General features: G+C 61.0%; 55 protein-coding genes and 1 pseudogene (1 of these 56 only partly in view). 32 read left to right on the top strand and 24 right to left on the bottom strand.

The annotated features are described in order from the left end of the window. Positions 1-111 precede the first annotated feature (111 nt). Both ACP7EW_RS25635 and ACP7EW_RS25640 read right to left on the bottom strand, forming a co-directional pair. A complete protein-coding gene (locus ACP7EW_RS25635; protein ID WP_426220818.1) occupies positions 112-714 on the bottom strand; it encodes a GNAT family N-acetyltransferase in 603 nt (200 codons plus the stop codon). A gap of 11 nt (positions 715-725) precedes the next feature. Next, positions 726-1070: an FKBP-type peptidyl-prolyl cis-trans isomerase gene (locus ACP7EW_RS25640; protein ID WP_061436125.1), complete on the bottom strand. Its 345-nt coding sequence runs from the start codon at positions 1068-1070 to the stop codon at positions 726-728. A 389-nt stretch (positions 1071-1459) separates the two neighbouring features. Between ACP7EW_RS25640 and ACP7EW_RS25645 the strand changes: the two genes are divergently transcribed. Continuing rightward, a complete protein-coding gene (locus ACP7EW_RS25645; RefSeq protein ID WP_016976709.1) occupies positions 1460-1705 on the top strand; it encodes a DUF6124 family protein in 246 nt (81 codons plus the stop codon). A gap of 150 nt (positions 1706-1855) precedes the next feature. Further along, entirely contained in the window at positions 1856-2743 is an 888-nt protein-coding gene (locus ACP7EW_RS25650; RefSeq protein WP_426220820.1) for a nitrilase family protein, read from the top strand. 36 nt (positions 2744-2779) lie between these two features. Here ACP7EW_RS25650 and ACP7EW_RS25655 read toward each other — a convergent pair whose 3' ends face one another. Both ACP7EW_RS25655 and ACP7EW_RS25660 read right to left on the bottom strand, forming a co-directional pair. After that, complete coding sequence (locus tag ACP7EW_RS25655) at positions 2780-3400, bottom strand: hypothetical protein (protein ID WP_426220822.1); 621 nt, start codon at positions 3398-3400, stop codon at positions 2780-2782. Between the two features lie 111 nt (positions 3401-3511). Beyond that, the gene (locus ACP7EW_RS25660) at positions 3512-4480 is read right to left on the bottom strand and encodes a hypothetical protein (protein WP_426220824.1); all 969 of its coding nucleotides are present in this window, start codon (positions 4478-4480) and stop codon (positions 3512-3514) included. Positions 4481-4675: 195 nt separating this feature from the next. Between ACP7EW_RS25660 and ACP7EW_RS25665 the strand changes: the two genes are divergently transcribed. Both ACP7EW_RS25665 and ACP7EW_RS25670 read left to right on the top strand, forming a co-directional pair. Next, the gene (locus tag ACP7EW_RS25665) at positions 4676-6166 is read left to right on the top strand and encodes a PAS domain S-box protein (RefSeq protein ID WP_426220826.1); all 1491 of its coding nucleotides are present in this window, start codon (positions 4676-4678) and stop codon (positions 6164-6166) included. A gap of 109 nt (positions 6167-6275) precedes the next feature. After that, entirely contained in the window at positions 6276-6548 is a 273-nt protein-coding gene (locus ACP7EW_RS25670) for a DUF1652 domain-containing protein (RefSeq protein ID WP_033902071.1), read from the top strand. Here ACP7EW_RS25670 and ACP7EW_RS25675 read toward each other — a convergent pair. Further along, a complete protein-coding gene (locus ACP7EW_RS25675; protein WP_426220828.1) occupies positions 6511-7704 on the bottom strand; it encodes an MFS transporter in 1194 nt (397 codons plus the stop codon). The genes ACP7EW_RS25670 and ACP7EW_RS25675 overlap by 38 nt on opposite strands. 77 nt (positions 7705-7781) lie before the next feature. Continuing rightward, positions 7782-8090 carry an RcnB family protein gene (locus tag ACP7EW_RS25680; RefSeq protein ID WP_033902066.1) on the bottom strand — a complete coding sequence of 103 codons (309 nt, stop codon included), beginning with the start codon at positions 8088-8090 and terminating at the stop codon, positions 7782-7784. Between the two features lie 141 nt (positions 8091-8231). On the opposite strand from ACP7EW_RS25680, the gene ACP7EW_RS25685 reads away from it, so the two are divergent. The 3 genes from ACP7EW_RS25685 to ACP7EW_RS25695 are packed head-to-tail and all read left to right on the top strand — an operon-like array spanning position 8232 to position 11263. Further along, positions 8232-8789: a helix-turn-helix domain-containing protein gene (locus ACP7EW_RS25685; RefSeq protein WP_025999768.1), complete on the top strand. Its 558-nt coding sequence runs from the start codon at positions 8232-8234 to the stop codon at positions 8787-8789. An 11-nt stretch (positions 8790-8800) separates the two neighbouring features. Next, a complete protein-coding gene (locus ACP7EW_RS25690) occupies positions 8801-10147 on the top strand; it encodes a glutamine synthetase family protein (protein WP_426220830.1) in 1347 nt (448 codons plus the stop codon). An 18-nt stretch (positions 10148-10165) separates the two neighbouring features. After that, on the top strand, positions 10166-11263 hold the full coding sequence (locus ACP7EW_RS25695; protein WP_426220832.1) for a DNA alkylation repair protein: 1098 nt from the start codon (positions 10166-10168) through the stop codon (positions 11261-11263). A 44-nt stretch (positions 11264-11307) separates the two neighbouring features. On the opposite strand, the gene ACP7EW_RS25700 is transcribed toward ACP7EW_RS25695, so the two are convergent. Beyond that, positions 11308-12198 carry a LysR family transcriptional regulator gene (locus tag ACP7EW_RS25700; RefSeq protein ID WP_038851312.1) on the bottom strand — a complete coding sequence of 297 codons (891 nt, stop codon included), beginning with the start codon at positions 12196-12198 and terminating at the stop codon, positions 11308-11310. Positions 12199-12327: 129 nt separating this feature from the next. Between ACP7EW_RS25700 and ACP7EW_RS25705 the strand changes: the two genes are divergently transcribed. The 6 genes from ACP7EW_RS25705 to ACP7EW_RS25730 all read left to right on the top strand — a co-directional run bounded on the left by ACP7EW_RS25705 (position 12328) and on the right by ACP7EW_RS25730 (position 19973). Next, the gene (locus ACP7EW_RS25705; protein WP_426220835.1) at positions 12328-13974 is read left to right on the top strand and encodes a GMC family oxidoreductase; all 1647 of its coding nucleotides are present in this window, start codon (positions 12328-12330) and stop codon (positions 13972-13974) included. 65 nt (positions 13975-14039) lie between these two features. Continuing rightward, positions 14040-15665, top strand: a complete 1626-nt coding sequence (locus ACP7EW_RS25710) for an MFS transporter (protein WP_095016876.1) — start codon at positions 14040-14042, stop codon at positions 15663-15665. 133 nt (positions 15666-15798) lie between these two features. Continuing rightward, the gene (locus ACP7EW_RS25715) at positions 15799-17748 is read left to right on the top strand and encodes a DNA topoisomerase III (RefSeq protein ID WP_426220838.1); all 1950 of its coding nucleotides are present in this window, start codon (positions 15799-15801) and stop codon (positions 17746-17748) included. 129 nt (positions 17749-17877) lie between these two features. Next, positions 17878-18318, top strand: coding sequence for a CBS domain-containing protein (locus ACP7EW_RS25720; protein ID WP_314527542.1), 441 nt, complete (start codon positions 17878-17880; stop codon positions 18316-18318). Between the two features lie 8 nt (positions 18319-18326). Then, complete coding sequence (locus ACP7EW_RS25725) at positions 18327-19172, top strand: NAD-dependent protein deacetylase (RefSeq protein ID WP_426220840.1); 846 nt, start codon at positions 18327-18329, stop codon at positions 19170-19172. Between the two features lie 471 nt (positions 19173-19643). Then, positions 19644-19973: a hypothetical protein gene (locus tag ACP7EW_RS25730; protein WP_033902055.1), complete on the top strand. Its 330-nt coding sequence runs from the start codon at positions 19644-19646 to the stop codon at positions 19971-19973. 61 nt (positions 19974-20034) lie between these two features. Here the strand turns inward: ACP7EW_RS25730 and ACP7EW_RS25735 are convergent, their stop codons facing one another. After that, the gene (locus ACP7EW_RS25735) at positions 20035-20940 is read right to left on the bottom strand and encodes a LysR family transcriptional regulator (protein ID WP_426220841.1); all 906 of its coding nucleotides are present in this window, start codon (positions 20938-20940) and stop codon (positions 20035-20037) included. A 133-nt stretch (positions 20941-21073) separates the two neighbouring features. Here ACP7EW_RS25735 and ACP7EW_RS25740 point away from each other — a divergent pair, with 133 nt between their 5' ends. From ACP7EW_RS25740 to ACP7EW_RS25750, 3 genes are read left to right on the top strand one after another with little or no spacing between them, the layout of a single operon-like run. Continuing rightward, complete coding sequence (locus ACP7EW_RS25740) at positions 21074-21772, top strand: CoA transferase subunit A (RefSeq protein WP_010211319.1); 699 nt, start codon at positions 21074-21076, stop codon at positions 21770-21772. Between the two features lie 35 nt (positions 21773-21807). Beyond that, positions 21808-22467 carry a CoA transferase subunit B gene (locus tag ACP7EW_RS25745; protein ID WP_038851304.1) on the top strand — a complete coding sequence of 220 codons (660 nt, stop codon included), beginning with the start codon at positions 21808-21810 and terminating at the stop codon, positions 22465-22467. Between the two features lie 11 nt (positions 22468-22478). Beyond that, positions 22479-23660, top strand: a complete 1182-nt coding sequence (locus tag ACP7EW_RS25750; RefSeq protein ID WP_426220843.1) for an acetyl-CoA C-acetyltransferase — start codon at positions 22479-22481, stop codon at positions 23658-23660. Between the two features lie 58 nt (positions 23661-23718). Here ACP7EW_RS25750 and ACP7EW_RS25755 read toward each other — a convergent pair whose 3' ends face one another. Next, a complete protein-coding gene (locus tag ACP7EW_RS25755; RefSeq protein WP_426220845.1) occupies positions 23719-24138 on the bottom strand; it encodes a PaaI family thioesterase in 420 nt (139 codons plus the stop codon). Positions 24139-24286: 148 nt separating this feature from the next. Between ACP7EW_RS25755 and ACP7EW_RS25760 the strand changes: the two genes are divergently transcribed. Then, entirely contained in the window at positions 24287-25081 is a 795-nt protein-coding gene (locus ACP7EW_RS25760; RefSeq protein WP_426220847.1) for a DUF4349 domain-containing protein, read from the top strand. Here ACP7EW_RS25760 and ACP7EW_RS25765 read toward each other — a convergent pair whose 3' ends face one another. From ACP7EW_RS25765 to ACP7EW_RS25780, 4 genes are all read right to left on the bottom strand, one after another. Further along, the gene (locus ACP7EW_RS25765) at positions 25082-26167 is read right to left on the bottom strand and encodes a DUF1615 domain-containing protein (protein ID WP_426220849.1); all 1086 of its coding nucleotides are present in this window, start codon (positions 26165-26167) and stop codon (positions 25082-25084) included. A 67-nt stretch (positions 26168-26234) separates the two neighbouring features. After that, positions 26235-27209, bottom strand: coding sequence for a porphobilinogen synthase (gene hemB / locus ACP7EW_RS25770; RefSeq protein ID WP_016977356.1), 975 nt, complete (start codon positions 27207-27209; stop codon positions 26235-26237). A gap of 116 nt (positions 27210-27325) precedes the next feature. After that, positions 27326-28168, bottom strand: a complete 843-nt coding sequence (locus ACP7EW_RS25775; protein WP_426220852.1) for a PhzF family phenazine biosynthesis protein — start codon at positions 28166-28168, stop codon at positions 27326-27328. A gap of 3 nt (positions 28169-28171) precedes the next feature. Beyond that, positions 28172-28870, bottom strand: coding sequence for a glutathione S-transferase N-terminal domain-containing protein (locus ACP7EW_RS25780; RefSeq protein ID WP_426220854.1), 699 nt, complete (start codon positions 28868-28870; stop codon positions 28172-28174). Between the two features lie 250 nt (positions 28871-29120). On the opposite strand from ACP7EW_RS25780, the gene ACP7EW_RS25785 reads away from it, so the two are divergent. Continuing rightward, positions 29121-29822, top strand: coding sequence for a hypothetical protein (locus ACP7EW_RS25785; protein ID WP_038843914.1), 702 nt, complete (start codon positions 29121-29123; stop codon positions 29820-29822). A gap of 55 nt (positions 29823-29877) precedes the next feature. On the opposite strand, the gene ACP7EW_RS25790 is transcribed toward ACP7EW_RS25785, so the two are convergent. Together ACP7EW_RS25790 and ACP7EW_RS25795 are read right to left on the bottom strand one after the other, a co-directional pair. Next, on the bottom strand, positions 29878-30630 hold the full coding sequence (locus ACP7EW_RS25790; protein ID WP_010211333.1) for a TerC family protein: 753 nt from the start codon (positions 30628-30630) through the stop codon (positions 29878-29880). 43 nt (positions 30631-30673) lie between these two features. After that, complete coding sequence (locus ACP7EW_RS25795; RefSeq protein ID WP_033902036.1) at positions 30674-30925, bottom strand: hypothetical protein; 252 nt, start codon at positions 30923-30925, stop codon at positions 30674-30676. 134 nt (positions 30926-31059) lie between these two features. Here ACP7EW_RS25795 and nhaR point away from each other — a divergent pair, with 134 nt between their 5' ends. Beyond that, entirely contained in the window at positions 31060-31962 is a 903-nt protein-coding gene (nhaR, locus tag ACP7EW_RS25800) for a transcriptional activator NhaR (RefSeq protein ID WP_426220857.1), read from the top strand. A gap of 4 nt (positions 31963-31966) precedes the next feature. On the opposite strand, the gene ACP7EW_RS25805 is transcribed toward nhaR, so the two are convergent. Then, positions 31967-33124, bottom strand: coding sequence for an MFS transporter (locus tag ACP7EW_RS25805; RefSeq protein ID WP_038843920.1), 1158 nt, complete (start codon positions 33122-33124; stop codon positions 31967-31969). A gap of 228 nt (positions 33125-33352) precedes the next feature. On the opposite strand from ACP7EW_RS25805, the gene sstT reads away from it, so the two are divergent. Next, complete coding sequence (sstT, locus tag ACP7EW_RS25810) at positions 33353-34573, top strand: serine/threonine transporter SstT (protein ID WP_426220859.1); 1221 nt, start codon at positions 33353-33355, stop codon at positions 34571-34573. A 69-nt stretch (positions 34574-34642) separates the two neighbouring features. On the opposite strand, the gene ACP7EW_RS25815 is transcribed toward sstT, so the two are convergent. Beyond that, on the bottom strand, positions 34643-35152 hold the full coding sequence (locus tag ACP7EW_RS25815; RefSeq protein WP_016978105.1) for a DUF1993 domain-containing protein: 510 nt from the start codon (positions 35150-35152) through the stop codon (positions 34643-34645). 115 nt (positions 35153-35267) lie between these two features. Here ACP7EW_RS25815 and ACP7EW_RS25820 point away from each other — a divergent pair, with 115 nt between their 5' ends. After that, positions 35268-35915, top strand: a complete 648-nt coding sequence (locus ACP7EW_RS25820; RefSeq protein WP_177114598.1) for a YceH family protein — start codon at positions 35268-35270, stop codon at positions 35913-35915. Between the two features lie 33 nt (positions 35916-35948). Here ACP7EW_RS25820 and ACP7EW_RS25825 read toward each other — a convergent pair whose 3' ends face one another. Genes ACP7EW_RS25825 through ACP7EW_RS25835 form a run of 3 tightly spaced genes read right to left on the bottom strand, consistent with a single transcriptional unit; the run spans position 35949 to position 38386 of the window. Next, on the bottom strand, positions 35949-36755 hold the full coding sequence (locus ACP7EW_RS25825; RefSeq protein ID WP_033902031.1) for a sulfite exporter TauE/SafE family protein: 807 nt from the start codon (positions 36753-36755) through the stop codon (positions 35949-35951). Continuing rightward, a complete protein-coding gene (locus tag ACP7EW_RS25830) occupies positions 36756-38000 on the bottom strand; it encodes an FAD/NAD(P)-binding oxidoreductase (protein ID WP_061436094.1) in 1245 nt (414 codons plus the stop codon). A 50-nt stretch (positions 38001-38050) separates the two neighbouring features. Then, positions 38051-38386, bottom strand: coding sequence for an ArsR/SmtB family transcription factor (locus ACP7EW_RS25835; protein WP_005789341.1), 336 nt, complete (start codon positions 38384-38386; stop codon positions 38051-38053). Positions 38387-38480: 94 nt separating this feature from the next. Between ACP7EW_RS25835 and ACP7EW_RS25840 the strand changes: the two genes are divergently transcribed. Further along, the gene (locus ACP7EW_RS25840; RefSeq protein WP_033902029.1) at positions 38481-39344 is read left to right on the top strand and encodes an MBL fold metallo-hydrolase; all 864 of its coding nucleotides are present in this window, start codon (positions 38481-38483) and stop codon (positions 39342-39344) included. Here the strand turns inward: ACP7EW_RS25840 and bkdR are convergent. Continuing rightward, positions 39341-39826: a Bkd operon transcriptional regulator BkdR gene (bkdR, locus tag ACP7EW_RS25845; RefSeq protein ID WP_010209335.1), complete on the bottom strand. Its 486-nt coding sequence runs from the start codon at positions 39824-39826 to the stop codon at positions 39341-39343. The genes ACP7EW_RS25840 and bkdR overlap by 4 nt on opposite strands. A gap of 195 nt (positions 39827-40021) precedes the next feature. On the opposite strand from bkdR, the gene ACP7EW_RS25850 reads away from it, so the two are divergent. The 5 genes and pseudogenes from ACP7EW_RS25850 (at position 40022) to ACP7EW_RS25870 (ending at position 46061) form a co-directional block, all read left to right on the top strand. Further along, complete coding sequence (locus ACP7EW_RS25850) at positions 40022-41257, top strand: 3-methyl-2-oxobutanoate dehydrogenase (2-methylpropanoyl-transferring) subunit alpha (protein WP_033902028.1); 1236 nt, start codon at positions 40022-40024, stop codon at positions 41255-41257. A gap of 1 nt (position 41258) precedes the next feature. Beyond that, positions 41259-42317, top strand: a complete 1059-nt coding sequence (locus ACP7EW_RS25855) for an alpha-ketoacid dehydrogenase subunit beta (RefSeq protein WP_016978112.1) — start codon at positions 41259-41261, stop codon at positions 42315-42317. After that, positions 42318-43577 (top strand): dihydrolipoamide acetyltransferase family protein, encoded by a 1260-nt coding sequence (locus tag ACP7EW_RS25860; protein ID WP_426220863.1) that lies wholly within the window; start codon positions 42318-42320, stop codon positions 43575-43577. It begins immediately after the preceding gene. A gap of 3 nt (positions 43578-43580) precedes the next feature. After that, positions 43581-44959 (top strand): annotated as a pseudogene (lpdA, locus tag ACP7EW_RS25865) (dihydrolipoyl dehydrogenase). A gap of 82 nt (positions 44960-45041) precedes the next feature. After that, complete coding sequence (locus ACP7EW_RS25870) at positions 45042-46061, top strand: branched-chain amino acid aminotransferase (protein ID WP_033902025.1); 1020 nt, start codon at positions 45042-45044, stop codon at positions 46059-46061. A gap of 35 nt (positions 46062-46096) precedes the next feature. Here the strand turns inward: ACP7EW_RS25870 and ACP7EW_RS25875 are convergent, their stop codons facing one another. Continuing rightward, positions 46097-46987 (bottom strand): GNAT family acetyltransferase, encoded by an 891-nt coding sequence (locus ACP7EW_RS25875; protein WP_426220866.1) that lies wholly within the window; start codon positions 46985-46987, stop codon positions 46097-46099. 267 nt (positions 46988-47254) lie between these two features. Here ACP7EW_RS25875 and ACP7EW_RS25880 point away from each other — a divergent pair, with 267 nt between their 5' ends. Together ACP7EW_RS25880 and ACP7EW_RS25885 are read left to right on the top strand one after the other, a co-directional pair. Next, positions 47255-48301 carry an ornithine cyclodeaminase gene (locus ACP7EW_RS25880; RefSeq protein WP_426220868.1) on the top strand — a complete coding sequence of 349 codons (1047 nt, stop codon included), beginning with the start codon at positions 47255-47257 and terminating at the stop codon, positions 48299-48301. 121 nt (positions 48302-48422) lie between these two features. Further along, positions 48423-48920: an Lrp/AsnC family transcriptional regulator gene (locus ACP7EW_RS25885; RefSeq protein WP_016974875.1), complete on the top strand. Its 498-nt coding sequence runs from the start codon at positions 48423-48425 to the stop codon at positions 48918-48920. A 10-nt stretch (positions 48921-48930) separates the two neighbouring features. Here ACP7EW_RS25885 and ACP7EW_RS25890 read toward each other — a convergent pair whose 3' ends face one another. Further along, on the bottom strand, positions 48931-50199 hold the full coding sequence (locus ACP7EW_RS25890) for a Zn-dependent hydrolase (RefSeq protein ID WP_033902019.1): 1269 nt from the start codon (positions 50197-50199) through the stop codon (positions 48931-48933). 27 nt (positions 50200-50226) lie between these two features. Continuing rightward, the gene (locus tag ACP7EW_RS25895) at positions 50227-51708 is read right to left on the bottom strand and encodes an NCS1 family nucleobase:cation symporter-1 (RefSeq protein ID WP_033902018.1); all 1482 of its coding nucleotides are present in this window, start codon (positions 51706-51708) and stop codon (positions 50227-50229) included. Between the two features lie 591 nt (positions 51709-52299). Here ACP7EW_RS25895 and hydA point away from each other — a divergent pair. The 3 genes from hydA to preA all read left to right on the top strand — a co-directional run. Next, positions 52300-53739, top strand: a complete 1440-nt coding sequence (gene hydA / locus ACP7EW_RS25900) for a dihydropyrimidinase (RefSeq protein ID WP_426220871.1) — start codon at positions 52300-52302, stop codon at positions 53737-53739. 82 nt (positions 53740-53821) lie between these two features. After that, the gene (locus ACP7EW_RS25905; RefSeq protein ID WP_426220874.1) at positions 53822-55189 is read left to right on the top strand and encodes an NAD(P)-dependent oxidoreductase; all 1368 of its coding nucleotides are present in this window, start codon (positions 53822-53824) and stop codon (positions 55187-55189) included. Continuing rightward, positions 55189-55756, top strand: partial view of an NAD-dependent dihydropyrimidine dehydrogenase subunit PreA gene (gene preA, locus ACP7EW_RS25910; protein WP_426220876.1) — the 5' end (the start) only. Its footprint extends 707 nt past the window's final position; the window shows 568 of its 1275 coding nt (coding positions 1-568); it begins with the start codon at positions 55189-55191; the stop codon falls past the right edge of the window. Before ACP7EW_RS25905 ends, preA begins: the two co-directional genes overlap by 1 nt.

A 55756-nucleotide genomic window follows, 5' to 3' on the forward strand; every position in this document is an offset into this window, starting at 1 on the left:
CTGAGGGTCTCCGCTATTGATGAAAACGCGCGAAGCTTACGCCCCGATGATCAGAGAGTAAACCGTAGGAAAGTTTCCGTATGGGGAATAAGAGGATTCTTCAGGATGGGTTCAGGAAGGTGCATCCACTCGATCTCGCGGCACCAACGCCAGGTAATCACCCACCTGCCCACCTGTCAGGGCCTTGACCTGAATCGAAACGCTGTTCACCTGACGCCCCATCGTGATCCCTTCGCGGGTGCGTACCTGCACATAGCCAAGTTTTGGCCAGAAACGTTCGGCCTTGGCATTGCCGATGACTACCGTCAAACGCAACCATTGAGCGCCGTTGCCCGCAGCCCAAGCCTCAAGATCCGCGTGCAGCCGCTGCGCCAACCCAGTGCCATGCAAGCGTGCATCCACCAGCAACAGCCCGATGTGCCAAACACCAACAGCCAGCAAGTCCGCCGCAATGTTCACCACCGACACCAGTTGGTTTTCCAGATCGCGGTAACCCAGCCAATACATCCGGCTGCACGCCCACCCTGCGGGTAACAGCCCCTGCAATTCCTCATGCGCTTCGGTCGCTGTGGCCGGTTCACCGTTGACCGCGATGAAGTAATCCGGCGCCCGCTCAAAAAACCGCTGCAACTCGGCTTCATCGCGATCACCCAGCTCAACGACCTGAATGCCCGCGACGGAACACGCCGGCAACTCGTGTGAATCAACTTCCATGTTCACCGCCCTCAATCGTCCCGCGTCAGCACTTCCAGCAACTCAATCTCAAAACGCAGGTTGCTGTTGGGCTTGATATGCGCCCCCATCGACCGCTCGCCATAGGCCAGATGCGCCGGCACGAACAGGGTGCGCACACCGCCCACCTGCATGCCCATCAAGCCCAGGTCCCAGCCCTTGATCACCCGCCCGGTGCCGATCACACACTGGAACGGCTTGCCGCGCTCCCAGGAGGAATCGAACACCGTGCCATCTTCCAGGGTGCCGGTGTATTGGGTGGTGATCAGTGCGCCTTTGACCACGGCTTTGCCGGTGCCGGGGCGGATGTCGGTGATTTGGAGTTCTTCGGGGCTCATAGGGCGCTCGTTGACGGTACAAAGGGTGGGGTTTTCCCAGAATTGGGTAGGTTTGGCAAGTGTAGGAAGAGTCGCTGCGATGACATTTCCCTTTAACTCGCAGGACGTTTCCGAGAGAATCCCAACCGCTTGCGCCGCTCAAATCACGTGGCTAGTCTTCGTCGGTCACTGCCCATTCAGTTACCGGGTTTAGTAGCCCACGATGTGATTAGGCGCTAAGCGCCCCCTTATGCAAGGCGCTTTTTTTCGGCCCTGCGTTATGGTGGCCGTGCGCAGGGCACCTTCGGGTGCGCCGGGTCCTAATCACCGGTCTACTAACCTGCGTACGGCCGCCACCCCGTTTAGTAGCGAAGGTAACGGCTCTCTAACGTTGATTAGGAGTTGAACCCATGGACAAACCTGTCCCCGCGCCACCCGCTTCAGAACTGCAATTTTTCACCACCACCCCAGACCTCAGCTTCGAAGACGCCCTGGCCCACGCCAGCAGCGTGTTGCGTTGTGCCGCCGTTGCGGCGCAGACGGCGGGGGATCAATTGGAAGGGACTTCACGCACGCTGGTGCTGTCGGTCATGCACCTGGTGGACATGGCCAGTGTGATGGTGGATCGGTCGCTGGAGTGTATGCAGCCGAGCTGAATGAGTTACGGCAAGAAGCCTTGCTTGTTGCCGTAACTAAGCGCTTCAGATTGGCAGGCGCCAACTGACAACCTAAACGGAAGCACCTGATTTACGCCTTGCCGCCCTATCACCTCTTATGTAGAGCAGTCCCCATAAGAGTCTCCTGCAATGAACCCAGCGATAAGCCCTGTCCGCGTTTCTGTCGTGCAGTTTGATCCCCAGGTAGGAACGCAGCACCGTACCGCTAACCTGCACCACAGCCTTGCGCTGGCAACGGAAGCGGCCGACGGCGGCGCCACGCTGATCGTGCTTCCAGAACTTTCAAATTGCGGTTATTTTTTCGCCAACTGCCAAGATGCCTTTGATCATGCCGAAATTGTTCCGAACGGAAGAAGCGTGCAGGCCTGGATCGAATTTGCTTGCCGGCATCAGGTGTATCTGGCGGCGGGCCTCAGCGAACTTGACGGCATGCAGTTGTTTAACACCAGCGTCCTGATAGGCCCAGACGGGTTTATCGGCAAGTACCGCAAAGCACACCTATGGAACCTGGAAAAACTATGGTTTACCCCTGGAAACACAGGTTTTCCCGTTTTCGATACGCCCATAGGGCGTATTGGCATGTTGATCTGCTGGGACATTTGGTTTCCCGAAGTGCCGCGCATTCTCAGCCAGCAAGGCGCCGATATCATTTGCAGCTTGAACAACTGGGTGTGGACCCCTCCTCCGTTGTTTGACGAAGCCGGCAAGTGCATGGCCTCCTACCTGACGATGACCGCAGCGCACGTGAATAACGTGTTCATCGCCGCTGCCAGTCGAATTGGGGAAGAGCGAGACGCACGTTATCTCGGTTGTTCGTTGATTGCCGGGAACAATGGCTGGCCCATCGGCAAGGTGGCGTCGGCGAACCGCCAGGAGATTCTGTTTGCCGATATCGATCTCAGCCGCGCGCGCAGTGCGCCGATCTGGAACAGCCTCAATGATCTCCAAAGGGATCGGCGCGCTGATCTCTACGACCAGATGCTTGGCTACGCCCAGCACACCGCATTCCCGCGCTGAGAAAAGGTGCCATGCCCAACGCTACCTTTCAGGCCCTTACAACCACCGCCAAAACCGACTCCAAAACCCCCGCCCCAAATCATCCTTGCACCGCGCATACTGCGCCGCATACAGCTGTGAACGCGCTTGCACCTTGCTCGCCACCGGCGGCAGCCAGGCCTTGGCGGCGTAGGTGCGTTGGCGGTAGCCGCCCCAGCCTTCGTGGTAGTTCAGGTACTGGCCGTAGGCGTCGTATTTGTAGACGCCGTTGACGGTGTAGGTCTTGTCCATGTACCAACCGACAAAGTCGATGGCGTCGTCGAAGTCCTGGCGGCTGGCGCCGCTGCGGCCGGTGCTCTTGCGGTAGTCGTTCCACACTTCGTCCTTGGCCTGGGCGTAACCGGCGGCGGTGGAGACGCGGCCCCAGGGGATGATCCACAGCAGGTATTTGCGCGGGGCCAGGGCGTCCTGGTGGAAGCCGGACTCCTGATACATGATGGCGAACGGCACCTGAATCGGCACCCCCCAGCGTTTTTGCGTGACTTTGGCGGCGTCGTACCAGTCGTCCTTTTCGCGGAAGATGCTGCAGAGGTCGTTGGGATTACGGGGCGGTGAAGTTCCGCATGCAGTCAACAGAATAGAGAGGAGAAACAGTCCGACGGCTTTGCCTGCGCTCAAGGGGCACCTTTGGGTGATACGCGTAAAAAGATCGCCAGTTTACGCGCATCACACAAGGTGGAGCGTTGCTATAAAGGGTAAAGCGGCGTCCTTGCCACCTTACCGTTAGTCTCAGGCCAACGGCACGCGACGATTAGTCAGCGCCATACGCCCCACAAAGAAGCTCAGCGCCGCACCCAACAGCAGCATCGCCAAGGTGCTCCAGGCCGCACGGGAAATCTGCTTGGCAGCCACTTCAGCCGCTTCACGGGCTTTCTGCTCAGCCTGTTGCTTCAGCTCTTCGACCTTCTGCATGGCTTGCTGATAAGCCTGGGCATAGTTGTCGACGATCTGCGTGGCCTCTTCCTTGCTCTTGCCGGTACGGGCCGCAACGATGTTGACCAGCGCGTCTTTGTCAGCCGCATTCAGGGCAGGCTCACCGGACGCTTTGACGCGCTCGAACCACTGCTTCAACGCATCGCCAGCCTGGACCGGGTCGGTCGCTGCGGTGGTGGCCGATTGTTTGCCATCGGCGGCTGCCTGGTCGGCTTTCTGCTCGACGTTGGCCGGGTCCAGTTCAGGTTTTCCGCTCTGTTTGAGCAGCGTATCGAGCTCGCCTTGCAGGCTGTTCCAGTCCAGCTGGATACCCTGTTCGTTCAATTGCTGCTTGACGCTATTGCCTATGCCAGGTGCCGCCGCGGCAATACCGCTACCGGCAGCCGACAAGCCTTTACCCACCACATTGCCGGCAGTGCCGACAACGCTGGCGGCCAGACCCGCGAGCAGCCAAGTGGTGAGCAAAGTGGTGACGGTCCAGGTCAGCACGCCGTGCAGACCACCGCGATCAGGTGCCGTCCGACCGGCGACAAAGGCGCCGACGCCCACCGCCACAAGGGTAGAGACGAACAGCCAAATGCCCGCGCCCGTGCCAAAACCGCTCAGCGGGTTGCCCGCTTCCATCGGGTCAACCGCACTGGCGCCAATGGCGGTGCCGAGAACACTGAGTACCAGGTATGTCACCAGGGCAATTGCACTACCGGCCAATACCGAGCTCCAAGACACGCGAAACAGCGATCGATTGGTTTCATAGACAGTGGTCATACAGAGGTCCTTCACATGTTGTGGGAGCAAGGCGATATGCCTTGATGGTGTGAGTGTGGCGAAACGACATACGTTCAGTCCTGGCGCAAATGCACCAGAGCAGCTGATGCATTCGCACTTCACGCCCATGACTTTCTTTGCACTATCCTGAAGCGCGGATGTCGGAGTTTTTACGCGCTATTTTCGGGAGAAATCATGAGCCAGGACGTCCTCGCCAAAGAAACCAACCGTCGCCAACTGCAGCAGATTATTTCCGGGTTATCGGATGGGATCATTCTCGCCGAGGTCGACCAGACCATTTTGTGGGCCAACGAAGCCGCGCTGAGCATGCATGGCGTGGGCGACGTCATGGGGCTAGGCGCGGATGCGCAGCAATACGCAGAGCGTTTCACGCTGCGCTATCGCAACAATCACCCACTGCTGCCGGAAAACTACCCCCTGGCCCGCGCCGCCGCTGGAGACGAATTCAGCGACGTCGTGGTTGAGGTCATTCCCACCGATGATTCGCAGAAGTCTTGGGTGCACCGCGTGCGCAGCCTGGTGATCACCGACTCACAGGGCGAACCTGAGCTGTTGGTACTGATCCTCAGCGACGCCACCGAGTGGGCCAGCGCCGAGCAGCGCTTCGAAAAAACCTTCAACGCCAACCCGGCGCCGGCGGTGATCTGCCGTCTCAGCGACTTGCGTTACATCAAGGTCAACCAAGGCTTCCTTGAGATGACCGGGTACAACCGCGACCAAGTCATCGGTAAGTCAGTCTATGAGCTGGACGTGCTGGAACACGCTGAGCGCAAGGACTTAGCGATCCAGCGCCTGGGCGATGGCGCGACTATCCCGCAGATGCAGGCCGAACTGAAGTTGCCCGATGGCGGCAGCAAACTGGTGATCGTGGCCGGCCAGCCGCTGGACATGAACGAAGAGGACTGCATGCTGTTTTCCTTCACTGACCTGGAGCCTCGGCGCAAAGCCGAAATTGCGCTACGTCAGAGTGAAGAACGGTTCGCCAAATCGTTTCGCCTGACGCCAGTGCCAACCTTGGTTTGCAGTGCCGCCAACCGCCAGGTGGTGGATGTGAACGAGGCGTTCATGACTATCACTGGATATGCCAGCGAAGAGCTGATCGGCAAGGCCATCGAAGAAATAGGGTTTATCGACAACGCACCAGCTGGCGCACTGCTGTTCACCACCCTGGAAAAAGCCGGAAGCTTCGACGGCCAGGACTTGAAGGTGCGCAAGAAAGGCAATGAGGTCATCGACTGTGTTGTGTCCGCTGACACCGTGACCATTCAAGACGTGCCCAGCTATCTGTTGGTGCTGATGAACATCACTGAACGCAAGCGCTCGGAACTGGAACTGGTGGCCGCCATCGAGGAAGTCATGCAGGACGCCTCATGGTTCAGCCAGACGCTGATCGAAAAACTGGCCAACGCCAAAAGCGTCAACAGCCCCAACCTGCCCAACGTTGCGTTCACCGACCTCACTGCCCGTGAACGTGATGTGCTGGGGTTGATCTGCGAAGGCCTGGCCGACAAAGAGATCGCCTCCCGCCTGAAACTGGCGCCCAATACCGTGCGAAATCATGTGGCGACGGTGTACTCGAAGTTGGGCGTACACAGCCGCAGTGCGGCCATCGTCTGGGCCCGTGAACGCGGGCTGTTTGCCGGGGAATTGCGCCTAAAAAAGTAGGTCGTAAAAGTGCAAATGCACTAGTGCGCCTAGTGCGAATTCGCCTTATCGCAGCGAGGAGCAAGCCATACCCTTCAGGGGTCGAACATTTTGTCCTGAAGGAACCCGCATGTTTACCCTCTCTCAACTGCGAAATTGCATCGAAGAAGGCCTGTCGCCGCTGACATGTGAATTTACCCTGTGCCGAGACGCGTCCCTGACCCTCAAGGTCTACGATGCGCAAACCGGCCGAGTGGATCTGGTAGTGACCGGGATCAGCACCAACCGGCTGCAGACCCCGCAAGAAGTCGAAAAGATGGTCGAAGAACTGCGCTACGAACTGCAGAGCAACACCATGGGCAAGCTCACGCTGGATGACTTGCCTTCAACGACGCCCCAATGAAATAGAACACCCCGCCGCCCACAATGAACGCCCCCAGCATGTAGAACATGTAGTGGGCCGGCAGACTGGCCAGCACCAGCCCACACAACACCGGCCCCAACGCGGCGCCCAGGTTGGACAGATGCTGTGCCCCGTAGTACATGCCGCGCAGGTGGTCCGGGGCGATCCGGTCGATAAACATGTACTCGGCCGGAAACACGATGATCTCCCCCACCGTGAACACCGCCATCGCCAGCACCCACCACAACACGCTGGTGGACAGCGCGAACCCGACGATGCCCAGCATGAACATGCCCAGCCCCGCGATCAGCCACTGGCCCAGGTAGCGGTGCGAAATGCGCCGGCCGATCACGTACTGCAAGGCAATTACCAGCACCGCGTTGGTGGTCAGCACGGCGCTGACCACGGTGTAGGTGTATTCGGCTGTCGTGGTGGTCACCAGGTACTGCGACAGCCACGCAGTGAACTGGCCGAACACCACGGCACTGAGCACGCCGCCGAGGGTAAAGCACACCAGACGATGATCGCTTAAAAGCACTCGGCCGACGGCCAGGAATGGCACCGGTTTTTGCGTGGCATCCACGGTGGCCAGGGTACGGTCGCCCCAGCGCCAATACAGCAGGAAAAACCCCACCCCCAACAGCGCCGACAGAATAAACGGCAGGCTGATATCCCATTTGGCAATCATCGCCCCGAAAAAAGGCCCTACGGCATACCCGATATTGGTCAGGGTGTACTTGATGGAAAACACTTCGCTACGTGCATCTTCGGGCAACAGGCTGGCAAAGCCGGCTTTGACGGCGATATCGATCACCGCATAAGCCAGGTTGATCAGGATCAGGCAGCTGTAGAACGCCCAGATGTTCTGCGCCAGCACCGTGCCGATAAAACCCAGCACAAACAGCACGCTTAAGGCCAGCAATAGCCGGTAGCTGTTGACGCGGTCTACGAGGAAACCGCCGTACACACTGAGCAACGAACCGACGATCAGCGAACTGCCGATCACCAGGCCGACCTGAGTGATATCAAGGGCAAAGTGGCGGGTGAGGTAAATCACCAGGTACGGAAACGTAATGGCTTTGGCCAGCGTGAGCAGCAACGTGGCGGACAGCAACAGGTTAACGGTACGGGGGTAGTTTCTTATTGTGGCAAGCATCCTGCTCTCTTTCCTTGAAGGTAACGCGACCTTTTCAGCCGGCTACCTTAACGCAGGAACAGGGCAGAAATACAAGGTCATTTCTTGACGGGAGTGATCTCAAGAATGGTGCCGTTGGTTGTCTTGAGCAGCACAAACCTATCGCCCACCCGCGCCCACTGGCTGTCTTCTTCAGGCTGCTTGAGGCCGCGTTTCTTCCAGTCACTGACGGCCGACTCCTTGCGCATCAAGATATCGGGCGCGCGGTCGCCTTCTTTCAAGTCACGGGTATTGATGTTCGAAGGTTGCACGGTTTCCTGAGGGGTATCACCGGCTTGCACGATGAAGCTGGCGGTGGACAGGCTGGTAGCGACCAGCAGCGAGGCGATCAGGGATTTGGACTTCATGGGTGCTCCTTCAATGAATGATGCTTACCCAAGTTCGGACCGCCGCCGCGCATGATCATTCAATTCACCTGTGGCAGATGCCCCATTGCCTCTGTGAAATAAATCCTGTAATTTTTCATGAAATTTATCGAAATAAATTTCATGACACCTCAAGAAGAACTCGCCACCCTCGCCGCACTGATCCACGACCTGCGCAAGCACAAGAAGCTCACCCTGGCCCAGCTCGCTAAAGAAATCGAGCGATCCGTGGGTTTTCTGTCCCAGGTCGAGCGCGGCCTGTCGCGCCCGACCGTGGCGGACCTCACTGCCATCAGCCACGCCCTCGACGTGCCCACCACGTATTTCTACAGCCAGCCCAAGCCCAAGGCCGTGGACTGGATTACCCGTCCCAACGAACGGCGCACGGTGTATTACGCCAATGGCATCACCGACATCCTCGTCTCACCGAGCATGAATGGCGCCTTTTCGATGCTCGACAGCCTGTTGGCCCCCGGAGCCAACAGCGGTGAACAAACCATGAGCGACCGTGCCGAACAGGCCGGTTTTGTGCTGGAAGGCGAGTTGACCTTGTGGGTTGAAGGTGAGGCCGATTCGGTCACCCTCGGCCCTGGCGACAGTTTCCACTTGGCCAGCTTTGCCCATTGCCGCTACGCCAACCTGACTGACCTGCCCGCCCGCGTGCTGTGGGTTTACAACTAGGAGCTACACCCGTGAAAAGCCATCCTGCCTCCCTACTGGCCGAAGTCCGGACCTTTCGCCAGAACCACCCCGACGTGCGTTACGTCGACCTGATCGCCCTGGACATTCCCGGGCATTTCTACGGCAAGCGCTACCCCATCGAGATGCTGGAAAAAGTCGCCGCCGGCAGCCCGTTGAAACTGCCGCAAAACGCAGTGTTGCTGGGGGCCCAGGGTGGCCTGTTCAAGATCGGTGACTACTGTTTCAACGACGGCGATCCGGATGCCAACCGCCGTTTGGTGCCAGGCACGCTCAAGCCAGTGAGCTGGGAGTCGCAACCCCTGGGCCAGATGCTGATCACCTCGGACGGCACCGAAGCGCCCATCGAATTCGAACCCCGCGAAGTGCTGGCCAAGGTGCTGGAGCGCCTGCACCACAAGGGCATCCACCCGGTGGTGGCTTTTGAATTGGAGTTCTACCTGTTCGACAAAAAGCTCGACAACGGCCTGCCGCAATTCGCCCGCGACCCACTGAGCGATGACGCCGACGACCAGCCCAACCTGCATATCGAACGGCTGTCACGCTTCAGCGAAGTGCTGGATGACATGGCGCACACCGCCAAGGATCAGGGCATCGATATCACGGTGATCACTGCCGAGATCGGCCCAGGCCAGTTCGAGATCAACTTCGGCCACCTCGATGACGGCCTGCGCGCCGCCGACCGGGCCGCCCTGTTCTGCCGCAGCACCCGTTGCGTGGCGCTCAAGCACGGTTACCGCGCCAGCTTCATGGCCAAGCCGTACCTGCAATACCCTGGTAGCGGCATGCATGTGCATGTCAGCCTGTATGACGGCGCGGGCAATAACCTGCTGGCGGCGCACCAGCAGCAACCGCTGCGGCATGCTGTGGCCGGCTGCCTGGAGTTGCTGCCCCACTGCATGCCGATCTTCTCGCCGAACCACAACGCCTTCCGCCGCCTGGGCGGTACGGTCAACGCCGCCACCCGCGCCAGCTGGGGCTTTGAAGACCGTGACGCGTGCGTGCGCATTCCCGAATCCGACCCGCGCAACCTGCGTATCGAACACCGCCTGGCCAGTGCCGATGCCAACCCCTACCTGGTACTGGCGGCGATCCTGGTCGGCCTGGAGCACGGCTTGGAAACCAAGCACGAACCCATCGCCCCGCTGAACGAGGACCGCAGCAGCGGCACCGACTTCCCGCTGGACATGCTCGACGCCGTGCGTGCCATGCAGCATCAATCGGTATTGCGCGATAAGCTGGGCGCCGAATTTGTCGACGTGTACTGCGAAAACAAACGCCAGGACCACCTGGCCTTCCAACAAGAGATCAACGCGCGGGAATACCGCTGGTTTCTCTAAACGCCACTGGAATCACCGATGACCGACCAAAGCGCCCCGGCCCTCAAGGAAATCTTCAACGTCGAACGCCTGCAACACATCGCCGATGAAATGACAGCGGTGTACCCGGCGTTCGACGCCAAGGGCTTCCTCAAGCACGCCAAGGCCGGGTTGGCCGAGTTGTCGGTGATGCAGCGCATGGCGCGGGTCAGCGAGAGCCTGCATGCGGTGATCCCGCTGGATTACCCGCAAACCCTAAAGGTGCTTTACGCGTTGGCCCCACGCTTGAACAGCGCGTTCGTCAGCCTGTTCCTGCCGCATTTCGTGGCAAGTTACGGGTTGCACGACTTCAAGCGCTCCATGGCTGCTCTTAAATACTTCACCACCTTTGGCTCCGCCGAATTCGCCATCCGCCACTTTTTGCAGCACGACTTCCAGCGCACATTAGCGGTGATGCAAACCTGGTCACTGGATGACAACGAACACGTGCGCCGCCTGGCCAGCGAAGGTTCGCGTCCGCGCCTGCCTTGGTCATTCCGCCTGGCACAGGTGCAGGCCAACCCCGAGCTGTGCGCGTCGATCCTCGACAACCTCAAGGCCGACAGCAGCCTCTACGTACGCAAGTCCGTGGCCAACCACCTCAACGACATCACCAAGGACCATCCGGAGTGGGTGCTCAGCCTGATCGAGGGCTGGAACCTGGATAACCCGCACACTGCGTGGATCGCCCGCCATGCCTTGCGCAGCCTGATCAAGCAAGGCAACACCCGTGCGCTGACGATCATGGGCGCCGGCGCCAAGGCCGAGGTGAAGATCCACCATCTGATGGTCACACCGGCGGTGATCAACCTGGGCGAACGCATCAACCTGTCCTTCAGCCTGGAGTCCACCTCTGCCGCGCCACAGAAACTGGTGGTGGACTACGCCATCGACTACGTGAAAAGCGCCGGCCACAGTGCCGCGAAAGTGTTCAAGCTCAAGGCGTTTACCCTCGGCGCGGGTGAGCATCACAGCATTCGGCGTGAGCAACATATCCGCGAACTGACCACGCGTAAGCACTATCCCGGACGGCATGTGGTGCACGTGTTGGTGAATGGGGAAAAGCTCGGCAGTGCTGAATTCGAATTGCGCGCCTGACTCGATTGACTAAACCTGCACAGTTTTAATCCGGTTACGGTCAGTCAGATCTCGCCGAGCAACAACCTTTGCTCCCGCGCGCACAACTCCACCACGTAATCCCACAACACCCGCAGCCGCACCGATTTGTGCAACTCCCGACGCGAGCTGATCCAGTAGCTGCGCTGGATCCCCTCACCTGGCAGCAACGGCACCAAGTCCGGATCGCCGGACGCCATAAAGCACGGCAACACCGCGATCCCCAACCCGGAGCGTGCCGCCTGGTGCTGGGCGATCACGCTGGTACTGTGGAACACCACCTTGGGGTTGCGGCAGAAGCTGCTGAGGAACTTGAGTTCCTGGCTGAACAGCAAGTCATCCACGTAATCGATCCATGCATGCGCGGCGAGGTCTTCGCGTTTTTCGATCGGCGGGTTGCGCTCCAGGTAGGCACGGCTGGCGTAGAGGGCCAGGCGGTAGTCGGTGAGTTTGCGCGTGACCAGTTGATCGACGCTGGGGCGTTCGAGGTGGATGCTGATCTCCGCCTCACGGTTGAGGATGCTGACAAAGCGCGGCACCGCCACCAGTTCCACTTCCAGTCCGGGGTAGCGATCAAATAGCCCGCCCATGCGACTGGCCAGGAACATCACGCCCAATCCCTCGGCCACGCCGAGGCGGATCTTGCCCAGGGGCGCGGCGGAGTGGGTCAGTTCGTCTTCAGCCAGCAGCGCGACGTTTTCCATGGCTTCGGCGTGCTTGAGCAAGGCCTCGCCGGCGGGCGTCAACTCGTAGCCCTGCGCGTGCTGCACGAACAGAGCAGTGCCGAGGCTTTTCTCGATCGCCTCGATGTGCCGCGCGACGGTGGCGTGGGTGGTTTTCAGGCGTTGCGCGGCGGTGAGCAGGCGGCCGCTGCGCTGCAGCTCCAGAAAGTACCGCAGGTCATTCCAGTCGAACATGACGCCTCCATTGCATGAAACTCGACCACGCTGTTTAAAAACGCACAGCAGCTGGGTAAAAACTAACATTTTTAAGACGAAAACTAACAACTAGGATGGAGCCAATAAGAAAAACAAGCGAGGCCTCAGATGCCCATTGCAACTGCTGAATACGATTACATCGTCGTAGGCGCCGGCCCCGCGGGCTGCCTGCTGGCCAATCGACTGTCCGCCAACCCCGCTCACCGCGTGCTGCTGCTTGAAGCCGGCGGCCGCGACAACTACCCCTGGATCCACATTCCCGTCGGCTACCTGTTCTGCATCGGCAACCCACGCACCGACTGGTGTTTCAAGACCGAAGCCCAGGAAGGCCTGCAAGGCCGTGCGTTGAGTTACCCTCGGGGCAAGGTGCTGGGCGGCTGCTCGTCCATCAACGGCATGATCTACATGCGCGGCCAGGCCCAGGATTACGACGGCTGGGCGGCAGAAGGCAACGCGGGCTGGGCCTGGAAAGACGTGCTGCCGCTGTTCAAGCAGAGCGAAAACCATTTTGCCGGTGCCTCGGAGTTCCACAGCGACGGCGGCGAATGGCGCGTCGAACAGCAGCGCCTGCACTGGCCGATCCTCGACGCCTTCCGTGATGCGGCGGCGCAGAGCGGCATTGCCACCCTCAACGACTTCAACACGGGCGACAACGAAGGCTGCGGCTACTTCCAGGTCAACCAGAAGGCCGGCGTACGCTGGAATGCAGCCAAGGCGTTTCTCAAGCCGGTCCGCCAGCGCCCCAACCTCACGGTGATGACCGAAGTGGAAGTCGACCGCGTACTGCTGGAGAACGGCCGCGCCTCCCAGGTAATCGGCCGTCAGCAGGGCCAGCAGATGAGTTGGAAGGCACGCAAGGAAATCGTGCTGTGCGCAGGCTCCGTAGGCTCACCGGGTATTTTGCAGCGTTCGGGAATCGGTCCGTCCAGTGTGCTCAAACCCTTGGGCATCGACGTCCTGCATGAACTGCCGGGCGTTGGTGGCAACTTGCAGGACCACCTGCAACTGCGGCTGATCTACAAACTGGAAAACGCGCGCACCCTCAACCAGATCGCCGGCACGCTATGGGGCAAGATGGGCATGGGCCTGCGCTACCTGTATGACCGCAGCGGCCCGCTGTCGATGGCGCCCAGCCAGCTCGGCGCATTTGCCCGCTCGGGTCCGGAACAGACCTCGGCCAACCTCGAATACCACGTGCAGCCGCTGTCACTGGAGCGCTTTGGCGAGCCGCTGCATGCCTTCCCGGCGTTTACCGCATCGGTCTGCGACTTGCGCCCGCAAAGTCGCGGGCGCATCGACGTTCGCTCGGCCAACCCGGCGGATGCGCCGCTGATCCGCCCCAATTACCTGAGCCACCCAGAAGACTTGCGCGTAGCCGCCGACGCGATCCGCCTGACACGCCGCATTGTTGCCGCACCCGCCCTGAGCCAATTCAAACCGGTGGAATATCTGCCGGGGGACTCCTTGCAAACCGAAGACGAGTTGCACGAAGCCGCCGCGCGCATCGGTACGACCATCTTCCATCCGGTCGGCACCTGCCGCATGGGCAGCGACAAAGACGCGGTGGTGGATGCACAACTGCGGGTGCATGGCGTGCCGGGCTTGCGCATTGCCGATGCGTCGGTCATGCCGCGCATCACGTCCGGCAATACCTGTTCACCGACGCTGATGATCGCGGAAAAGGCCGCGCAGCTGATCCTTTCGCCGAACACAAGGAGTCTCGCCCCGGAGAAAGAACTGGTTCATGCAATCTGAATAGCGGCGCCAGACCTGGCGCCGACAGTGGAACAACAATAAATAATCACTGTGAGGGCTACCCGATGTCAGAACATGCTCAACCCCTGGGCTCGGCGGTCAACGCCGCCGTTACCCGCAACGACTCAAAGAAGGTCATCTTCGCCTCGTCCCTGGGGACGGTGTTCGAGTGGTATGACTTTTTCCTCTATGGCGCCCTCGCGGCGGTGATCAGCAAGCAGTTCTTTGCCGGGGTCAACGACACCACGGCGTTCATCTTTGCCTTGATGGCCTTTGCCGCCGGCTTTGTGGTGCGGCCGTTCGGCGCGCTGGTGTTTGGCCGCCTGGGCGACATGATCGGGCGCAAATACACCTTCCTCGTCACCATCATCTTGATGGGCGTGGCGACCTTCTGTGTCGGGCTGTTGCCGACTTACGCGAGCATCGGCATTGCGGCGCCGATCATCCTGATCGTGCTGCGCATGCTGCAAGGCCTGGCGCTGGGCGGTGAATACGGCGGTGCTGCGACCTACGTGGCGGAACATGCGCCTGCCGGCAAACGCGGCTTCCACACCAGCTGGATTCAATCCACCGCGACCCTCGGCCTGCTGCTGTCACTGCTGGTGGTGTTGGCCTGCCGTTATTTCACCGGTGACCAGTTCGAAGTGTGGGGCTGGCGTATTCCGTTCCTGTTCTCCATCGTGCTGCTGGGTATTTCCACGTGGATTCGCATGAGCCTGCATGAGTCGCCGGCGTTCCTGAAAATGAAAGAGGAAGGCAAGGCCAGCAAGTCGCCGATCCGCGATTCGTTCGGCAAATGGGAAAACCTCAAAATTGTGCTGATCGCGCTGTTCAGCATCAACGGCGGCCAGGCGGTGACCTTCTATGCGGCACAGTTCTATGTGCTGTTCTTCCTCACCCAGTTCCTGAAGATGGACCCGGCCCTGGCCAACATGCTGCTGATCATCAGCGTGGTGATCGGCGCGCCGTTCTTTATCTTCTTCGGCTGGCTGTCGGACAAGGTGGGCCGCAAGCCGGTGCTGATGCTCGGCCTGCTGCTGGCGACCGCGCTGTACTTCCCGATCTTCAAGAGCCTGGCGCACTACACCAACCCGGCGATGGACCAGGCCAGCAACCAGGCCCCGATCACCGTGCTGGCCGACCCGGCCACCTGCACCTTCCAGTTCGACCCGGTGGGCAAGGCCAAATTCGACAGCCCGTGCGACAAGGTCAAGACCTTCCTGGTCAAGCAGGGCCTGCCCTACAGCAGCGCCGCCGCACCGGCCGGCAGCCCGGTGCAGGTAAGCGTGGGCGACGTGCGTATCGAAGGGTTTGACGAAAAAGCCCTGCGCGGCGCCGTGACCCTGGCCGGCTATCCGTCTTCGGCGGACGTGGCCCAGGTCAACAAGACCATGGTGGTGGTGCTGATCGTGGCGCTGATCCTGATCGCCGCCATGTGCTACGGCCCGCTGGCCGCGTTGATGGTTGAATTGTTCCCGACCCGCATTCGCTATACCTCCATGTCCCTGCCTTACCACATCGGCAATGGCTGGTTTGGCGGGTTCCTGCCGACCGTGTCGTTCGCCCTGGTGGTGTACACCGGCGATATCTTCTACGGCCTGTGGTATCCGGTGGTGGTGACCGGGGTGAGCCTGATCGTAGGGCTGTTCTGCCTCAAAGAAACGCGGCATGTGGATATTGATAACAACTGACTGAAGGCGCCCCCTTCCCTTACCGGACGGGGGCGCACACAAATTGCTGTATATCCATCCAGATAATGGTTGATCAAATCCCTTCTTTTGCCCATCCTGCTCTCCATTCAACGGTGTAACGAACGGGCTGAGCATGCGGCTGTACCTCTGTGAAAAACCTTCCCAGGCCAAGGATATTGCGGCCGTACTCGGTGCCAGTCGCCGGGGCGATGGTTGCTGGCTGGGCAATGGCGTCACGGTCACCTGGTGCATCGGCCACCTGCTGGAAACCGCCCCGCCCGACGCCTACGACGAGAAGTACAAGCGCTGGGTGCTGGCCGACCTGCCCATCGTCCCGGAAAAATGGAAGATGCGCGTCAAGCCCAAGACCGCCAGCCAGTTCAAGGCGGTCAAGCGTTTGCTGGGGGAAGCCCAGGAACTGGTGATCGCCACTGACGCCGACCGCGAAGGCGAGATGATCGCGCGTGAGCTGGTGGAGCATTGCCGCTATCGTGGGCCGATCCAACGGCTGTGGCTGTCGGCGCTGGACGACGCCTCCATCCGCAAGGCCCTGGCCGCCCTCAAGCCAGGCGCCGAGACCTTCAGCCTGTATCACTCGGCCTTGGGCCGTTCCCGCGCCGACTGGCTGATCGGCATGAACATGAGTCGCCTGTTTACCTTGCTGGGGCGCCAATCCGGTTATCAGGGCGTATTGCCTGTGGGTCGGGTGCAAACGCCGACCTTGCGCCTGGTGGTGGACCGCGACCGCAGCATTGCCGATTTTGTGCCGGTGGCGTACTGGGCCATCGATGTCGACCTGCGCCACAACGCCATGACCTTCACCGCCCAGTGGCGCGCGGCCGAGGATGCCTGTGATGACCAGGGCCGCTGCCTCAACCCGCAACTGGCGCGAGACGCCGCCGACGCCATGCGCAACGCCGCCACCGCGCGACTGGTCAAGCTGCGTACCGAACGCATGCGCGAAGTGGCGCCCCTGCCCTTCGACCTCGGCACCCTGCAGGAAATCTGCTCCAAGAAGCTCGGCCTCGGCGCCCAGGAAACCCTGGATATCGCCCAGTCGCTGTATGAAACCCACAAAGTCATCACCTACCCGCGCAGCGATTGCGGCTACCTGCCGATGAGCCAACACAGCGACGCACCGAAGATTCTTGCTGCGTTGGGGCGTGCTGATACGGCGGTGAATGAACTGATGCCGTATATCGACCCACAGCGTCGCTCGCGGGCGTGGAATGACGCCAAGGTCAGCGCCCACCACGGCATCATCCCGACCGGCGCCGGCAAAGATGTAGGGCAACTCACCGGCAAGCACCGTGCGGTGTACACGTTGATTCGTGCGCGCTACCTGGCGCAGTTCCTGCCCAACCACGAATACGATCGCACCCAGGCGGACTTCGAGTGCGCAGGCCAAGCGTTGCGCGCAGTGGGCAAAGTGGTCATCGAACCGGGCTGGAAACGTGCCCTGCCCGAAGCCCTCGCGCCAGCAAAAGGCCGCGAAGCGCCGGCTCCGCAAGCGTTGCCGGCATTGGTGCAGAGCCAGGATTATGCCGTGGCCAAGGTCAACCTCAAGGACCTGTGGACCCAACCGCCCAAGCCCTTTACCGAAGGCGACCTGATCAAGGCAATGAAAAACGTCGCCAAGCTGGTGGAAGACCCGCTGCTCAAGCAAAAGCTCAAGGACACCACTGGCATCGGCACCGAAGCCACCCGTGCCGGCATCATCCAGGGCCTGCTGGACCGTGGCTACCTGGTGAAGAACGGCAAGGCGCTGTCGGCCACCCCGGCAGCGTTCAGCCTGATCGACGCCGTGCCCCGCGCCATCGCGGACCCTGGCACGACGGCGATCTGGGAGCAGGCGCTGGACATGGTGCAAAGCGGCGAAATGAGCCTGGAAGAATTCGTCGCCAAACAAGCGGCCTGGATGAGCAAGCAGGTGGCGCGTTGCAATGGCCTGCGCATGACCATCAGCGGCCCCGCCAGCCCGGCAGGACGCGGCGCCGCGCCATGGAAAAAGAAGCGCAAGAGCGCGCCACGCAAAACCACAGCCGCCCCCAAGCGGGCGAAAAAGCCGACAAATGCCGGGTAAATCCCAAAAAAATCCGGCGAATGACGTTTTTCGACGGGTTTAGCGCCGCTTTGGACCTTGCCGTGGCGCGGGCCGTCTAGGATTCTGTAAGGGGAGCCTGACTAACTAACAAAAACCGGAGTGGCCGCCATGAAAACCGTTGCACAAGTGCTCAAAGCCAAGGACCAGAAAAACCAGGAAGTCCATGTCATCAAACACGACCACACCGTGTTTGAAGCACTGGTCCGGATGTCGGAGAAAAACGTCGGGGCCTTGCCGGTCGTCCAGGATGGCGTGGTGGTAGGTATCATCAGCGAACGTGACTACGCCCGCAAAATCATGCTCAAGGGGCTTTCGTCGGTCACCACAAAGGTGCATGAGGTGATGAGTTCTCCGGTGATCACCGTCGACACCCATAAAAAGGTCGATGAGTGCATGAACATCATGACCGACAGTCACCTGCGCCACCTGCCGGTGGTGGAAGACGGCAAACTGTTGGGCCTGCTCTCCATCGGTGACTTGGTGAAAGAAGCCATTGCCGAGCAGGCAGAATTGATCAGACAGTTGGAGCAATACATCCGCGGCGAATAGGGGAACCCATGCTCGACACGCTGGAACATCAAGAGGACCACCTAGACACCCTGTACCGGGCCATGGCCGACCGGCGTTTTCTGGTGTTGACCGGTGCCGGGATCAGCACGTCGTCGGGCATTCCCGATTACCGCGACAGCGAAGGCGTGCGGCGGGGCAAAGCGCCAATGATGTACCAGGAATTCCTCGCCACCCCGCAGGCGCGGCGCCGTTACTGGGCGCGAGCGATGCTGGGGTGGCCGAGGGTCCGTATTGCGCAACCGAACAAGGCGCACCAGGCGCTGGCGACACTGCAACAACGCGAGCGCATCAGCGGGTTGATCACCCAGAACGTCGATACCCTGCACGATCAAGCCGGCAGCCACGACGTCATTGAACTGCACGGCAGCCTACATCGAGTGCTGTGCCTGGATTGCCAGTTGCGCAGTCAACGTGACGCGATCCAGCGGCAGATGGAAATCGACAACCCCTATCTGTCGCAAGTCCACGCGGTGCAGGCGCCCGATGGCGACACCCTGCTTGATCCCGTCTTTGAACAACACTTCCAGGTCCCGCGCTGCCCCCACTGCAATGGCGAGCGCTTGAAACCGGATGTCGTGTTTTTTGGCGAGAACGTAGCGCCGGCAACAGCGGCCAGGGCAATGGCTGCGGTAGAGCATGCCGAGGGGTTGCTGGTGGTGGGGTCGTCGCTGATGGCCTATTCGGCGTTTCGGCTGTGCAAGGCCATGGTCGAACAGGGCAAACCCGTCATTGCAATCAACTTGGGCAAGACCCGAGGGGATGAGCTGTTACAGGTGAAGATCGAAGCCGAGTGTGAGCGATTGTTGCCCTTGCTGACAGAGCGATTGGCCTGATATCTGCCTGACCTGCACCTCCAGAAAATGACGCCCAAGTCACGTTTTCCCGCATTCTCCCGTCCCCACGGCGATTTATGTAGTGATCAAAAATAATCACTACATAACCGTTGACGTAACCTTTTTGTCCTTGCATTATCGAGACGTCTCCCGGATCGGGAGCGTTGGCAACAAGCGTTTTGAACAAGCTCGTCTGACCGCCGAGCTGTTTTTTCCGGATGTGCACTGCCCACAAGGCGGATTGATGAAGCTGACCGGCCCGAAGGGCTCGGTACAAGGCGCTCAAATGCGGCTTGTCTTCGTTATGAAAGCGTTGCGTAGCAGTTCATCAGCAAGACTACATGCATCAGGTTCAAGACCCTGCCCGTATTCGGCAGACAGTCGCTGACGCCCGGTTTTCGCAACCGGAGACAACTAAAGATGTTTTAACGAACCAACTGATAGATCGCCAACTGGTCAAGGGGCTTACACATGAATCTGAACAACCAACCAACTATCGATGAATTGGCTGAGATGTTCGCAGCGCAGAAAGACACACTCGACGACCATATCCTGTGGATTGGCAAATCGGGCGAAGTGCAACTTGACTGCCTGGAGCCCAATACCGAAGAGGCTGAGTTCGACCGCAATCACCGTGAACTGGCGGCACGCCTGAGGGTTTACCGTCGTGGCCAGGGTTATGTCGGCAAGAAAGCCGCCGCCGATCGCAACTTTATCGAGCAGGTTTTCCACACACTTAATACCGAATGGCAGAACCTCAAAGGCCAATCGCACGTTAAAGTGATTGATAGATACTGCTGATAACAGCGCATTAAACATTTAAGCCCGCTTGTTCATTCAAGCGGGCTTTTTAATGCCTGAGTTATAACAATGCCGGAAACCGCCCCTTTGTCGCTTCATCCCGGAAAATATCAAACAACACCTGCGCCGCTGCCGAGAGTTCATGCCCCGGCTTGGTCAGCACACCAATCGGCCGTTCTATCACCGGATCGCTCAAGGTGATGCAGTGCGCGCCCGCCTCTTCCATCTGCCTTGCGCACAACGCCGGTACCGCGCTGACGCCCAAGCCACTCGCCACCATCTTGCCCACCGTCGCCAACTGATGGCTTTCCAGGGCTACCGGCAGCTTCATCTGTAGCGCGCCCAAGTGCTCTTCCAACATCACACGTACCGTAGACGGCCGTTGCAAGGTGATGAACGGTTGCTCCAGCAAGCTTTTCCAATCGATCTCGGCACAGTGTGCCAACGGCGAATCACCCGGCACCACGGCGATGAAGCGGTCGAGGTACAACGGCGTAAACGCCAGTGATGAACCTTCAGCAGGCTCAAACGCCACGCCCAGCTCCACCTGCCGGTCGCGCACCATCTCCAGCACCTGTTCATTGATCAAGTCATGCACAGTCACATTCACCTGCGGGTAACGCGCGCGGAATATCTTCAGGATCGGGGGCAGCAAATTGCCCGCAAACGACGGCATCGCCGCCACAGTGACTCGACCACGCTGCAAGGTGAAACGCTGGCGCAGTTCGTCTTCGGCATTGTCCCAGTCGGCAATCAGCCGGCGCGCCAGGGGCAGCAATGACTCACCTTCGGGCGTCAGGGCAACGTTGCGGGTATTACGGCTGAACAGGCGCCCGCCCAGGCCTTCTTCCAGGCCCTTGATGGTCAGGCTCAGCGCCGATTGAGAGAGGTGCAGGCGCTCACAGGCGGCGGCAAAACTCAGGCTCTGGGCCACGGCGAGAAACGCGCGCATCTGTTTAACGGTCATGACGCTACTCCAAACGGTCGGGCGACTATGCTGTTTTTTAAATCAATCAACCTTAAAAAACAACTTAACAAATCAATCAGCCGGAGCAACACTCGGTTCATTGGCTGGCCCACAAACAATAAAAGAGGTGCATATGGCAGGTTTCGATAAACGCGTGGCGTCCTACGAGGAAGCATTGGCAGGCCTGGAAGACGGCATGACCGTACTCTCCGGCGGTTTTGGCCTGTGCGGTATTCCGGAAAACCTCATTGCCGAGATCAAGCGCAAAGGCACCCGCGACCTGACCGTGGTTTCCAACAACTGTGGCGTCGACGGTTTCGGCCTGGGCGTTTTGCTGGAGGAAAAACAGATCAGCAAGGTGATCGCTTCCTACGTCGGTGAAAACGCCCTGTTCGAGAAGCAATTGCTCAGCGGCGAAATCGAAGTGGTGCTGACGCCTCAAGGCACCCTGGCCGAGAAAATGCGCGCTGGCGGCGCCGGCATCCCGGCCTTCTTCACCGCGACCGGCGTCGGCACCCCGGTGGCCGAAGGCAAGGAAACCCGCGAGTTCAACGGTCGTCCGTACCTGATGGAAGAATCCATCACCGGCGACTTCGCCATCGTCAAAGGCTGGAAAGCCGACCACTTCGGCAACGTCATTTATCGCCACACCGCCCAGAACTTCAACCCATTGGCCGCCACCGCCGGCAAGATCACCGTGGTCGAAGTGGAAGAAATCGTCGAACCGGGCGAGCTGGACCCGGCGCAGATCCACACCCCTGGCATCTACGTCGACAGGATCATCTGCGGCACGTTCGAGAAGCGCATCGAACAGCGCACCGTGCGCAAATAATCCGCCCCCAGCCCGAACAATAAGGACACCTAAAAATGGCTCTTACCCGCGAACAAATGGCTCAACGCGTCGCCCGCGAAATGCAGGACGGCTTCTACGTCAACCTCGGCATCGGCATTCCGACCCTGGTGGCCAACTACATCCCCGAAGGCATGGAAGTGATGCTGCAATCGGAAAACGGCCTGCTGGGCATGGGACCGTTTCCTACAGAAGAAACCATTGATGCCGACATGATCAACGCCGGTAAACAAACCGTTACCGCACGTATCGGCGCCTCGATCTTTTCCTCGGCCGAGTCCTTCGCGATGATCCGAGGCGGCCACGTCGACCTCACTGTACTCGGCGCTTTCGAAGTGGACGTCAATGGCAACATCGCTTCGTGGATGATCCCCGGCAAGCTGGTCAAAGGCATGGGCGGCGCCATGGACCTGGTGGCCGGTGCGGAAAACATCATCGTGATCATGACCCACGCTTCCAAGGACGGTGAGTCCAAGTTGCTCAGCCAGTGCAGCCTGCCGCTGACCGGTGCCAACTGCATCAAGCGTGTATTGACCGACCTGGCCTACCTGGAAATCGAAAATGGCGCTTTTGTCCTCAAGGAACGCGCACCTGGCGTCAGCGTTGAAGAGATTGTGAGCAAGACCGCCGGTAAACTGATCGTCCCGGACCACGTTCCAGAAATGCACTTCCAGTGAGGACAGATTCCATGCAAGACGTCGTGATTGTTGCTGCCACCCGCACCGCAGTGGGCAGCTTCCAGGGTTCGCTGGCGAACATTCCAGCCCCGGAACTGGGCGCTGCCGTGATCCGCCGCCTGTTGGAACAGACCGGCCTCGACCCCGCCCAAGTGGATGAAGTGATCCTCGGCCAGGTGCTCACCGCAGGCAGCGGCCAGAACCCGACGCGTCAGGCTTCGATCCTCGCCGGCCTGCCCCACGCCGTGCCGAGCCTGACCCTCAACAAAGTCTGCGGCTCCGGCCTCAAGGCGCTGCACCTCGGCGCCCAGGCCATCCGTTGCGGCGACGCCGACGTGATCATCGCCGGCGGCATGGAGAACATGAGCCTGGCTCCGTACGTACTCCCCGCTGCGCGCACCGGTTTGCGCATGGGCCACGCCAAGATGATCGACAGCATGATCACCGACGGCCTGTGGGATGCATTCAACGACTACCACATGGGCATCACCGCCGAGAACCTGGTGGACAAGTACGGCATCAGCCGTGAAGCCCAGGACGCGTTCGCTGCGGCGTCCCAGCAAAAAGCCGCTGCTGCTATTGAAGCAGGCCGCTTTGTCGATGAGATCACCCCGATCCTGATTCCCCAACGCAAAGGCGACCCGGTGGCCTTCGCCGTGGATGAACAGCCTCGCGCCGGCACCACTGCCGAGTCCCTGGCCAAACTGAAACCGGCGTTCAAGAAAGACGGCAGTGTCACCGCCGGCAACGCCTCCAGCCTCAACGACGGCGCCGCTGCGGTACTGCTGATGAGCGCAGACAAAGCCAAGGCCCTCGGCCTGCCGGTGCTGGCGCGTATCGCCGGTTACGCCAACGCGGGCGTAGACCCAGCCATCATGGGCATCGGCCCGGTCTCGGCCACCCGCCGCTGCCTGGACAAAGCCGGCTGGAGCCTGGGTGACCTGGACCTGATCGAAGCCAACGAAGCCTTCGCCGCGCAATCCCTGGCGGTGGGCAAAGAACTGGAGTGGGATGCAGAGAAGGTCAACGTCAACGGTGGCGCCATCGCCATCGGCCACCCGATCGGCGCCTCAGGCTGCCGCGTGCTGGTGACCCTGCTGCATGAAATGATCAAGCGTGATGCCAAGAAAGGCCTGGCAACGCTGTGCATCGGTGGCGGACAGGGTGTCGCGCTGGCACTCGAACGCAGCTGATTCAACGCGCAACATGGAAAAGGCCTGGTTCCACGAAAACCAGGCCTTTTCTTTACCCTCAATCCCGCCCCTGTGGCACCGCAAACACCGCATTCGCCCGCGCCACCACCTTCTCCCCCACCTGCAAGCTCACCGTGGCAAACGCCATCTGCCGCCCCCGTTTGTGATGCTCCAAGCGCACCACAATCCACTCCCCCACCTGCACCGCCCCCAGATAATCCAAGGTCATGCTCGCCGTAATCAACGGCAGCGGCGGCTCACTGGAAAACGCCATCGCATACCCCATGCCGATATCCGCCAGGGTCGCCAACACCCCGCCATGCACGGTGCCGCGTCCATTGGCGTGGCGATTGTCGGCGCGCAGGCCGATCTCCAGTTGCAGGCCCTCCCCTCGGCAATACGCCGGGCCGAGCAGGTCCAGCAAGGGGCTGCTGCGGGGCAGCGAAACAAAACCTTCAGGCACGGCGTGAGCGATCATGGCGGATTCTTCCCTGTAGTGAAGATTGAGATGTACGCCTCGCCGCAAGCGGCAGCCATGACCATCCACCGCGCAAATTCCCCGCGATGCTTTGCGTTAATCCACCAGACCCGCTTTAATCGCCGCATTGACCCTTCAAGGAACTGCAATGCGCCACCTGGACGGCAAATCCCAGCCACTTCGTGCCCCCTTTTTGATGCTGCTGGCCGGCCTGGCGTTGGTCGGCTGCTCGCCCAGTGACCACTCCCGTGCGCGGGTGATCAACGGTGAACAAAGCCGCGCCGGCGCACAACTGGCTTATGAGCATGAACTGAGCCTGGCCCTGCCCGGCGCCCTGCTTGCGCCGCGCATGCAGGCCACTCGCGAAGCCTGCGAAACCGCGCGCTTTGGCGCCTGCAATATCCTCGGCATCACCGAAAACGACAGCGGCGGCCAGATCATCCTGCGCATCGCACCGACCGGCGTAGAGCCGATGGTCGCGATGGCCGCCGAAGGTGGCAAACTCGGCCAGCGCATCACCACCGCCGAAGACCTGGCCGATGCCGTTGCCGATGTGCGCCGTCGCCAGGACCGCCTGCAAGCCCAGCAACAACGCCTCGACGAGCTGGCCAAGCGCAAGGACATCACCGTCAGCGATCTGATTGCCCTGAGCAAGGAACAGGCGGGCATTGAAAACGAGTTGCAGGAACTGGCACAGGTTGCCGCCGGCCAGCAACGCCGCCTCGACACCAACCGTGTGACCCTGAATTTCCGCTCCTCTGATGGTGCGAACCAACAGTCGAGGTTCAGCCGCATGTTCAGCAACTTGAGCGATAACCTGGTGGACGGCACTGCCGACGCCCTGGAGCGCTCGGCCTATGTGCTGCCGTTCGTGATCCTGGCGTTTCCGGTGGTGTGGTTGTGGGTGTGGTTGTGGCGCCGCTTCGTCAAGCGCCGCACTTGATCAGCGCTTCATGCACCGCTGATAACGCTCATCCACCCGCTTGGCGAACCAGGCGGTGGTGAGGTTGCGGGTGATCTTGGGGCTTTTGAGCACGATGCCCGGCAGGATCGCCCGTGGCATCGGCTTGCCCGCGGCCTTGTCGGCCAAGGCAAACACGCGTTTGTAGAGCGTGGTGTCCTCGAAATCCAGTTGCTCGCCCTGCTCCAGTTGGCTGCGGATGCTGGGGTTGCGCATGTCCAGCTTCGCGCCCAATGAACGCACCGCCAGCTCGGTAGTGCCCGGCAGCAGTGAACCGTAACGAATCAAATCCCCATCCAGCGCCAGTTCGATGCCCGAGGCACGGCTGACGGCAGCCTGGAACGCGGCATTGCGGCTGGCGTACCAGCCGGCATTGAAGTCGGCAAAGCGATACAAAGGCTGGTCATAATTCACCGGATAACCGAGCAAATGCGCAATGCCGAAGTACATACCGCCCCGGCGGGTAAAGACTTCGCGACGAATGGTGCCGTCCACTGTGTAGGGATAACCCCGCGCCTGCTTCTGCGCAAAGTCGATACTCACCTGCATCGGCCCTGCGGTATGTACCGGGTTGAAACCACCAAATAGCGTGTTGCCCAGGGGCACCATGCTGATGAAGTCATCGAAGATCCCGCTCAGGTCCTTTTCCGTGCGCGCGGCACTCAGGCGGTCGGCGTAGGTCTTGCCCGTGGGCGAGCTCAATTGCAGCGCGCTGCGTACGACGAACGCCGGCACATGGACTTTTGCGGCACGCCGCAGGATTTCATCCTGGGCGATCTTGCCCATGTTCGGCACGGGCGGGTCGACCTGGTAAGTGGACTCCTGCTCGGTCACCGCCAGCACGGCGCAGATGTTTTCGGTGCTGGGGTAGATTTTTTGGGTGTCGAAGGCGGTGTAGATGTCCTGCGCCCACCCGTTGCGGTCGGGCACTTGGGCGGGGAGCAGCCGTACGATCTGCGCTTTCACCTCGGCTTCGCTGCGCTCCGGCTGTTGCGGGTTGCGTGTGGTGGAGCAACCGGCCAGCACCAGCAAGGTGGCAAGGCAGAGGATCAGGCGACTTGAATACATGGGACATCCTTGAGCGACGATCAACTATCGACGCCCAAGGATAGCGGCAGTTCCGCAGCAGAGTGTGTCAGATCCCGGCCAACGCCAGGTCCATCGCAAAGTAGGTGAAGATCAAGTCCGCACCCGCGCGCTTGATCGATCCCAACGTCTCACGCACCACACGATCCTCATCAATCGCACCCGCCTGGGCGCCAAACTTGATCATCGCGTACTCACCGCTCACCTGATACGCCGCCACCGGCAGGCGTGAGGCTTCGCGGATATCGCGGATGATGTCGAGGTAGGCACCGGCGGGCTTGACCATCAGCGCGTCCGCGCCTTCCTGCTCGTCCAGCAACGATTCGCGCACGGCTTCGCGGCGGTTCATCGGGTTCATCTGGTAGCTTTTTCGGTCGCCCTTGAGCGCGCTGCCGCCCGCTTCGCGGAACGGGCCGTAGAGGGCCGAGGCGAATTTGGTGGAGTACGCCATGATCGGGATATGGGTGAAGCCTGCGTCATCCAGGGCGCGGCGGATCGCCTGGACCTGGCCGTCCATTGCCGCAGAAGGCGCAATCACGTCAGCACCGGCACGGGCAGCGGCCACGGCTTGCTTGCCGAGGTTGACCAGGGTCGCGTCGTTGTCGACATGGGCACCGTGCATCACGCCGCAATGACCATGATCGGTGTACTCGCAGAAGCAGGTGTCGGACATCACGATCATCTCCGGCACGGCGTCCTTGATGATCGAGGACATGCGCGAGACCAGGCCACGTTCCTTCCAGGTGTCGCTGCCGCTGGCGTCCAGGTGATGGGACACGCCAAAGGTCATCACCGACTTGATGCCGGCGCGGGCATAGCGCTCGATCTCGCCGGCCAGTTTCTTCTCAGGGATGCGCAGCACGCCAGGCATGCTGGTGATGGGCACGAAGTCGTCGATTTCTTCTTCGACGAAGATCGGCAGCACCAGGTCGTTCAGGGTGAATTCGCTTTCCTGGAACAAACCACGCAGCTCCGGGGAGCGGCGCAGGCGACGTGGGCGGGCTTGGGGGAACTGGCTGGTCATGGCTTTCCTATCACAAGGCAGAAATCTTTGGGGCGAAAGCTTATGCCCCTTGGCCCCGGCAGCACAAACGCCGAGGGGCCAACAGTGTATTGCGCCGCCCGTAACAATTCATTGATCTAGAGCTGCAATCGCCCTTCGATACACACCGCCACAGCGCCGCCCACCCAGATTTCATCGCCTTGGCGCTCGACGCGTATCCGCCCCGCCCGCCCGATGGCCGTGCCTTGGCTGACCACATAGCGCTCAGGCGCCAGGCTTTCAGCCAGCAGCCATTGGGCGACACCCGCGTTCAGGCTGCCGGTGGCCGGGTCTTCCTGGGCGCCGTCACCCGCAATGAAGGCGCGGACTTCAAACTGTGCATCCACATCGTCCCGCGCGGGATCGCAGGGGGCGATGACACCCACCGCCAAACCCAGCAGTTGCGAATAGTCGGGTTGAAGCTCCAGCACTTGATCTCGGTCCGACAGCATCACCGCCAGCCAGCCCGCGCCGTTGTCGACCCACTGGCTGCGCACAATGGCTTCGGGGGCCAAGCCCAGCGCCAGGCGCACGCGCTCGATCAACGAGGCCTCCACCGGCCCTGAACGCAACAACGGCGGCGCGATAAATGCCAGCTCATCGCCCTGGCGACGGATCCGCACCAAGCCGATTTCGCACTCCTGGATGATCTCTTCGCCTTTCGGGATCCCGCCGGCCTGCAGCCACGCGTGGCAACTGCCCAGCGTCGGGTGTCCGGCGAACGGCAGCTCCTTCAAGGTGGTGAAGATTCGCACGCGGTAGTCCGCTTTCGGATCACGCGGCGTCAGCAAGAACGTGGTTTCGCTGAGGTTGGTCCAGTTGGCGAAGTCCGCCATCTGCTGGTCCGTCAGGCTGTCGGCACCGAACACCACCGCCAGCGGGTTGCCCTTGAGCGCCACGCGGCTGAAAACGTCCAGCTGTTTGAAATCAAAAGTCGGCATGCTTCAACTCGGAATACTGAGGCCACGGATCACTGCCGGCCGTGCGACGAAACCGTCCAGCGTGCGCAGCACATTGGGGAAGTCGGCTATGCCCACCAGGTCGCCGGATTCGTAGAAACCGATCAGGTTGCGGATCCACGGAAAGGTCGCGATGTCGGCAATGCTGTACTCGTCGCCCATGATCCAGGTGCGACCCAGCAGGCGTTTCTCCAGCACGTCGAGCAAGCGCCGGGATTCGGCGGCGTAACGGTCACGGGGGCGTTTGTCTTCGTAGGCCTTGCCGGCGAATTTGTTGAAGAACCCCAACTGGCCAAACATCGGGCCGATACCGCCCATCTGGAACATCAGCCACTGGATTGTTTCATAACGGGTGGCCGGGTCTTCGGAGAGCAACTGGCTGGTTTTTTCCGCCAGGTAGACCAGGATCGCGCCGGACTCGAACAGGGCCAACGGTTGGCCGCTGGGGCCATTGGGGTCGATGATCGCGGGGATCTTGTTGTTGGGGTTCAGGGACAGGAACTCAGGCGATAGCTGGTCCTGGGTCTCAAAGCTGACTTTGTGGGCTTCATAGGGCAGGCCCAGCTCTTCGAGCATGATTGACACTTTTACCCCGTTGGGCGTCGGCAGCGAGTAGAGTTGCAGGCGCTCGGGATGCTGGGCGGGCCATTTGCTGTTGATCGGAAACGCGGCGAGTGGGTTCATCGCAAGTACCTGGGCAGAAAGCAACCATGATAGTCATCTGCCAAGCGTCCTGCATGGGTCATCAATACGCAACAACCGCTGGCTATTATCCCGCGTGGGCGAACCAATAGGCCCGCGGGCACTCTTAAGTGCGCTCAAACGGTGAATGGAGGCAACGCGCTATATCGACAGGGAACACCGCAGGACGCCGGATGCGTCACTGGGGCCGGGCTTGTCCGCCTTAACCTGATGCACTGAAGACTCGACACTAATGACCATCAAGCCTCTGTGCCTTGCGCTGCGCCTGAAACGATATTCATACATCATGTTGCCGCTGTTGCTCGTAGGTGGCGCCATCGGCCTGACCCTGGAGTCGCGCACCAGCAATGCCGAACAGGCAGACGGCGTGCAAACCCTTGTGTTTCTGCGCCACGGTGAAAAACCCGCCGGCGGCCTGGGCCAGCTCAATTGCCAGGGCCTCAACCGGGCGATGAACCTGGCCACCCTGCTCCCGGAAAAATTCGGCAAGGCCGACTTCGTCTTCGCCGCCAACCCGACACGAAACGTGGAGGAAGGCGAGCTGGACAATTCCTACAGCTACATTCGCCCACTGATGACCATCAGCCCCAGCGCGATCAAGCTGGGCCTGCCGGTGAACATCAAGTTTTCCGCCAATGACACCAGCGACCTGGCTGACGAGTTGGTGGAAGACAAGTACCACAACGCAACCATCTACACCGCCTGGTCCCACGGTTACTTGCCGGAGCTGATCAACAAGGTGGCGAGCGAAGCGTCGGGCGAAAAGCACACCATCACCGACGACTGGTCCGGCAGCGACTACGACACGCTCTACGTGCTGACGCTGACCTGGCACAACGGCAAGGCCTCGTTGCTGAGCCGCAACTACAAGCAAGGCTTAAACAACGGCGATGAGAGCTGCCCGGATCCTACCCAGCTCGGCGCAGAATCCTGACAGCAAAAGGCCGGCTGGGCTCTGGTGAGCGCAGCCGGCCTATTGGTTTCAGCCGTTATTGCCGGGCAGCCAGCAAACGCTTGTGACGGTTACGGCGGGCAATGTTCAGACATTCAATCGCCGCCGAGAACGCCATGGCTGCGTACACGTAGCCCTTAGGCACATGGGCGCCGAAGCCTTCGGCGATCAACGTCATACCGATCATGATCAGGAAGCCCAGGGCCAACATCACCACGGTCGGGTTGTCGTTGATGAACTTGGCCAACGGCTCGGCCGCCACCAGCATCACGATCACCGAGGTCACGACGGCGATGATCATGATCGGCAAGTGCTCGGTCATGCCCACGGCGGTGATGATGCTGTCGATGGAGAACACCAGGTCGAGCAACAGGATTTGGCCAATGGCCGCGGCAAAACCGATGGCCACGACGTTGCCAGCGCTGGTTTCCTTCTCTTCCGGCTCCGGGTCCATGCTGTGATGGATCTCGGTGGTTGCCTTCCACACCAGGAACAGGCCACCGGCGATCAGGATCATGTCCTTCCACGAGAACGCCTGGCCAAACACTTCGAACACCGGCGCGGTCAACTGCACGATGAACGCGATGGTGCTCAACAAGCCCAGACGCAACACCAACGCCATGCTGATACCGATGCGTCGTGCCTTGGCCCGATGCTGCTCCGGCAGCTTGTTGGTGAGGATCGAGATGAAGATCAGGTTATCGATACCCAGCACGATCTCCATGACGATCAAGGTCGCCAGGGCAACCCAGGCGGTGGGGCTGGCGGCCAGTTGTAAAAGGTAATCCATAGGTCAGTCCTGACGTTCTTCGTGAATAAAAAGTGCGGGGAAATTAGGCTTCTTTGCTAGAAGATTCGCTTTCTTTGTCTTCCTGATCATCCTTTTTCTGCGGGTTGATCAGGCCGTTGGTCGCTTCACTCAATGCCTGCTCGGCGGCCTTGTGGGTGTCATCGATGGCTTGCTTGGCCGATTCAGTGGCTTTGCCCAGCACCTGCTGCGCGCTTTTCTCGACCTGATCGCAGCCGCTGATCACTACCAATGAAAGCGCAAGCAACGATGCCGCGCCCAGGGAATTGAGTTTCATGATGTCTTCCTCGTTAGAACCATTGGGTCCAAATAGTGGCCCCGCGATAGCGAGGCATTCTATGCAGCTGAACAGTTCAGGAAAATTCGTATTTTTCTCGCGTATACTTCGGTTTTAACGAAGTGATGGTCGTCATGCTCAATTATCGACAACTGCACTACTTCTGGGTGGTGGCCAAGACCGGCAGCATCGTGCGTGCGTGTGAGCAGCTTAACCTCACGCCCCAGACCATCAGCGGGCAGATCAGCCTGTTGGAGCAAACCTTTGGTATCGCGCTGTTTCAGCGCGTCGGCCGCCAATTGGAGTTGACTGAAGCCGGGCGCCAGGCCCTGCCCTACGCCGAGCAGATGTTCCAGACCGGCAATGAATTGGAGGCCATGCTGCGCGCGCAGCCCGATGAACAGCAGATCCTGTTCCGCGTCGGCGTGGCGGATGTGGTGCCCAAGTCCATTGTTTACCGGCTGATCGCGCCGACCATGGAATTGAGCGAACCGATCCGCATCACCTGCCGCGAAGACAAGCTCGAACGCCTGTTGGCCGACCTGGCCATCCAGCGCCTGGACCTGGTGATTTCCGACAGCCCCATGCCCTCGCACCTGGACATCAAGGGCTACAGCCAGAAGTTGGGGGAATGTGGCATCAGCTTTTTCGCCACCCAGACGTTGGCTGACGCCTACGGCGGGGATTTCCCACAGTGCCTGCACGGCGCGCCGCTGTTGATTCCAGGCGCGGAAACCGTGGTGCGCAGCCGTTTGCAGCGCTGGTTTGCCGAACAGCAGATCCAGCCGAAGATCATCGGTGAGTTCGACGACAGCGCCTTGATGCAGGCCTTCGGCCAATCCGGCAGCGGGATTTTTATCGCCCCCAGCGTGATTGCCGATGAGGTGGTGCGCCAGTACGGCGTGGCGCTGATTGGCCAGACCGTGGCGGTGACCGAGTCGTTCTACGCGATCTCGGTGGAGCGCAAGGTCAAGCACCCCGGTATCGTGGCGATTACCGAAGGTGCCAGGCGCGAGTTGTTCACCACCCTGCCCTGACGGCTCAGGCCTGGGAGGCTACCGGTTGCTTGGCGGTCATCAGCCACAAGGCCAGCAGGATCGACACCAGGATAAACCCGGAAGCGGCAAAGCCCAAGCTGCCCAGGCCGAGCGTGTCGATCACATGGCCGCCCACCAGGGCGCCCAGGCCAATCCCCAGGTTGGCCCCGGCGATGTTCAGCGACGCGGCAAATGCCGGCGCGTGGGGCGCAGCTTTCATCAAGCGCACATGGCTGACCAGAAACATCGCCGCTTGGGTCACGCCCCACACCGCCATCGCCGCCGCCAGGCCAATGGTCGAATGGATCGCCGGCACCAGCGCCACCATGCCCGCAATCATGAAGCCGCAAAACACCATCGACGCGATCAACGGGTGACGATCCACCGCACGCCCGCCCAACGAATTGCCAATCAGCCCGACCGCACCGAAGCCCATCAGGCACCAGCCCACCAACGTACCGTCGAAACCGGCCAGGCGCTCGAGAATATCCGCCAAATAGGTGTACGCCGTGAACATGCCGCTGAACACCAGGATCGACAGCAGGATATGGCCCTGCATCAATGGGTTGCGCAGGATCTTGAACTGCGAGCGCAGCGTCACTTCAGCGTTCTTCGGCTGGGTCACCGGCAGGTAGATAAACAGCAGCAAGGCCTTGGCCAACGCCACCACCGCGAGGATGGCAAACGCGCTGCGCCAGCCGAACATATCGGAAATCAGCGTGCCCACCGGAATGCCGAAGACCGTGGCACACACGATCCCGAAGCCGATCTTCTCGATGGCACGCCCGGCGAATTCGGGGCCGACGATGTCCACCGCCGTTTCGCTGGCCAAGGCCCAGAACACCGGCAGGCCCAGGGCCGGGATCAACCGCGCCACGGCCATCACCCAGATATTCGGTGCCAGCGCCGCCACGGTATTGGCCACGCCGAACATGATCAGGATGCTGATAAACAGCCGCTTGCGTGGGAAACGCGCGCAGTAGGCCGTCAGAAACGGCCCAAAGGCCGCCACGGTAAACGCAAACAAGGTCACCAGCAGCCCGGCCTGGGACACACTCACATTCAGGTCCCGGGCGATGGACGGCAGCAAGCCAACGATGACGAATTCCGTGGTCAGCACGGTAAAGCCGGCGGCCGACAGCAGCAGGATGGGAAACAACATGAAAACTCCAGAAACGACGACATCAACGACAACCCAAAGGGCGCGCTGAAGGATAGGAAAGATGAGAGGACGGAATGTTAACAGGATTTTGCAAAGACTGGGGCGGGCGGGCGACGCAATGCCGCACCGCCGAGGACATTTCCTACAGCGTGCTAGACTTCGCGATCCGCGTCCTACAGCCCTTTCTGCCTGTGCCGCCGTGCCTCCAAAAACCAGAGACAAGTGTTTATGACTGCTGCCCCTTCCCTCTTGCAACGACTGGCCCGCGTCAGCCTGGTCACGCAAATCGTCATCGGCCTGATCGCCGGCATCCTGCTCGCCTTGCTGTTGCCCGAGGCGGCCAAGGCCACCGGGTTTATCGGCAAGGTGTTCGTCGCCGCGCTCAAGGCCGTGGCGCCGATTTTGGTGTTTGTGCTGGTGATGGCGTCGATCGCCAACCATAAGCACGGCCAGGAAACCCATATCAAGCCGATCCTGTTCCTCTACCTGCTGGGCACCTTTGCCGCCGCCGTGGTCGCGGTGATTGCGAGCATGTGGTTCCCCTCCTCGCTGGTGCTGGCAACCCACGACGCAACGGTGACCGCGCCCGGCGGCATTGGTGAAGTGCTGCAAAGCCTGCTGTTGAGCGTGGTGGATAACCCGGTCAGCGCACTGATGAATGCCAACTTCATCGGCATCCTGGCCTGGGCCATCGGCATGGGCGTAGCCATTCGTCATGCCGGCGAGACCACCCGCACCGTGCTCGACGACCTGTCCAACGGCGTCACCCTGATCGTGCGGGTGGTGATCCGCTTTGCGCCGCTGGGCATTTTCGGCCTGGTAGCCTCGACCCTGGCCACTTCCGGCTTCGGCGCCCTGCTCGGCTACGCCCACCTATTGGTGGTGCTGATCGGCTGCATGCTGTTCGTGGCGCTGGTGGTCAACCCGGCCATCGTGTTCTGGAAACTGCGCCGCAATCCTTACCCGTTGGTGCTGATGTGCCTGCGCGAAAGTGGGATCACCGCGTTCTTCACCCGCAGTTCGGCGGCGAACATCCCGGTCAACCTGGCCTTGAGCAAACGCCTGGGCCTGCATGAGGACACCTACTCGGTGTCGATCCCGCTCGGTGCCACCATCAACATGGCCGGCGCCGCGATCACCATTACCGTGTTGACCCTGGCCGCCGTACACACCTTGGGTATCTCCGTCGACCTGCCCACCGCCGTGCTGCTCAGCGTGGTCGCGGCCGTCTGCGCCTGCGGTGCTTCCGGCGTGGCGGGCGGTTCGCTGCTATTGATCCCATTGGCGTGCAGCCTGTTTGGCATTCCCAGCGAGATCGCCATGCAAGTCGTCGCCGTGGGTTTCATCATTGGCGTGCTGCAGGATTCGGCGGAAACCGCGCTGAATTCGTCCACCGATGTGCTGTTCACCGCTGCCGCTTGCCTGGGCAAGGAAGAGCAGCCGGCTTAACCGCCCGCCACAAAAAAGCCCGGGGTCGTTCACTGAAGAACGACCCCGGGCTTTTTTATGACTGGAGGCTTAGAAAGCGCCCATGTAATCACGCTTGCCCACTTCCACACCGTTGTGGCGCAGCAGCGCGTAAGCGGTGGTGACGTGGAAGAAGAACTGCGGCAGGCCGTAGGTCAGCAGGTAGGACTGGCCGCTGAAGCGCTTCTCTTTAGGCGTACCTGGGCGAGTGACGATCTCGATGCCTTCCTTGCCGTCGACTTGCTCGGGCTGGATGGTGTCAACAAAGGCCAACACCTTGGCGATCAGCGCTTGCAGGTCGGCAAAGGTGACTTCGGTATCTTCATATTTCGGCACTTCGATCTCGGCCAGGCGTGCGGAAACGCCCTTGGCGAAGTCGACGGCGATCTGCACCTGGCGCACCAGTTGGAACATGTCCGGGAACAGACGTGCTTGCAGCAAGGCGTTCGGCTCGATGTTCTTGGCGGTGGCGTGGGCTTCGGCCTTGGCCAGCACACCGCTCAGGGCGGTGAGCATTTGCTTGAAGACGGGGATGGAGGCGGCGTACAGGGAAATAGTCATGGCAGTCTCTGGGTAATGTCACGGTTTGAACCAGCGGCGATTATAGCCATGCCCACCGCTTGTCTTTTATTTTTTCCGGCTTACGCTAGGCACTTCACTGCATAGGGAAAGCGCGATGACCGCCGAGCACGACACCGAGACCCCTGAGCCGCGCCTGAACAGCACGGAAATCCGCATCCTGGGCTGCCTGATCGAGAAACAGGCGACCAACCCGGAAACCTATCCCCTGACCCTCAATGCCCTGGTGTTGGCCTGCAACCAGAAGACCAGCCGCGAGCCGGTCATGAACCTCAGCCAGGGCCAGGTCGGTCAGAGCCTGCGTGCGCTGGAAGGCCAGGGCTTTACCCGCCTGGTGATGGGCAGTCGTGCCGATCGCTGGGAACATCGCGTGGACAAGGCGCTGGAGCTGGTGCCGGCCCAGGTGATCCTCACCGGGCTGTTGTTCTTGCGAGGGCCGCAGACCGTCAATGAGCTGCTGACCCGCAGCGGACGCATGCATGACTTCGAAGACGCCGAGCAGGTGGTGCATCAACTGGAGCGCTTGATCGCACGCGGGCTGGCGTTGCTGGTGCCGCGCCAGGCCGGGCAGCGCGAAGACCGCTACACCCATGCGCTGGGCGATCCGGCAGACATCGAGACGATCCTCGCGGCGCGAGGCAACCCCGTGGAACGCGGGGCTGGCGTTTCAGCGGACCGGATCGAAGAACTGGAAGCGCGCATTGCAGCGCTCGAAGAGCGCCTGGCCCAGTTGGAACAGGGCTGAAGGTGCTGCGCAGCAAGCGCCCTCGCCCCAGTTTCAGCGCAAGGCGTTAACTAGCATTCCAATCGCCACCAGTACACACAGGCTGGCAAACCCCACTTGCAAGATACGGGCGGGAATCACCGAGCACAGGCGTCGGCCGGCGAGCATGCCGACGATGCTTGCGCCGATAAACACCCAGCCCACCGACTCGATGCGCACACCGGCATGGAATGCGCCGGCCACGCCGACCAGCGAGAGCAGGCTGATCACCATCAAGGACGTGGCGACGATGCCGCGCATCTGCACATCGGTGAGTTGCTTGAACGCCGGCACGATCAGAAAGCCACCGCCAACGCCCAGCAGGCCGGACACTGCACCGGTCACCGCACCGAGGGCGGCCAGGGTCGCGCTGCATTTGGCGGTCCAGGCGAAGCGCCCGGTCTGCTGATTGAGCATGCAGTTCTTCTGGCCCCAGGACGCCGTGCCATGGTCACTCGGCCCAGCTTCACGTTTTTCACGCTGCAACATGCGCCAAGCCACCAACACCATCAAGCCACTGAACAGTCCCATCAGCAGCGCTTCCGGCAATTGGTGGGCGAGAAACACCCCCACTGGCGAAAACAGCGCGCCGAGCAAAGCGATCAGCAGCGCAGCGCGGTAACGCACCAGGCCATGACGCAAACCGTCGATCGCTCCCACGGCTGCTGCCGCACCGACGGCGAGCAACGACACCGGCGCGGCCTGGGTCATGCTCAGGCCCAACCCCAACACCAGCGCTGGCACCCCGAGGATGCCGCCGCCCGCACCGGTCAGGCCCATGACCAGGCCCATCAATAACCCCAACACACTGGCCAGCAGCATTCAGTCCACCTTGCTCAGGCGGGTCAGCCACTCGCGGCCCTTGAGCATGCCGTTCCAGTAGAACCACGGCAACAAGGTGGCCTTGAGGAACCACATCGAACGCCGCGCCTGGGTCGGGTCCAGGGGAAAGGTCGGCAGCAACTTGCCGCCGTAGCCGAACTCGGCCAGCACCACCTTGCCCTTCTCCACCGTCAGCGGGCAGGAACCGTAGCCATCGTACTTGAGCGGCAGCGGCGCCTGTTTGCGCAGGGCCAGCAGGTTTTCAGCGACCACCACGATCTGCTTGCGCACCGCCGCGGCAGTCTTGGCGTTGGTGGTGCCGCACACATCACCCAGGCCGAAGATGTGTGGGTAACGCAGGTGTTGCAGGCTGTGGGGGTTCACTTCGCACCAGCCGGCGGCGTCGGCCAGCGGGCTTTGGCGGATGAAGTCCGGGGAGACTTGCGGTGGGACAACGTGCAGCAGGTCGAAGGATTTTTCTTCAACACGCGCAGTGCCTTCGGCGTCCTTCACTTCGAACCAGGCCTTGCGTGCCGGACCATCGACTTTCACCAGATTGGCGTTGAACGCCAGGCGAGCGTTGTACTTCTCCACGTATTTCATCAACGGCGGCACGAAGGTCGCCACGCCGAACAGCGCGGCACCGGCCAGGTTGAATTCGACGTCGATGTTTTTCAGCACGCCCTGCTTGAGCCAGTGATCGCAGGACAAATACAGGGCCTTTTGCGGCGCGCCCGCGCATTTGATCGGCATGGCCGGCTGGGTAAAGATCGCCTTGCCGCCCTTGAGTTGCTGCACCAACTGCCAGGTGTAGGCCGCGTGCTGGTAGCTGTAGTTGGACGTGACGCCATGCTTGCCGAGGGTGTCTTGCAGGCCTTCGACCTTCTCCCACGCCAGGCGCAGGCCGGGGCAGACGATCAGGTTTTGCCAACTGACACGCTGGCCGCTGTCGAGGATCAGGGTCTGCTCGTCGGGCAGTACTTCGGTGACGGCGGCCTGCACCCAGGTGACGCCATTGGGCAATACATCCGCCAGCGGGCGGCGGGTCTTTTTCAGGTCATAGGCGCCGCCGCCCACCAAGGTCCAGGCGGGCTGGTAGCAGTGGTGGTCGCTCGGTTCGATCAGGATGATGTTCAGGTGCGGGTCGCGCTTGAGCAGGCTGGCCAGCAGGCCAATGCCCGCCGAGCCACCGCCGATGACTACGATGTCGCCACTGATGGTTGGGCCCCAGTGTTGGTCGGTCATGGTCTATCGCCTTTGTCATACATGCACACAAGGGTCGCTGCCGGATGGCGTCACGCCCAGCTTTTTATGACCGCGCCGCAGTACAGCCCGGACAGGGTCTTCATTACTTGAATCACTTCGTGGCTGGCCAGCCCGTAGAAGATGTATTTACCTTCCCGACGGGTGGCGACCAACCCTTCGTCGCGCAAAATGCCCAACTGTTGTGACAGCGTGGGCTGGCGCACGCCGGTCAGGGCTTCCAGCTCGCCGACATTGCGCTCGCCTTGGGTCAACTGGCACAGGATCAACAAACGGTCCTCATTGGCCAGGGCCTTGAGCAAGGAACAAGCCTTGGACGCCGATGCGCGCAACTGGGCGACTTCGCCCTCACTCAGAGTAGATTCCATTTGCCTCGGGTCCTTTTTGTCACTTAAGCTCAAAACATTATGTGAAAACGTAAACTGATTGTAACTACTTTTTTCTTCATCCGGGACAACCGCCATGCCAGCGCTGATCCAAGCCTTTCTGGACGAGGCATCGTCGACCTACACCTACGTCGTTTATGAAGCCGATGGCGGCCCCTGCGCCATCGTCGATTCAGTGCTCAACTACGACCCGGCCTCGGGGCGCACCGACACGCGGCAGGCCGACAAGGTCATCGCCTTCGTGCGCGAGCACAGCTTGCAGGTGCAATGGTTGCTGGAAACCCACGCCCACGCTGATCACTTGTCCGCCGCGCCTTATCTGCGCCGCACCTTGGGCGGCAAGATCGCCATCGGGCAGTCCATCAGCAAAGTACAGGGCGTGTTCAAGAACCTGTTCAACCTGGAGCCGGAATTTCGCGTGGATGGCTCGCAGTTCGATCATCTGTTTGCGCCGGATGAGGTGTTTCACATCGGCACGATCAAGGCCCAGGCCCTGCATGTACCTGGGCATACCCCGGCGGACATGGCCTACCTGATCGACGACCGGTTGATCTTGGTGGGCGACACGCTTTTCATGCCGGATGTCGGCACGGCGCGCTGTGATTTCCCCGGCGGCGATGCGCGGCAGTTGTATGCGTCGATGCGCAAGTTGCTGGCCTTTGCGTTGGAAACCGAACTGTACGTCTGCCACGACTACCCGCCCGAAGGCCGTGAGGCAAAATGCCGGACCACGGTAGCCGAGCAGCGCGCCGGGAATATCCATGTGCATGACGGCGTGGATGAAGCCACGTTTGTCGAGATGCGCACCACGCGCGACGCAGGACTGGGGATGCCGACGCTGTTGCTGCCGGCGATCCAGGTGAATGTGCGGGCGGGGAATATGCCGCCGGCGGAGGATAACGGGGTGGTGTACCTGAAGATTCCGGTCAACCGCCTCTAACCCAGGTTGATGCCGTTGGCCGGTAGCGGCAACGCGGTTTTATAGCGCACTTGCTTAAGGGCGAAGCTGGAGCGGATATTGGCCACGCCCGGCACCTTGGTCAAAAAGTCCATCATGAAGCGCTCCAGCGACTGGATCGTCGGCACCAGCACCCGGATCAGGTAGTCCGGGTCGCCGGCCATCAGGTAACACTCCATCACCTCAGGCCGGTCGGAGATCGCGCCTTCGAACTGCTGCAATGCCAGTTCATTCTGCTTTTCCAGGCTCACGTGGATGAACACGTTGACGTGCAGCCCCAGCAAATCAGCGTCGAGCAGCGTGACCTGGTCACGGATCAAGCCCAACTCTTCCATCGCTTTCACCCGGTTGAAACACGGCGTGGGCGACAGGTTCACCGAGCGGGCCAGGTCGGCGTTGGTGATGCGGGCGTTCTCCTGCAGGGCGTTGAGAATGCCGATATCGGTACGGTCCAGTTTGCGCATGAGACAAAATCACCTGTTTATTATGTTTATGCAGTTTTTTTATCCGCAAATGATCCTGAGCGCAATGAAACACAGATAAATATTCTTCTACGCCCCGCCTATGATTGTTGTAGGACAAGATTTCTCCTATCCGGAGGCTGACTGTCAGCTAGCGCGCCCACTACAAGAAATTCACAAGATAGAGCGTAGAAAGCCATGACCCAGCAGTATGAACCACTGCGCCTGCACGTCCCTGAACCCTCGGGCCGCCCAGGCTGCAAGACCGACTTCACCTACCTGCGCCTGACTGACGCAGGTCTAGTGCGCAAACCCGCCATCGACGTAGAACCCGCCGACACCGCCGACCTGGCCAAGGGCCTGATCCGCGTGCTCGACGACCAGGGCCAGGCCCTCGGCCCGTGGGCCGAAGGCGTCCCGGTCGAGATCCTGCGCAAAGGCATGCGCGCCATGCTCAAGACGCGCATTTTCGACAACCGCATGGTGGTCGCCCAACGTCAGAAAAAAATGTCGTTCTACATGCAAAGCCTTGGCGAAGAAGCCATCGGCAGCGCCCAGGCCCTGGCCTTGAACATCGACGACATGTGCTTCCCCACCTACCGCCAGCAAAGCATCCTGATGGCCCGCGAAGTGCCGCTGGTGGACCTGATCTGCCAACTGCTGTCCAACGAGCGTGATCCGCTCAAGGGCCGCCAGTTGCCGATCATGTACTCGGTGAAAGACGCCGGTTTCTTCACCATTTCCGGCAACCTCGCCACCCAATTCGTACAGGGCGTGGGCTGGGGCATGGCCTCCGCGATCAAGGGCGATACCAAGATTGCCTCGGCCTGGATCGGCGACGGCGCCACCGCCGAATCGGACTTCCACACCGCCCTCACCTTCGCCCACGTTTACCGTGCGCCAGTGATCCTCAACGTGGTCAACAACCAGTGGGCCATCTCCACCTTCCAGGCGATTGCCGGCGGTGAAGCCACGACCTTCGCCGGACGCGGCGTCGGTTGCGGCATCGCCTCCCTGCGCGTAGACGGCAACGACTTTATCGCGGTGTACGCCGCCTCCGCCTGGGCGGCCGAGCGTGCGCGCCGCAACCTCGGGCCAACGCTGATCGAATGGGTTACCTACCGCGCCGGCCCGCATTCCACTTCGGATGATCCGTCGAAATACCGTCCCGCCGACGACTGGAGCCACTTCCCCCTGGGCGACCCGATTGCCCGCCTCAAGCAGCACCTGATCAAGATTGGCCAGTGGTCCGAAGAGGAACACGCGGCGGTCAGCGCAGAACTTGAAGCCGAAGTGGTCAAGGCCCAGAAAGAAGCCGAACAGTACGGCACCCTGGCCGGTGGCCAGATTCCAAGCGCCGCGACCATGTTCGAAGACGTCTACAAAGAGATGCCGGAGCATTTGAAGCGCCAGCGCCAAGAGTTGGGGGTCTGACATGAACGATCACAACAACAGCATTGAAGTGGAAACCGCCATGACCACCACCACCATGACCATGATCCAGGCCCTGCGCTCGGCCATGGATGTGATGCTCGAACGTGACGACAACGTGGTGGTGTTCGGCCAGGACGTCGGTTATTTCGGCGGCGTGTTCCGTTGCACCGAAGGCTTGCAGACCAAGTACGGCAGCTCGCGGGTGTTTGACGCGCCGATTTCCGAAAGCGGCATCATCGGCGTCGCCGTGGGCATGGGTGCCTATGGCCTGCGCCCGGTGGCCGAAATCCAGTTCGCCGACTACGTCTACCCCGCCACCGACCAGATCATCTCCGAAGCCGCGCGCCTGCGTTATCGCTCGGCCGGCCAGTTCACCGCGCCACTGACCATGCGCATGCCGTGCGGCGGTGGCATCTACGGCGGCCAGACTCACAGCCAGAGTATCGAAGCGGTGTTCACCCAGGTCTGCGGGTTGCGCACGGTGATGCCGTCCAACCCTTACGACGCCAAAGGTTTGCTGATCGCCTCCATCGAAAACGATGACCCGGTGATCTTCCTCGAGCCCAAACGCCTGTACAACGGCCCATTCGATGGCCATCACGACCGCCCGGTGACCCCGTGGTCGAAACACCCTCAAGCCCAAGTACCGGACGGTTATTACACCGTGCCGCTGGACGTGGCCGCCATCGTGCGCCCGGGTTCGGCCGTGACGGTGCTGACCTACGGCACCACCGTGTATGTGTCGCAAGTTGCCGCCGAAGAAACCGGCATTGACGCCGAGGTCATCGACCTGCGCAGCCTGTGGCCGCTGGACCTGGAAACCATCGTCAAATCCGTGAAGAAGACTGGCCGTTGCGTAGTGGTGCATGAAGCCACCCGCACCTGCGGCTTTGGTGCCGAGTTGGTGTCGCTGGTGCAAGAGCATTGCTTCCACCACCTGGAAGCGCCGATCGAACGCGTCACCGGTTGGGACACCCCCTACCCGCACGCGCAAGAGTGGGCGTATTTCCCAGGGCCATCCCGAGTGGGCGCGGCGTTGAAACGGGTCATGGAGGTCTGAATGGGCACGCACGTAATCAAGATGCCGGACATTGGCGAAGGCATCGCGGAAGTTGAACTGTCGGTGTGGCATGTGAAGGTCGGCGACATGGTCGTGGAAGACCAGGTGCTGGCGGATGTGATGACCGACAAGGCGATGGTGGATATTCCTTCGCCGGTACACGGCAAGGTGATTTCACTCGGCGGTGAGCCGGGCGAAGTCATGGCCGTGGGCAGTATTCTGATCAGCATTGAAGTGGAAGGCGCGGGCAACGCCAAGGAAGCGCCCGCCGTGAAGGAAGCGCCGAAGGCCGCGCCTGTGGTTGAGGCCAAGCCTGCGCCGGTGGCGGTTGAACGCAAACCGGCACCGGTTATCGCAGCCCAGGCGCCTGTGGCACGTGAAGCCGACGAACGCCCATTGGCCTCCCCGGCCGTGCGTAAACACGCACTGGACGCCGGGATTCAACTGCGCCTGGTGCAGGGCTCTGGCCCGGCGGGCCGGATTCTGCACGAAGACTTGGAGGCTTACTTGCTCCAGGGTCAGACGCAAAACAAAACCGCTGCCAACCCCTATGCCGAACGCCACACCGAAGAACAGATCCCGGTGATCGGCATGCGCCGCAAGATCGCCCAGCGCATGCAGGACGCCACCCGGCGCGCTGCGCATTTCAGCTATGTGGAAGAGATCGACGTCACCGCCCTCGACGAGCTGCGCGTGCACCTCAACGAGAAACACGGCGCCACGCGCGGCAAGCTAACGCTGCTGCCGTTCATCGTGCGCGCCATGGTCGTGGCACTGCGTGACTTCCCGCAGATCAACGCGCGCTACGACGACGAAGCCCAGGTCATCACCCGCCTCGGTGCGGTGCATGTGGGCGTCGCCACCCAGAGCGACGTTGGCCTGATGGTGCCGGTGGTGCGTCACGCTGAAGCCCGTAGCCTGTGGGGCAATGCCGAAGAAATCGCGCGCTTGGCCACGGCTGCACGCAATGGCAAGGCGAGCCGCGACGAGCTGTCGGGCTCGACGATCACCCTGACCAGCCTGGGTGCCTTGGGCGGCATCGTCAGCACGCCGGTGCTGAACCTGCCGGAAGTGGCCATCGTGGGCGTCAACCGCATCGTTGAACGGCCGATGGTGATCAAGGGCCAGATCGTGGTGCGCAAGATGATGAACCTCTCCAGCTCCTTCGATCACCGCGTGATCGATGGCATGGACGCGGCGCAATTCATCCAGGCCATTCGCGGCCTGCTCGAACAACCCGCCAGCCTGTTCCTGGAGTAAGGCATGACGCAGACATTGAATACCACGCTGCTGATTATCGGCGGCGGCCCTGGCGGTTATGTGGCGGCGATCCGTGCCGGCCAGTTGGGCATCCCGACCCTTCTGGTGGAAGGCCAGGCGCTCGGCGGCACCTGCCTGAATATCGGCTGCATTCCGTCCAAGGCGTTGATCCATGTGGCCGAGCAGTTCCAGCAAACCATCCACCACAGCCAGGGTTCGCAACTGGGCATTGAAGTGGATGTGCCGACCCTGGATATCCGCAAAAGCGTGGAATGGAAAGATGGCATCGTCGATCGCCTGACCACGGGCGTCGCCGCCTTGCTGAAGAAGCACAAGGTGCAGGTGATCCACGGTTGGGCCGAGGTGGTGGACGGCAAGACCGTTGACGTCGGCGACCAGCGCATCCGGTGCGAGCACTTGCTGCTGGCCACCGGATCGAAAAGCGTCAACCTGCCGATGCTGCCGATTGGCGGGCCGATCATCTCCTCCACCGAAGCCCTTGCACCGAAAAGCGTGCCCAAGCGCCTGATCGTGGTAGGCGGCGGTTATATCGGCCTGGAACTGGGCATCGCCTACCGTAAGCTCGGCGCCGAGGTCAGTGTGGTCGAGGCGCAGGATAGGATCCTGCCGGCCTATGACGCGGAGCTGACGCAGCCGGTGAACGAATCGCTCAAGCAACTGGGCGTGAAGCTGTACCTCAAGCACAGCGTCACCGGTTTTGCCGATGGCAGCCTGCAAGTACGCGACCCGAATGGCGACACCCTGTCGTTGGCAACCGACCAGGTGCTGGTCGCCGTCGGTCGCAAACCCAACACCCAGGGTTGGAACCTTGAAGCGTTGAACCTGGAGATGAACGGCTCGGCGATCAAAATCGACAGCCGCTGCCAGACCAGCATGCGCAACGTGTATGCCATCGGCGACCTGAGTGGCGAGCCAATGCTCGCGCACCGCGCCATGGCCCAGGGCGAAATGGTCGCCGAACTGATCAGCGGCAAGTCCCGCGATTCAACCCGGCCGCGATCCCGGCGGTGTGCTTCACCGACCCGGAACTGGTGGTGGTCGGCAAGACCCCGGACGAAGCCAAGGCCGCCGGATTGGACTGCATCGTCTCAAGCTTCCCGTTCGCGGCCAATGGCCGGGCGATGACCCTGGAGTCGAAAACCGGCTTCGTACGGGTGGTGGCGCGGCGTGACAACCACCTGATCGTCGGCTGGCAGGCCGTGGGGGTGGGTGTCTCCGAGCTGTCCACCGCCTTTGGCCTGAGCCTGGAAATGGGTTCGCGCCTGGAGGACGTGGCGGGCACCATCCACGCTCATCCGACCCTTGGTGAAGCGGTGCAGGAAGCCGCGCTGCGGGCGCTGGGGCATGCGTTGCACCTTTGAAGGGGGTGCTAAGGCACCGGCTAATGAAGTATTGTTGCGCCCATCCAGAAAAAAACCGACTTGACCAACGATAGAGGGTGTCATGGGTAACGAAAGCATCAATTGGGACAAGCTGGGTTTTGACTACATCAAGACCGACAAGCGGTTTCTCCAGGTCTGGAAAAACGGCGAATGGCAAGAAGGCACCCTGACCGACGACAACGTGCTGCACATCAGCGAGGGCTCCACCGCCCTGCACTACGGCCAGCAATGCTTTGAAGGCCTCAAGGCCTACCGCTGCAAGGACGGTTCGATCAACCTGTTCCGCCCGGACCAGAACGCCGCCCGTATGCAACGCAGCTGCGCACGCCTGCTGATGCCGCATGTGCCGACCGACGTGTTCATCGACGCCTGCAAACAAGTGGTCAAGGCCAACGAACATTTCATCCCGCCGTACGGCAGCGGCGGCGCGCTGTACCTGCGCCCGTTCGTGATCGGCACCGGTGACAACATCGGCGTGCGTACCGCGCCGGAGTTTATCTTCTCCGTGTTCTGCATCCCGGTCGGCGCCTACTTCAAAGGCGGCCTGGTGCCGCACAATTTCCAGATCTCCACCTTCGACCGCGCCGCGCCACAAGGCACCGGTGCCGCCAAGGTCGGTGGCAACTACGCCGCCAGCCTGATGCCCGGTTCCGAAGCGAAGAAAGCCGGTTTTGCCGACGCGATCTACCTGGACCCGATGACCCATTCGAAAATCGAAGAAGTCGGCTCGGCCAACTTCTTCGGGATCACCCACGACAACCAGTTCATCACGCCGAAGTCGCCTTCGGTGCTGCCAGGCATCACCCGCCTGTCGCTGATCGAACTGGCCAAGACCCGCCTGGGCCTGGACGTGGTCGAGGGCGAAGTGTTCATCGACAAACTGGACCAGTTCAAGGAAGCCGGCGCCTGCGGTACGGCTGCGGTGATCTCGCCGATCGGCGGCATCCAGTACAACGGTAAGCTGCACGTGTTCCACAGCGAGACCGAAGTCGGCCCGATCACCCAGAAGCTCTACAAAGAGCTGACCGGTGTGCAGACCGGTGACGTTGAAGCGCCGCAAGGCTGGATCGTCAAGGTCTAAGCAACCCGGAAAAAACCCGCCAGATGGCGGGTTTTTTATTGCTCCGGGATATTCACCGTGATCTTCTTGCCCATGCTGATCCTCGGCTCCACCCCATACCCCAACGCCTCGTAGAACCCCACCACCGCATCATTGCCGCCAGTGATCTGCAGGTTGATCTTCATGCAACCCAAGGCGGTCAATGCCTGTTCCGCATGACGCACCAGTGAAGACCCCAAGCCATGGCGCCGATAGTCGGCGTGCACCGCCACCGAATACAGCCAGCCACGGTGGCCGTCGTAGCCGGCCAGAATCGTTCCGATCACCGTCTTCTTATCCGTGGCCACGAAGAACAACCCATCGTTGACGGCCAGCTTCTTATCGATCGCCAGGGTGGGTACGTTATGGGCAGTGTCATAACCAAAGGCCTGCTGCCATAACGCAACCACTTGCGTCCGATGCTGACGGTCGCGATACGGTCCGATGGGATGCCGGGACAGCAGCGCCTTTTCCATCACCAACGTACGTTCATTGCCGTGGTAGACATCACGCACGGTGTTAAACCCCAGCTTGGTGTAGAACGGCTCGGCGGTCAGTGATGACGGCACGCTCAATACCGTCACCCCGGCCTCACGGGCGCGCAACTCGATCTCGATCATTAGCAGCCGGCCAATGCCTTGCCCTTGCAGCGCCGGGTTGACGAACACCGAGCGCACCACATTACCGTCGAGGGCGGCGGTGGCGACGATCACTTGATCTTGAATGGCCACCAGCACCAGGCGGCGCTTGAGCAAGGCCAACACCGCATCCGGGGTGAAGTTACGCGCCACCCGCGCAATCACATCCGCCGGGTAATCCCGCGCATTGCTGCTGTGCAAGGCTGCCAGGATGACCTGGCTGATCCCTTCGGCATCGGCTGCCTGGGCAAGACGAACGGCGGTAGACATGATTCCTCCAGACTGACGGTGCTAAATCTGACCCCACAATACCAATGTGGGAGCGAGCCAGCCCCCCCATTTAGATCACCTGTCACCTCCACAGCCGATTCGGCTGACCGACCGTACTTTTCAGCTTTCCCGGCTGAGCTATCCCTCCGTTTCAGCCGGGATAATCCGCAGATAACCCACACAATAACCCGACTGCACCTGCCTGCCGTGCCGCCTCACGCGCAGCAGAAAACGCTGACCGCGCCCTCGAATAACAAGGAGCCTCATATGACCCGCTACATCGACGTCAACGACCTCTGCTACCTGGTCTCGCAAAAAGGTGTGCAAACCTGCATCACCGAAATGGCCGAGTACATCCGTGCCGACTACCTGCGCTGGCAGGACTTCGAAAAATGCGCGCGCCTGGCCAACCACTCGCCAGACGGTGTGATCGAGCTGATGCCGGTGTCCGACGCCTCGCTGTACGCGTTCAAATACGTCAACGGCCACCCGAAAAACACCCTGGCCGGCATGCTCACCGTCATGGCCTTCGGCGCCCTGGGCGATGTCGACACCGGTAAACCGGTCCTGTTGGCGGAAATGACCCTGACCACCGCGATTCGCACCGCAGCCACCTCGGCCCTGGTCGCCCGCTACCTCGCCCGCGACAACAGCCGCAGCATGGCGCTGATCGGCAACGGCTCGCAGAGCGAATTCCAGGCCCTGGCCTTCCACGCCATGCTCGGCATCAACGAGATCCGCCTGTTCGATATCGACGCCAAGGCCAGCGCCAAGCTGGCGGCCAACCTCAAGGCGTTCCCGGCGATCAAGGTGATCCTGGCCGCCAGCGTAGCTGAAGCGGTGAAAGGCGCGGACATCGTCACCACCGTCACGGCCGACAAGGCCTACGCCACCATCCTGACGGACGAGATGATCGAGCCCGGTATGCACCTCAACGCCGTCGGCGGCGACTGCCCCGGCAAGACCGAGCTGGACCGACGTATCGTCGAGCGCGCCCGAGTGATCGTCGAGTACGAGCCGCAAAGCCGCATCGAAGGTGAAATTCAGCACATGCCGGAAGATTCGCCAGTCACCGAACTGTGGCAAGTGATCAACGGCCAGCAGCCCGGCCGCGAAAATGCGCACCAGGTCACCCTGTTCGATTCGGTGGGTTTTGCCATCGAAGACTACTCGGCCCTGCGCTACGTGCTGGACGTGGCCAAGGCGCTGGAGGTAGGCAGCGATCTTGAGTTGGTGCCGGACCTGGCCGACCCGAAAGACCTGTTCGCCCGCTTGGCGCAACAGCCTCGCGCGCAACAGAAAAAACGCGCCTGATGCATGCTGCAAGCCCTCAACCGCATACAGACGTTGACGGAGGAAGGCCGTACCATGTGACGGGTCAGGCAAACGCGAAACGTTTGCCGCCATTTTTTCTCAACCGTTTGAAGTGAAACCCATGGATACCAAGGCCAACGGACCCCATTCCTCCCCCGCGCTGGACCGCATCGATGAAGCCATCATCGAAGTGCTGCGCCATCAAGGGCGTATCACCTACGAAAAGCTCTCGTCACTGGTGCACCTCACGCCCAGGCCCTGCCTGGAACGGGTGCGCAAGCTGGAGCGGCGCGGGGTGATCCGTGGGTATGGGGCGATCATCGATGTGCAGATGGTTTCGCCAGGCCTGTCGTTGCTGGTGCTGGTGGCCTTGTCCAACCAGAGCGGGCGCTCGGCGCAAAAAGCCTTCGAAGCCTGCGTCAAGGCTTGCCCGCAGGTGTTCGAATGCCAGTTGATCAGCGGCCCGTTTGACTACAGCCTGCGCATGCGCTGCCGGGACATGGAGCATTACCGGGTGCTGACGGAGACCTGGTTGAACAATGATGAGTTGCACATCGATAAGTTGGTGGCGCATCCGGAGTTGGCGGTGGTGAAAAACACCGCCACCGAACTGGCCTAGCAAGCGCCACTCAGGCCGCCAGCTTACCGCTGGCGATGGCCGCAGAAGCAGCGACCATCGCCTTTAGCAGCACCGCACATCCCGCCGCCAGGTCATCCGGGGCGGCGTTTTCGATTTCGTTGTGGCTGATGCCGCCCTCGCAGGGCACAAAAATCATGCCCGCCGGGCCCAGTTCGGCCACGAAGATCGCGTCATGCCCTGCCCCACTGACGATGTCCATGTTCGACAAGCCCAGGCTATTGGCGGCCTCCCGCACTGCGTCCACACAGCCCTTGTCGAAATACAGCGGCGGAAAATCGGCCGTGGGTTCCATCTCGAAGCTCAAGCCATGCTTGGCACAGGTGTCTTCAATCACCTTGCGCACCTGGGCAATCATCGAGTCCAGGCGCGCCGGCTCGAGATGACGGAAGTCCAGGGTCATGCGCACTTCACCGGGAATCACATTACGCGAGCCGGGGTAAGCCTGCAGGCAACCGACGGTGCCGCAGGCATGGGGTTGATGCCCGAGCGCCGCCGCATTCACCGCCGCCACCACCGCCGCGGCGCCCACCAGGGCATCCTTGCGCAGGTGCATCGGCGTCGGCCCTGCATGGGCCTCGACGCCGCGCAGTTTCAGGTCGAACCACTTTTGCCCGAGGGCGCCCAGCACCACGCCGATGGTTTTTTTCTCATCCTCAAGAATCGGTCCCTGTTCGATATGCGCCTCGAAATAGGCGCCCACCTTATGCCCGCTGACCGGCCGCGCGCCCGCGTAGCCAATCGCGTTCAGCGCATCGCCCACGCTGACGCCGTCCGCATCGACCTTGGCCAAGGTATCGGCGAGGGTGAACTTCTCGGCGAACACGCCCGAGCCCATCATGCACGGCGGAAAACGCGAGCCCTCTTCGTTGGTCCACACCACCACTTCCAACGGTGCCTCGGTTTCTACGTTCAGGTCGTTGAGGGTGCGCAGTACTTCCACACCCGCCAGCACGCCGAAGCAACCGTCGAACTTGCCGCCGGTGGGCTGGGTGTCGATGTGGCTGCCGGTCATCACCGGTGGCAGGTTCGGATTACGCCCCGGACGACGGGCGAAGATGTTGCCGATGCCATCCACGGTCACCGTGCAGCCGGCCTCTTCGCACCACTGCACGAACAGGTCGCGGGCTTTGCGATCCAGGTCGGTGAGGGCCAGGCGACACACACCGCCCTTGGGCGTGGCGCCGAGCTTGGCCAGGTCCATCAGCGACTGCCACAGGCGGTCGCGGTTGATTTGCAGGACGTCGAGGGCAGCGTTCATGAGTGATCTCCTCAGGCTGGTTTTTTCTTATGGATTGACGGCAACCGGGCTGGCCCCGCGCTTGGCATTCAGGCCGTAGTACAACAGGCCGCCCAACGCCGAACCGGTAAACCAGCCGTAGCTGTAGAACCAGCTGAACGCATCGCTGCCCAGGGACAGCAGGGTCAGCACCACCGGCACACCGAACGCGATGAAACCGCTCCAGTTCCATGCCGGGTACACGTCGTCGCGGTACAGGCCGGCCAGGTCGAGTTGTTGTTTGCGGGTGATGAAGTAGTCCACCACCATGATCCCGGCAATGGGCCCCAGCAGGCTTGAATAGCCCAGCAACCAGTTGGAATACACGGTTTCCAGGCTCACGTCGGATACGATCAGGCCGAGCTTTTTCAGCAACTCATGCCCCATCAGCGCCAGCCCCACCAGGCCGGTCAGGATCACTGCCGTGGTGCGGTTGATCAGCTTGGGCGCGATGTTCTGGAAGTCATTGGTAGGCGACACAATGTTCGCCGCCGTGTTGGTGGACAAGGTGGCGATGATGATCAGCGCCATCGCAATGGCCACCCACACCGGGCTCTGGATATGCCCGATCAGGGTCACCGGGTCGGACACGCTGACACCCACCAGTTTCACCGACGCAGCGGTCATGATCACGCCGAGGGCGGCGAACAGGAACATGGTCAGCGGCAGGCCGAAGATCTGCCCGAGAATCTGGTCCTTCTGGCTGTTGGCGTAACGGCTGAAGTCCGGGATATTCAGCGATAGGGTCGCCCAGAAACCCACCATCGCCGTGAGGCCGGCCATGAAGTAACCGGTGAGGCTCGCGCCTTCCGGGCGTTTCGGCGGGATCGCCATCAACTCACTGATGGATACATTGGGCATCGCCCACACCAGCAGGCCAATGCCCACCGCCACCAGCAACGGCGCCGACAGGGTCTCCAGCCGCTTGATCGACTCGGCGCCACGCAGCACCACCCATAGGTTCAGGCACCAGAAAATCATGAAGCCGATCACTTCACCGGTGCCGCCGAGGGACTTCCAACCCTCGAAAATCGAGCCGAGGAACAGGTGGATCGCCAGCCCACCAAACATCGTCTGGATACCAAACCAGCCACAGGCCACCAGCGCACGAATCAGGCACGGCACGTTGGAACCCAGGATGCCGAACGATGAGCGCAGCAGCACCGGAAACGGTATGCCGTACTTGGTGCCAGGGAAGGCGTTAAGCGTGAGCGGGATCAACACCACGATGTTCGCCAGCAGGATCGCCATCAGCGCCTCGCCCACCGACAAACCGAAATACGCGGTGAGCACCCCGCCCAAGGTGTAGGTGGGCACGCAGATGGACATGCCGACCCACAGCGCGGTGATGTGCCACTTGTTCCAGGTGCGTTCGTGCACCTTGGTCGGTGCCATGTCGTGGTTGTAGCGCGGACTGTCGAGGACGTCGGGGCCGGCGTCGAGTTCGTACAGGCCGTTGCGCTCAATGACTTGCGATCTGTTCTGTTGCATGGCCGCTCCACGGTTTTTTCGAATTATTTTTGCTCACCTGCACGGTGTGTGCCGGTGGCCGGAGTACCTCGTAAACAACATGACATCACGGGCCCGGCCAGCCGCCACTGCACTCAATATCCGTGCCGACAACCGTTACCGCACCCGCACCGCTTATATAACTCGCTGATGTTTATCAGCTTTCCGAGTGAGCCTTCGGTACTTGCCACGTTACTCAGGCTAGATAACGTGGAAGTTGCCCGAACTGTCAGGACTCAATCTGGTGCAACACAATTATTTTTATTTCCCTGTCCCGTCAAGAGGCAAGTCTCAAGCGTCTGATTTGCAATAAGAAATGTTGCTCAATTTAAGAACCTGTCAAGTGCGTCAAAATGGTGATAGCACGCTACATTTTGGTGATTTTCTATTTTTATTCATATAAATCAGATAGTTAATCAAGATATAAGCTTATGAAAAATCTTCTTGCCCAATCTAAAAACTCGGGCTAGTTTCTATTCCTGTCACCGATGACAGGAATTAACTGACCATCGGCAAGCAGCATTACAACACTTAGAACTGGCACAAGCCGGTCAAGCCTGTGAGGAACTCGACATGTCGCTGTTGATCCGTGGCGCCACCGTTATTACCCATGATGAAAGTTACCGCGCCGATGTGTTATGCGCAGGCGGTCTAATCCGGGCTATTGGTACGAATCTGGATATTCCCGCCGGCACTGAAATACTCGATGGCAGCGGCCAATACCTGATGCCTGGCGGCATCGACCCCCATACCCATATGCAACTGCCCTTCATGGGCACCGTGGCCAGTGAAGACTTTTTCAGTGGCACGGCGGCCGGCCTGGCAGGCGGCACCACGTCGATCATCGACTTTGTGATTCCCAACCCACAGCAATCCCTGTTAGACGCGTTTCACCAGTGGCGTGGCTGGGCGGAAAAATCCGCCTCGGACTACGGCTTCCACGTGGCGATCACCTGGTGGAGCGAACAGGTGCGTGAGGAAATGGCCGAACTGGTCAGCCACCACGGCATCAACAGCTTCAAGCATTTCATGGCCTACAAGAACGCGATCATGGCGGCGGACGACACCCTCGTCGCCAGTTTCGAACGCTGCCTGGAACTGGGCGCGGTGCCCACCGTGCACGCGGAAAACGGCGAGCTGGTGTACCACCTGCAACGCAAGCTGATGGCCCAAGGCATTACCGGGCCCGAGGCGCATCCGCTGTCGCGCCCTTCACAAGTCGAGGGCGAAGCGGCCAGCCGCGCCATTCGCATCGCCGAGACCATCGGCACGCCGCTCTACTTGGTGCATGTGTCCACCCAGGAAGCGTTGGATGAAATCACCTACGCCCGCAGCAAAGGCCAGCCGGTCTACGGCGAAGTCCTGGCCGGCCACCTGTTGCTGGACGACAGCGTCTACCAGCATCCGGACTGGCAAACCGCCGCCGGTTACGTGATGAGCCCGCCGTTCCGTCCACGCGGGCATCAGGAAGCACTGTGGCATGGCCTGCAATCCGGCAACCTACACACCACCGCCACCGATCACTGCTGCTTCTGCGCCGAGCAGAAAGCCGCTGGCCGTGACGACTTCAGCAAGATCCCCAACGGCACCGCCGGCATCGAAGACCGCATGGCGCTGCTGTGGGATGAAGGGGTTAACACCGGGCGCCTGTCGATGCAGGAGTTTGTCGCGCTGACCTCCACCAACACCGCGAAGATCTTCAACCTCTACCCGCGCAAAGGCGCGATCCGCGTGGGTGCCGATGCCGATCTGGTGCTGTGGGATCCCGAGGGTACTCGGACCATTTCCGCCAAGACCCACCACCAGAAAGTCGACTTCAACATCTTCGAAGGCAAGACCGTGCGCGGCGTGCCGAGCCACACCATCAGCCAGGGCAAGTTGGTCTGGGCCGATGGCGACCTGCGTGCCGAGCGCGGTGCCGGGCGGTATGTGGAACGGCCGACGTATCCGCCGGTGTTTGAGCAGTTGAGCAAGCGGGCTGCGCATTCCAAGCCAGTGGCTGTGAAACGCTGAAGCCGCCGAAGAGGCCAGTACAGGCAACACAAAAACCAATGCCCATCAGAGGCAGCACCTCAATAACCGTGAGGCCAACACCGTGATCCAGACCCTGACCCACCTCCCCCATCCCGCTGAGGATGGACCGACGCTCGCCAGCCATTTCACCGACCTGGCGCCACCGCTCAACGCCCGGCAAGCCCAACTGGAAGCCTCGCGCTGCCTGTATTGCTACGACGCGCCGTGCGTGAATGCATGCCCCAGCGAGATCGACATCCCGTCGTTCATCCGCAACATCCACACCGAAAACGTGCAAGGCGCCGCGCAAAAAATCCTCTCGGCCAACATCCTTGGCGGCAGTTGCGCCAGGGTATGCCCCACCGAAATTCTGTGCCAGCAAGCGTGCGTGCGTAACAACGCCGAAGAATGCGCCCCAGTGCTTATTGGCCTGTTGCAACGTTATGCCGTCGACAATGCACACTTCAGCGAACACCCCTTCCAGCGTGCCGCCGCTACCGGCAAGCGCATCGCCGTGGTCGGCGCCGGGCCTGCGGGGCTGGCCTGTGCCCACCGCAGCGCCTTGCACGGCCATGACGTGGTGATTTTCGAAGCCCGGGAAAAAGCCGGTGGCCTGAATGAATACGGGATCGCCAAGTACAAGCTGGTGGATGACTTCGCGCAGAAGGAGTTGGATTTCCTCCTGCAGATCGGTGGCATCGAGATTCGCCACGGCCAGCGTCTGGGAGACAACCTCACGCTGAGTGAACTGCACCAGCAATTCGACTCAGTGTTCCTCGGCCTCGGCCTGGCCGCCAGCAAACAACTCGGCCTGCCCTTTGAGGACGCCCCCGGCCTGCTTGCCGCCACCGACTACATCCGCGAACTGCGCCAGGCCGACGACCTGACCCAACTGCCCCTGGCCGATCGCTGCATCGTGCTCGGCGCCGGCAACACCGCCATCGACATGGCCGTGCAGATGGCCCGTCTCGGTGCTCGCGATGTCAACCTTGTGTACCGCCGTGGCTTGGCAGACATGGGCGCCACTCATCACGAACAGGATATCGCCAAGGCCAACCAGGTGCGCCTGCTGACCTGGGCCCAGCCGGAAGCAGTGCTGCTGGACGATCAGGGCCATGTGCGTGGCATGCGCTTCTTGCGCACACGCATGGAAAACGGCCGTTTGCACCCGACCGGCGAAACCTTCGAACTGGCGGCCGATGCGATCTTCAAGGCCATCGGCCAGGGCTTCGATAACACGGCACTGCACGATCCGCTGGCCCAGCAACTGCAGCGTGTCGGTGAGCGGATCTTCGTCGATGAACAGCTGCGCACCAGCATTCCCGGTGTGTACGCGGGTGGCGATTGCGTCAGCCTCGGCCAGGACCTCACCGTGCAGGCGGTGCAACACGGCAAGCTGGCCGCCGAGGCCATGCACGCCCAACTCATGCTGAATGTGGAGGCTGCGTAATGGCCGATCTCTCGATTGTATTTGCCGGCATCAAAGCCCCCAACCCGTTCTGGCTGGCCTCCGCGCCGCCCACCGACAAGGCCTACAACGTGGTGCGCGCCTTCGAAGCCGGCTGGGGCGGCGTGGTGTGGAAAACCCTGGGCGAAGATCCGGCAGCGGTCAACGTGTCGTCACGCTACTCGGCGCATTACGGCGCCAACCGTGAAGTGCTGGGCATCAACAATATCGAGCTGATCACCGACCGCTCGCTGGAGATCAACCTGCGGGAAATCACCCAGGTGAAAAAGGATTGGCCCGACCGCGCGCTGATCGTGTCGCTGATGGTGCCATGCGTGGAGGAGTCCTGGAAAAACATCCTGCCGCTGGTGGAAGCCACCGGCTGCGACGGTATCGAACTTAACTTCGGTTGCCCCCACGGCATGCCCGAACGCGGCATGGGCGCGGCGGTGGGCCAGGTGCCGGAATATGTGGAACAGGTGACTCGCTGGTGCAAGACGTATTGCTCACTGCCGGTGATCGTCAAGCTCACGCCGAATATCACCGACATCCGCGTGGCGGCGCGGGCGG

The sequence above is a fragment of the Pseudomonas sp. DWRC2-2 genome, assembly GCF_049897885.1.
GTDB classification, from domain to species: domain Bacteria; phylum Pseudomonadota; class Gammaproteobacteria; order Pseudomonadales; family Pseudomonadaceae; genus Aquipseudomonas; species Aquipseudomonas azotoformans_A.

Excerpts from the sequence above, each read along its gene's own strand:
- ACP7EW_RS25635 (WP_426220818.1), bottom strand. The coding sequence starts at position 714 with ATGGAAGTTGATTCACACGAGTTGCCGGCGTGTTCCGTCGCGGGCATT.
- ACP7EW_RS25640 (WP_061436125.1), bottom strand. The coding sequence starts at position 1,070 with ATGAGCCCCGAAGAACTCCAAATCACCGACATCCGCCCCGGCACCGGC.
- ACP7EW_RS25645 (WP_016976709.1), top strand. The coding sequence starts at position 1,460 with ATGGACAAACCTGTCCCCGCGCCACCCGCTTCAGAACTGCAATTTTTC.
- ACP7EW_RS25650 (WP_426220820.1), top strand. The coding sequence starts at position 1,856 with ATGAACCCAGCGATAAGCCCTGTCCGCGTTTCTGTCGTGCAGTTTGAT.
- ACP7EW_RS25660 (WP_426220824.1), bottom strand. The coding sequence starts at position 4,480 with ATGACCACTGTCTATGAAACCAATCGATCGCTGTTTCGCGTGTCTTGG.
- ACP7EW_RS25665 (WP_426220826.1), top strand. The coding sequence starts at position 4,676 with ATGAGCCAGGACGTCCTCGCCAAAGAAACCAACCGTCGCCAACTGCAG.
- ACP7EW_RS25670 (WP_033902071.1), top strand. The coding sequence starts at position 6,276 with ATGTTTACCCTCTCTCAACTGCGAAATTGCATCGAAGAAGGCCTGTCG.
- ACP7EW_RS25675 (WP_426220828.1), bottom strand. The coding sequence starts at position 7,704 with ATGCTTGCCACAATAAGAAACTACCCCCGTACCGTTAACCTGTTGCTG.
- ACP7EW_RS25680 (WP_033902066.1), bottom strand. The coding sequence starts at position 8,090 with ATGAAGTCCAAATCCCTGATCGCCTCGCTGCTGGTCGCTACCAGCCTG.
- ACP7EW_RS25685 (WP_025999768.1), top strand. The coding sequence starts at position 8,232 with ATGACACCTCAAGAAGAACTCGCCACCCTCGCCGCACTGATCCACGAC.
- ACP7EW_RS25695 (WP_426220832.1), top strand. The coding sequence starts at position 10,166 with ATGACCGACCAAAGCGCCCCGGCCCTCAAGGAAATCTTCAACGTCGAA.
- ACP7EW_RS25700 (WP_038851312.1), bottom strand. The coding sequence starts at position 12,198 with ATGTTCGACTGGAATGACCTGCGGTACTTTCTGGAGCTGCAGCGCAGC.
- ACP7EW_RS25705 (WP_426220835.1), top strand. The coding sequence starts at position 12,328 with ATGCCCATTGCAACTGCTGAATACGATTACATCGTCGTAGGCGCCGGC.
- ACP7EW_RS25710 (WP_095016876.1), top strand. The coding sequence starts at position 14,040 with ATGTCAGAACATGCTCAACCCCTGGGCTCGGCGGTCAACGCCGCCGTT.
- ACP7EW_RS25715 (WP_426220838.1), top strand. The coding sequence starts at position 15,799 with ATGCGGCTGTACCTCTGTGAAAAACCTTCCCAGGCCAAGGATATTGCG.
- ACP7EW_RS25720 (WP_314527542.1), top strand. The coding sequence starts at position 17,878 with ATGAAAACCGTTGCACAAGTGCTCAAAGCCAAGGACCAGAAAAACCAG.
- ACP7EW_RS25725 (WP_426220840.1), top strand. The coding sequence starts at position 18,327 with ATGCTCGACACGCTGGAACATCAAGAGGACCACCTAGACACCCTGTAC.
- ACP7EW_RS25730 (WP_033902055.1), top strand. The coding sequence starts at position 19,644 with ATGAATCTGAACAACCAACCAACTATCGATGAATTGGCTGAGATGTTC.
- ACP7EW_RS25735 (WP_426220841.1), bottom strand. The coding sequence starts at position 20,940 with ATGACCGTTAAACAGATGCGCGCGTTTCTCGCCGTGGCCCAGAGCCTG.
- ACP7EW_RS25740 (WP_010211319.1), top strand. The coding sequence starts at position 21,074 with ATGGCAGGTTTCGATAAACGCGTGGCGTCCTACGAGGAAGCATTGGCA.
- ACP7EW_RS25745 (WP_038851304.1), top strand. The coding sequence starts at position 21,808 with ATGGCTCTTACCCGCGAACAAATGGCTCAACGCGTCGCCCGCGAAATG.
- ACP7EW_RS25750 (WP_426220843.1), top strand. The coding sequence starts at position 22,479 with ATGCAAGACGTCGTGATTGTTGCTGCCACCCGCACCGCAGTGGGCAGC.
- ACP7EW_RS25755 (WP_426220845.1), bottom strand. The coding sequence starts at position 24,138 with ATGATCGCTCACGCCGTGCCTGAAGGTTTTGTTTCGCTGCCCCGCAGC.
- ACP7EW_RS25760 (WP_426220847.1), top strand. The coding sequence starts at position 24,287 with ATGCGCCACCTGGACGGCAAATCCCAGCCACTTCGTGCCCCCTTTTTG.
- ACP7EW_RS25765 (WP_426220849.1), bottom strand. The coding sequence starts at position 26,167 with ATGTATTCAAGTCGCCTGATCCTCTGCCTTGCCACCTTGCTGGTGCTG.
- hemB (WP_016977356.1), bottom strand. The coding sequence starts at position 27,209 with ATGACCAGCCAGTTCCCCCAAGCCCGCCCACGTCGCCTGCGCCGCTCC.
- ACP7EW_RS25775 (WP_426220852.1), bottom strand. The coding sequence starts at position 28,168 with ATGCCGACTTTTGATTTCAAACAGCTGGACGTTTTCAGCCGCGTGGCG.
- ACP7EW_RS25780 (WP_426220854.1), bottom strand. The coding sequence starts at position 28,870 with ATGAACCCACTCGCCGCGTTTCCGATCAACAGCAAATGGCCCGCCCAG.
- ACP7EW_RS25785 (WP_038843914.1), top strand. The coding sequence starts at position 29,121 with ATGACCATCAAGCCTCTGTGCCTTGCGCTGCGCCTGAAACGATATTCA.
- ACP7EW_RS25790 (WP_010211333.1), bottom strand. The coding sequence starts at position 30,630 with ATGGATTACCTTTTACAACTGGCCGCCAGCCCCACCGCCTGGGTTGCC.
- ACP7EW_RS25795 (WP_033902036.1), bottom strand. The coding sequence starts at position 30,925 with ATGAAACTCAATTCCCTGGGCGCGGCATCGTTGCTTGCGCTTTCATTG.
- nhaR (WP_426220857.1), top strand. The coding sequence starts at position 31,060 with ATGCTCAATTATCGACAACTGCACTACTTCTGGGTGGTGGCCAAGACC.
- ACP7EW_RS25805 (WP_038843920.1), bottom strand. The coding sequence starts at position 33,124 with ATGTTGTTTCCCATCCTGCTGCTGTCGGCCGCCGGCTTTACCGTGCTG.
- sstT (WP_426220859.1), top strand. The coding sequence starts at position 33,353 with ATGACTGCTGCCCCTTCCCTCTTGCAACGACTGGCCCGCGTCAGCCTG.
- ACP7EW_RS25815 (WP_016978105.1), bottom strand. The coding sequence starts at position 35,152 with ATGACTATTTCCCTGTACGCCGCCTCCATCCCCGTCTTCAAGCAAATG.
- ACP7EW_RS25820 (WP_177114598.1), top strand. The coding sequence starts at position 35,268 with ATGACCGCCGAGCACGACACCGAGACCCCTGAGCCGCGCCTGAACAGC.
- ACP7EW_RS25825 (WP_033902031.1), bottom strand. The coding sequence starts at position 36,755 with ATGCTGCTGGCCAGTGTGTTGGGGTTATTGATGGGCCTGGTCATGGGC.
- ACP7EW_RS25830 (WP_061436094.1), bottom strand. The coding sequence starts at position 38,000 with ATGACCGACCAACACTGGGGCCCAACCATCAGTGGCGACATCGTAGTC.
- ACP7EW_RS25835 (WP_005789341.1), bottom strand. The coding sequence starts at position 38,386 with ATGGAATCTACTCTGAGTGAGGGCGAAGTCGCCCAGTTGCGCGCATCG.
- ACP7EW_RS25840 (WP_033902029.1), top strand. The coding sequence starts at position 38,481 with ATGCCAGCGCTGATCCAAGCCTTTCTGGACGAGGCATCGTCGACCTAC.
- bkdR (WP_010209335.1), bottom strand. The coding sequence starts at position 39,826 with ATGCGCAAACTGGACCGTACCGATATCGGCATTCTCAACGCCCTGCAG.
- ACP7EW_RS25850 (WP_033902028.1), top strand. The coding sequence starts at position 40,022 with ATGACCCAGCAGTATGAACCACTGCGCCTGCACGTCCCTGAACCCTCG.
- ACP7EW_RS25855 (WP_016978112.1), top strand. The coding sequence starts at position 41,259 with ATGAACGATCACAACAACAGCATTGAAGTGGAAACCGCCATGACCACC.
- ACP7EW_RS25860 (WP_426220863.1), top strand. The coding sequence starts at position 42,318 with ATGGGCACGCACGTAATCAAGATGCCGGACATTGGCGAAGGCATCGCG.
- ACP7EW_RS25870 (WP_033902025.1), top strand. The coding sequence starts at position 45,042 with ATGGGTAACGAAAGCATCAATTGGGACAAGCTGGGTTTTGACTACATC.
- ACP7EW_RS25875 (WP_426220866.1), bottom strand. The coding sequence starts at position 46,987 with ATGTCTACCGCCGTTCGTCTTGCCCAGGCAGCCGATGCCGAAGGGATC.
- ACP7EW_RS25880 (WP_426220868.1), top strand. The coding sequence starts at position 47,255 with ATGACCCGCTACATCGACGTCAACGACCTCTGCTACCTGGTCTCGCAA.
- ACP7EW_RS25885 (WP_016974875.1), top strand. The coding sequence starts at position 48,423 with ATGGATACCAAGGCCAACGGACCCCATTCCTCCCCCGCGCTGGACCGC.
- ACP7EW_RS25890 (WP_033902019.1), bottom strand. The coding sequence starts at position 50,199 with ATGAACGCTGCCCTCGACGTCCTGCAAATCAACCGCGACCGCCTGTGG.
- ACP7EW_RS25895 (WP_033902018.1), bottom strand. The coding sequence starts at position 51,708 with ATGCAACAGAACAGATCGCAAGTCATTGAGCGCAACGGCCTGTACGAA.
- hydA (WP_426220871.1), top strand. The coding sequence starts at position 52,300 with ATGTCGCTGTTGATCCGTGGCGCCACCGTTATTACCCATGATGAAAGT.